Origin of the sequence: Bacillus sp. 166amftsu, from assembly GCF_900107445.1 — a bacterium.
In the GTDB taxonomy this organism is placed as follows: Bacteria; Bacillota; Bacilli; order Bacillales; family Bacillaceae_G; genus Bacillus_A; species Bacillus_A arachidis.
Genome location: NZ_FNQA01000017.1, coordinates 1 through 57,671, shown reverse-complemented (window position 1 = coordinate 57,671; position 57,671 = coordinate 1). Strand labels below are relative to the sequence as shown.

The window sequence follows — 57,671 nt, the reverse complement described above, 5'->3', positions numbered from 1 at the left end:
TAATCCATCTCTCGTAATGATCTTCTGGCGATTGAAAAATATCCACAATAACCATAGGCGCGATGACAGCAAAAGGCGACCCGTCTACTAAAATAACCGCCTTTCCTTTTGCCAAAGAAGCTATCGCTCTGTCTGGTCTTTCCGTATTTAAAAATTGTGGGAAAGGAGATAGAGTATTTTCCTCCAATAGGTGCTCAACTTTCCCAGAATCTAATATCACATCCGTCTCAATCGACTGTAAGCGTCGATTCAATTCATTTACGATATAAGGATTGATTATATCTTCAATATAAATTAATGTAACTTCTTTTCGAGAGCGCTTTCCCATAATGTAGGATTGAAATCGAAGTTTCGGGTCACGCAACTCACGCCGAATTAGCATCTTATTTGTTGCAATATCCTCAGTGAAACCTATTTTAGGACCCCGAATGATATTTTCTGTAATCGGTGGCTCTAAACTTCGTCTTTCCCACGCTCGGCTATTAATCACTAATGCATGAGGAATTCCATCAATTAAAACAACCGTATCTCCTACTAGAACAGAATTAATAACATCTGAAAATGTCTCAACTATATTTACTTCACCTATAGAAATAAATCTATCTAATAAAGTTTGCATGATTGGGACTTTGTTCGGAATCTCTTCTTGTTGTAATGGACGAATAATAAATCGATAAATCAAGTCTTTATCAGTAAGCCCACATAGAAATACAACAGCACACCGAGTAGATGAGCAAGAAAGCGCAAACTCCCGCACTGTTAAATCATTAGGAGACTGCAATGTTTCTCGAATAGAGTTTGTAATTGCAGATAAGCTTCCCTCTAAATTCGTCATCTACCTCACCTAACTTCCCTCTCAAGATGTTACCGTTATATTTCTCCATCTCGGGAAAATGTATGCAATGAAAAAAGCTATCTCCCTTTAGAAAGATAGCTTTTTCATTGCATACTATTCTTACTTCTCTAACGCAGTAGAATTGTATCGCACTTCAACATTTCTAGTTATCATACTAACTCCAAACATGACAATGATGTTTCTGATTAACGCCACAATACCGAAAAATAAAGACAAACTTTGTAAATACTGGTCCAATAACTAAGCAAAAAAATAGGAATACGTGCTAGTACGTGTATTTTTTCATCTCATTCTCCTTTTCTCATACAGTTCAAAACAGACTTCACAAAAACTTCTACCCCAATTGGTAAGGCATCTTCATCAATTGTAAAACGCGGATGATGATGTGGATACACAATGCCTTTTTCTTTATTTCCAGCGCCAATAAAGAAAAACGTACCCGGCGCCTTTTGTAAAAAGGCTGAAAAATCTTCCCCTGCCATCGTAGGTTGCAACCTACTTACTCGTTCTCTTCCATAAAGCTCTAGTGCTGTATTTTCCACAAGTTGTGTAACCCATTCATCATTCACAACCGGACGATAACCATATTCATAAGAATAATGATATGTAGCACCGTACGCTTCTGTAATATGCTTCACAATATTTTCAATCCGCTGGGCGGTTTGTTCTCTTAATTCATGCTTTAAACTTCTTACCGTACCTTCGATTTTCGCCTGCTCAGGAATTACATTATGCGTTGTACCCGCATGAAACTGCGTTACAGATACAACGAGAGAATCTAACGGATTCGTAAGACGCGATACGATTTGCTGAAGCTGCGTAACGACCTGCGTACCAATGGCAATGCTATCAACTGTTTCATGAGGAATACCTGCATGCCCACCTTTTCCTTCTATTGTAATTTTAAACACATCAGGCGCTGCCATCGCTGGACCATAAATAACCCCAACTTTCCCAACTTCTAAAGAAGCCCAAAGGTGTGCTCCAATAATATAATCAACATCTTCCATTACGCCTGCAGCAACCATCTCCCCAGCCCCACCTGGAAAATTCTCTTCGGCATGTTGAAATAGAAAACGAATTTCACCTTGGATTTTTTCCCTTTGTTCTACGAGCGTATATACAGTGCCCAGAAGCATTGCAATATGACCGTCGTGCCCGCAGGCATGCATCACTCCTGGATTTTTAGAAACAAATTCAAACTGATTTTCTTCTCGTATGGGAAGTGCATCCATATCTGCACGAATTGCAATTGTTTTCCCTGGCCTCTTACCAGTTAATCTTGCCATAATGCTATACTTTGTCGGCCTTGAAATTTCTAGGTGAGGAATTGTTTGAAGTAAGTCGTATATGAACTGCGATGTTTTTTCCTCTTGAAAAGATAACTCTGGATATCTGTGAAAATGCCTTCTCCATTCTATTAATTGTTCTTTAAAAAGAACACTTTCTTTTACTTCATCCATCTATCCTCTTCCTTTCTTCACTAAGTTAGCTGTTAGTATAACCCCAATCCAGCATAAAAGAAATAATATTCAGAACATTTAATTCACATAAAAGAAAAAGCTATCATATTAGATAGCTTTTTCTTTTATAAAATAGTAATTGCTTGCTTGCCCATTTGTTCCCATGCTCTTTCAAATTCAGAACGTGATACTTTTTTATTCGGATTATTAGCTAATGGATCATTCATATATACATAATTTTGATCATATCCAACTACCACAACACTATGCTCATAATATGTAATTTTTACATCGCCTTTATTTGTATTCCATGTTTCAAAACTATCCTCAGCTAGCGGTTGAAACGTTGTATTTGCAATGACCCATACTGGTGAACCCGAACTAATGACTTTATATATATCTTCAATCTCTCTTCCAGTTAAATTAATCGTTTTTTCAGGTACATATTTTTCTGCAAGTTTAAAAATTGGCTGATGATAAACACCGTAACCTGGTTCAGATTTCGTATAAATATTCCCTACAAATCCTTCATGAGGATTTCCGCGAAGATTATTTTCTTTAAATGGAACTTTATTGACTTCACTTGCAAGTTGCATCTTATCTACTTGTACACCTTTATACTGCAATAACATTGCTAGACTCGTAACCTCACAACCTCGCTGCAGTTCTGGAAGTTGTTTTATAAATGGAACATTTTCAATCATAGCTGTTTCTTTCATATCAAACAAAAAACTCACGCGTAACTCGTGTACTTTTTGAAGAATTTTATTTTTCCCTACAAAAATAGCAACAACAAGTACAATCGCTACAATACACATATATTTAAATTTCTTTAACATATTCAAAACTCCATTACATCATTATTTTCAGCAAACGCTACTCTTTTTATTGTACCTTTCTTCTACCCAGTTTGCTAGAAAGATTATATGAATTAGTATTCGATTAATATGTTTTAAAATTCTTATTTTTTGTAATAAAAAGAAAAATAAATATACATTTTCAGAATATTTCGCTATAATTAAAAATACTTAGAAGAAAGAATCCTCTTTCATTCACAAGACGTAAGATTACATGAAGCTAATCATAGTTATTTGTATCACCACTCTTACACCCAGAAAGTATACATAATCGATTTCTATAGTGATATAAAGAAAACTACTATTAGTATGTTTTTCATCCCCCACTGATGATTAGTGAAACGAAGCACGCTCGATACTCATTGAGTAAAACAAATAAGGAAAGAAATACGGGGTGAAGAGAATATGAATCAAACAACTACAGAACAAACTAGCTTACAACGTACAATGAAAAGTCGACACCTTTTTATGATTGCACTTGGAGGTGTCATTGGCACAGGACTCTTTATGGGATCAGGACAAATTGTTCATAACGCTGGACCTGGCGGAGCGATCCTTGCATTTTTAGTTGGTGGTTTCGTGATGTATTTAACCATGCTCTGTCTCGGTGAACTATCTGTTGCCATGCCAGAAGCAGGCTCATTTCAAAGTTATGCAAGCAAATTTATTTCACCTGGTTTTGGATTTGTCGTTGGCTGGATGTATTGGCTGAACTGGGCTGTTACAGTTGGCGTAGAACTGACAACTGTTAGTATTTTAATGAAGCGCTGGTTTCCAGATGTTTCTTCATGGATTTGGTGTGTTACATTTGCAGCAATCCTTTTCATTGTAAACGCTTTATCAACGAAAGCATTTGCAGAGGCAGAATTTTGGTTTTCCAGTGTAAAAGTCACAACAATCGTTGTCTTCATTATACTTGGAGGCGCTGTTATGTTTGGGCTCTTAGATTTCAATGGGAAACCCGCACCAATGCTTCATAACTTCACTGAAAATGGTGGGTTATTTCCAAATGGTGCCTTAGCTGTTCTTCTTACAATGATTACTGTAAATTATTCCTTCCAGGGAACGGAACTAATTGGAATTGCTTCAGGTGAAAGCGAAAACCCTGAAAAAACAATTCCAAAAGCAATTAAAAATACAATTTGGCGTACTTTATTCTTTTTCGTATTAGCAATTGCAGTTGTTGTAGGCCTACTCCCATGGCAGGAGGCTAATCTTGTAGAAAGCCCATTTGTACTTGTCTTTGATACAGTTGGGATTCCATATGCAGCTGACATTATGAACTTTGTTATCATTACCGCTGTACTATCAGTAGCGAATTCAGGGCTATATGCTAATTCTCGTATGCTTTGGGCTATGTCAAAACAAGGTATGGCAAGTCCTGCATTTGCGAAATTAACAAAGAAGGGAGTACCACTGAACGCTTTAATTTTCAGCCTTATCTTTGCAAGTCTCTCACTTTTAACAAGTGTATTTGCTGCAGACACTGTCTTTTTAGTTCTAACATCGATTGCCGCAATGGCAGCAGTTGTTGTCTGGATGTCAATTGCAGCTTCTCAATTTTTCTTCCGAAGAGAATTTATAAAGAATGGCGGAAATATAAACGATTTAAAATACCGTACACCTCTTTATCCAATTGTTCCAATTTTAGCTTTCTCTTTAAATTTTATTACATTCGTTAGTTTGGCTTTCATTCCAGATCAAAGAATCGCCCTTTATTGCGGGATTCCATTTATGATTATTTGCTATATCTTATATCAAATTAAATATAAAAAAATCGTCACATTTGAACAACAACAAAAGATTACACAAGAAATAAACTAAATATATAAAATATTCAACTATCTTATTTTATGATAAGATAGTTTTTTTCTATTTATTGGATATGTTGGTATAACTTTATTTATCTTAAAATTTTTACAATCATGTTTTCATCAAAAAAATAGTTTACAATGTTATCAGGTTGCAAATGATATTCACCGTAAAAAGCGTGCATTTGTGTCTATTTTTTAACAATATGACAAAAACTATTGCCTTCTATAAATTAATAGGTTTATATTGTTTTATTGGCATAGTTTCAATCCAAGGAGAAAGGAGATTTTCAATCGTGCAACTAAAGAAATCGTTTTGGAAGTTGGCTTCACTTCTTCCTTTATCACTACTCTTGTTCCTCGGTGGCTGTGAGAAAAAACTTGCAGTATTAAATCCACAGGGGCCTGTTGCAAAAGCACAGTATGATCTGATCGTTTGGTCATTCGTACTTATGTTGTTGATTATTGCAATTGTATTCATCTTGTTTACAGTCATTTTGATTCGTTATCGTGAAAAACCAGAAAACATGGACTATGAGCCACCTGATCAACACGGTAACACATTATTAGAAATTATTTGGACACTCTTCCCAGTTATTATCGTTATCGCATTATCAATTCCAACGGTAAAAGCAACTTATGCATCAGAAGAAGTGCCAAAAGAGTCTAAACATATTAAACCAGTTGAAATTTATGTTACATCTGCCAACTGGAAATGGTTATTCAGTTATCCAGAGGAAAATATTGAAACCGTTAACTATTTAAACGTACCAGCTGGTACACCAATCCAGTTTAAATTAACATCTGTTGGTCCAATGAACGCCTTCTGGGTTCCAGAACTTGGTGGTATGAAATACACAATGGACGGCATGATCATGGATTTATTCCTACAAGCTGATAAGCCAGGATCTTACCTTGGTCGTAGCTCGAACTTCTCCGGTGAAGGATTTACTCACATGGAATTTGAGCTTGAAGCAAAGAAAAAAGAAGATTATGACAAGTGGGTAAAAGAAGTAAAAGAAACTGCTAAACCACTGACAGAAGAAAAATATAACGAAATCATTAAACCTGGTGTAGTAGGGCGTATGACATTCTCTAGTCACCACTTAAAGTATGTAGATCCAAAATCACTTGAATACTGTGATTACAACTACTACAAAAACAAAAAGTAATAGATACTATTCCAACAGATTGGAGTGAACACAGTGAAGCTTGATGAATTTTTTGTCACAGGTGATCCGATAATTTACGGAGCTGACGCATCTATCGTTCTTGTGACATTAGCAATCATTTTCGTACTGACAAAGTATAAAAAATGGAAATGGCTTTGGGATGAATGGTTAACAACTGTTGACCATAAAAAAATCGGTATAATGTATATTATATCGGCAGTTTTAATGTTATTCCGTGGTGGTATGGACGGTTTAATGATCCGTGCACAATTAACATTCCCGGATACAACATATTTAAACGCTGAACACTATAACGGAATCTTTACAACGCATGGTACAGTTATGATTCTTTTCATGGCGATGCCATTCGTTATGGGATTAATGAACGTTGTTGTACCATTACAAATTGGTGCTCGTGACGTTGCATATCCATTCTTAAACGCATTAAGTTTTTGGTTATTCTTTATTGGGGCAATGTTATTTAACATCGCTTTCGTTATCGGAGGTTCTCCAGACGCTGGGTGGACATCATACTTCCCAATGGCTGGTACCGAATTTACGCCTGGCGTAGGAAATAACTTCTACGCAATTGCACTGCAGATTTCAGGTCTTGGTACATTAATGACCGGTATTAACTTCCTGGTTACGATTTTAAAAATGCGTACACCTGGTATGACATTAATGAAAATGCCAATGTTTACTTGGTCAATCTTAATTACAACAATTATCATTATTTTCGCTTTCCCAGTATTAACAGTTGCTCTTGCATTAATGACATTTGACCGTCTATTTGATGCTCACTTCTTTACGATGGCGAGCGGCGGTATGCCAATGCTTTGGGCCAACCTATTCTGGGTATGGGGTCACCCTGAAGTATACATTGTTATCTTACCGGCATTCGGTATTTTCTCTGAAATCATTAGTACATTCTCACGTAAACGTCTATTCGGTTACAGCGCGATGGTGTACTCAATGATTGCAATTTCTTTACTGAGTTTCTTAGTATGGCTTCACCACTTCTTTACAATGGGATCTGGTCCAGCTGTTAACTCATTCTTCTCGATTTCGACAATGGCGATTTCGATTCCAACCGGGGTTAAGATCTTTAACTGGTTGTTTACACTGTATAAAGGACGTATTCGTTTTACAGTGCCAATGCTTTGGTCATTAGCATTTATTCCAAACTTCGTAATCGGTGGGGTTACAGGGGTTATGCTTGGAATGGCAGCAGCTGACTATCAATACCATAACAGCTACTTCCTAATCGCCCACTTCCACTACGTATTAATCGCAGGTACAGTATTCGCAATGCTTGCTGGATTTACGTTCTGGTATCCAAAAATGACTGGTCATATGTTAAACGAACGCCTAGGTAAATGGACATTCTGGATCTTTATGAGCGGATTTAACATCTGTTTCTTCCCAATGTACTTCTTAGGTTTAGATGGTATGACTCGTCGTATGTACACTTACTCAGAAAGCCTTGGATGGGGTTGGTTAAACCAAATCGCATCTGTAGGTGCAGTAATGATGGGTATTGGTTTCATATTACTATGTTACAACGTAATTTGGAGTGCTCGTCACGGTGAACGTGACACTACTGGAGATCCATGGGATGGCCGTACACTTGAGTGGGCAACTCAATCTCCTGTACAACATTACAACTTCGCTAAACTTCCTGAAATTAAAGAAGCTGATGCTTTCTGGTTCATGAAGAAACGTGGAGAAACAATTACACCAAAAGCAGATGAATTAAAACCAATTCACATGCCAAGCAATTCAGGTGTTCCTATTATTATGTCTAGCTTTATCGGTCTTGCTGGTTTTGCGTTAGTATTTAGCTGGTTCTGGTTAGCAATTATTGGCGGTATCGGTATGCTAGCTTGTATGATCTACCGTTCATTTGATTATGACGATGGTTACTACGTAAGCGTTGATGAAATTAAAAAAACAGAACATGTAGCATGAGAGGTGAAACGAAATGGCGGCTTTAGATAAAAGCTTACCTTTAGAATATCAATCTGAACAAAGCAGATTGAATATTCTAGGGTTCTGGATTTTCCTAGGGGCTGAAATTATGCTGTTCGCAACACTTTTCGCCTCTTATCTAGTCCTTGCTGGTCGTACGGCAGATGGCCCAACACCAGCGCAATTGTTTGAAGTTAAAACACTTTTAATTCAAACATTACTACTTTTAACAAGTAGTTTTACATGCGGTATCGTAATTCATGAAATGCGTAAAAACAACCAAAAAGCTATGTTAGGATGGTTCCTTTTCACATTGCTTTTAGGTGCAGGCTTCCTATTCTTTGAAATTGAAGAGTTCATCATGTATGTTGGCGAAGGCGCTACGATCCAAACAAGCGCGTTCTTATCTGGATTCTTCGTTCTTCTTGGAACGCATGGTGCCCACGTAACAGGTGGTATCATCTGGGCAACTTGTGTAATCATCCAAATTTTAAAACGCGGATTAACACCAGTTACAGCTCGTAAAGTATTTATTATCAGCTTATACTGGCATTTCCTTGACCTTGTTTGGATCTTTATTTACACACTAGTTTACTTGAACGGGATGGTGGCGTAATAATGGGACAAAACAATACACAAGCAAATGGACACGCGCATAGCGGTTTTCCATGGTCACACGTTTTCGGGTTCATTTTATCGCTTGCACTAACGTTTCTTGCTCTATACGTTGCGCTTTACACAACTTTGCCACTTTCAACGATATTAACAACTATTATCATAATGGCACTTGCGCAAGGTTTATTACAATTAATTATGTTCATGCACTTAAGAGAAGGAGAAGGTACAATTCAAATTGTTACAATGATATACAGTTTCTTCGTTGCAATTGCAACAGTTGGTCTTACTGTATGGATTTTCTTCTCTATGTAATGGACATGAAAAAGACTGCTGAGATAATCTCAGCAGTCTTTTTATTTATCCCCTCCTCCACCATATTACGGAAATTACAACATTATCATGTAAACTATACTTATTATGACAAATGTTAAGAAAACTCTTTCTTTATGGAATCGAGTTCATATGCATTGCTTTTCTTCAAATAATATAGCTAAAATATGTACTATATTATTTGAAGGGAGAGAACGCAATGGAACAACATTCTTCAGTCTTATCACTTATGATTGTCGTCGCAATCGCGTTTTTCGTTCCCCTTTTGTTGCAACGCTTTAAGTTAAAAGCAATTCCTGTCGTTGTTGCAGAAATTATTGCAGGAATTTTTGTAGGAAAAAGTGGGTTTAACGTTATTGAGCCAGATATGTGGCTTCAAGTCTTATCAACACTAGGATTTATTTTCTTAATGTTCTTAAGCGGTTTAGAAATTGACTTTTCGATCTTTAAACAAAAAGGAAAAAAGAATACGACAAATGAACCAAATACGTTCCAAGCCGCAAGCATTATCTTTTTATTCATTTTCATCTTATCCTATGCCCTATCACTTATATTTGTATGGCTTGGATTTGTCGATAATGCAATGTTCATGACATTAATTATCTCAACGATTTCTTTAGGTGTTGTTGTACCGACATTAAAAGAAAATAACTTAGGAAAAACAGCAATCGGCCAAATCATTTTATTAGTCGCTGTAATTGCTGACTTAGTTACAATGATTCTACTCGCTGTATTTGTCGGGTTAAATTCCGAAAGCGGTCAGAGCATGTGGCTTCTTCTCGTTCTATTTGGCGCAGGTATTGTCATTTACTTTGTGGCAAGACGCTTTAAAAATATTCCATACTTAGAAAGCCTAAAAGCTGGTAGTGTGCAAATTGACACACGTGCTGTTTTTGCACTCATTTTAATATTAGTCGGATTATCTGAATCTGTTGGTGCAGAAAATATTTTAGGTGCCTTTTTAGCAGGCGTGCTCGTATCCTTACTATCACCAAATGAAGATATGGTCGAAAAACTTGATTCCATCGGATATGGTTTCTTCATTCCCATTTTCTTCGTTATGGTTGGGGTTAATTTAGAAGTATGGTCGATTTTTAAAGAGCCTTCTAGTATGCTAATGATTCCCATTTTAATTGTTGGACTCTTTATTTCAAAATTATTGCCATCGCTTGTACTAAGAAAATGGTATCCACGTAACATTGTACTCGGAAGTGCCATTTTATTAACATCTACACTTTCATTAGTTATCGCTGCGGCACAAATTGGTGAAAAGCTAAATATCATTAGTCCGAGTCTATCTGCTTCACTTATTTTAAGTGCAGTTATTACATGTATTTTTGCACCTGTGTTATTTAAAAAGATGTTCCCAAGGATTGAAACACCAAAACCAAAAGTTTCTATCATTGGAGCAAGTCGAATCACTCTTCCATTATCACTTGATTTAAAACGTGAAGATTATGATGTAACATTATACATGATGCGTCAAAATAAAGTAAATGCAGAGGAAGCAACATCTCATGACTTCCCTATTGTAAAATTAGATACAATTACGATAGAACAATTAGACGAACACAAAGCATTCAATGCAGATCGAGTTGTTGTCGCGACAAGTGATGATGAACAAAACTTATTATTAGCAGAACATGCAAAAGAATTAGGTGTTGAACACGTCATTGCAAGTGTAGAGGATCCTCTTCTACAAGAAAAAGCAACGCAAGAACATATTGCCGTATTCTCAACCATCAACTCTACAAGAATTTTATTACGTGCACTTATCGATAAACCAAGTCTCGTTCGTTTAATTACAACTGCAAACGAAACGGTTCGTGAGATCGAATTACGTAGTAATAAATATAATGGTTTAGCGCTTCGTCGCTTACCATTCCTAGGTGATGTACTCATCATTCAAATTTACCGAGGTAATAAAGCATTGGTACCTCATGGTGATACAACATTACAACATGGTGATACGCTTCTTGTAACAGGTTCAAAAGAACATATTGATACAATGAAAAGCATATTAGAATAGCAGAAAGTCCCCTTTTCATCACGAGGGGACTTTCTTCTTACATAACACTTATTCCTTTCACCATACACTTTCAAACTTTTTCTTAAGATTCTCGTTTTTTAATGGTAAAATATTACTATCAAATATTCTGGGGATGAATCACACTATGTCTATTTCAACTTTAGCTCTTTTGCTACTCGCAGAAGTACTCGTTGCCATTATTCTCATCGGTATTAGCATTGAAATTTGCAGTTATGGATGGAAAAAAACAAATGGAACGAAATACTTTTGTCTCTTTCTTTCTCTTCTCATTGGTACTTGTAGTATATTAGGTCTTTGTGTTGCACCGGCCTATTTCTTTTTACAACTCATAGAAAAGGCGTCATAAGAAAGGTGGATTCTGTATGGTTACAATTAGATGTATTGATGCCTCCGAAACATACGAACTACGTCAAAAAATTTTACGTCCAACTCAACAGTTGGACGATTGTAAATACCCATCTGATTACGAAACAAATTCCTTTCATCTCGGTGCTTTCCTACATGCTGAACTCATTAGCATCGCATCTTTCTCAGCTGAATCAGAACCTTCCTTACAAGGTAATAATCACTATCGTTTGCGAGGCATGGCTACAATGCCTACCTTTCGAAAACAACATGCTGGTAGCTCATTAATCCAGCAAGCTGAAGTAATGTTAAAAGAGCGTGAAGCAGAGCTATTGTGGTGTAATGCTCGTATTACCGTTACAGATTACTATAAACGTTTAGGATTTCTTGAGCATGGCGAAATATTTGATATCCATCCAATTGGACTTCATAAATTAATGTATAAAACATTATAAAATAAAGAGGTCATCCTCTTTATTTTATAATTCCCCCCTCTCCTTGTAGCTCTTTTAAATACTCTTCTTTCTCATCACGGTAAAATAAATTATACGTATCAAACGGAATAATTCTTCCATCAGGATGTACAATATGAACACAGGATTTCTTTACCGAACGTATATCTAAATCATAATTATCCATAAACTTCATAATTAATACGCGGAATACATTCTCATAACCAATCCCTGTTGGAAGACTAACTTTTGGCAAGCAACAGAGCAATTCTTTTAATGAATCATAGCCACTTTCTGGTGAATGATTTAAGCTAAATAACTTAAAGATTTGTCCTTTTAATTGCTCATCACTTTCAAAAACAATCGTATTCCGCTCTCCTTCTAATAAAATATTTCGATCAATTATACTGGTTAGTGGAAAAATAGATCCATCTAATTTTAATGCGTATGCCATCGCCAAACTATCCGGATGACAAGGAACCGGTATTATATCGTCTTCTGTAAATAACGAAGATTGTTCGATAATCATTTGACGTACTTCACTTAATGTTAAACGATTGGTTTCAGGATTAAAATCTTCTGTTCGTCCCGCTTGCTGAATAGGTTGAAATGTAACACCCCGTACACATTTTTGTTGTATTGCATATTGTAATATCTCACCTATTTCCTTATCATTTACTCCTTTTTTCAATGTAACAACAAGGGTTGTAGAAATATTGTATTTATTTAAGTTCTCAATCGCTCTTCTTCTTATTTCACGTAAATCAGCCCCGCGTAAACTCTGCAGTGCTTCTTTTTCCAAGCTATCAAACTGTAAATATATTTCAAATCCAGGTGTATATTTTACTAACTTTTCTACAAACGTAATATCCTGTGCAATGCGTAAACCGTTCGTATTAATCATAATATGTTTAATTGGTTTTTGTTTTGCAATATTTAATATATCAAAGAAATGAGGATGAAGCGTTGGCTCACCACCGCTAATTTGAACAACATCTGGATTCTTTTCGTTTTTTACAACGGCATCTAACATCATCTCCACATGTTCTACTGTTCGCCATGTAGTGCGCTTTGGTGATGATTCTGCATAACAAATCGGACACTGTAAATTGCATACATCTGTAATTTCAATAATACTTAAGCAACTGTGTTGCTCATGATCCGGACAAAGTCCACAATCATAAGGGCACCCGTATTTAATAGGTGTATTCCAACGATATGGCATTTCACTCGGCTTAATAAATTCGCGGCATTGCTTATAATATGAGACATCTGTTGAAATGAGCACCTTTTCTCGGCCATGCAACATACAATGCTTTACCATATAGACTCTTTCATCTTGTATAATGATCTTCGCTTCTACTTTCTGTAAACATGTGGAGCACACACTACTCGTTAGGTCATAATATAAATAGTCCCTATTTGGCATGTCGTCTTTCCCCTTTTCTCTTTTTCATAACTAACACAACATAATAACAAACACCCAAAATACAAGCCCATTGAATCGCACTCAAATGCACATATAACTTATCTGTCGGCTTGAGCCATTCAACCAAAAAGCGAAAGTTTAAATATGCCAACATAAAGATTTGAAAAACGAACCCTTCCCACGGTTTATGTCTACTTAGCCAAATACAGCAAATCATAAGGATACATAAATAACCAATCTCATATAATTGTGTCGGATGCCGGAGCATCCCATCACCAAAATCAATTCCAACTGACCATGTTGTTTGCATCCCTACCGTTTCATCTCCAATGCCAGTTAAAAAACAACCAATTCTACCAATTGCAATTCCTAGTGCCAGAGGAATGACCATATCATCACCCGTTGATTCTGTATGACCAACCATTTTCTTCACACTTTCTACACCAATAAGTCCACCTAACAAACCGCCTACAATTGTTTTCCCTTGAATCAATCCTTGCCAGCCATTCTCCTCTATTACTTTCTGAACCTGCAGAAGATGCTCCAGCGTTGCCAAAAGGATTGCACCGAGAAAAGCACCAAATATAGCACCTAAAAAGATGAATAGTGCTTTAGCTTCTGGAATCTTCTCTTTTCGTCGACTTTTTAAATAATAACGAAACCCAATAAACATACCGAGTGATTCAAAAATAGCATGAGGATGTAGCTTTACTCCAAATACATGTAAATAAATTGGAAAATCCATATGATTATACCTTTCTTACGTCTATTCTCTATCTTCCATAATACATATATTGTAAAATAAAAATATAGTAAAACAATTCTGAATTTTATAAGGAGGGTTCTATGAGTACTACAAACTCATCTAAAAAAACTCGCCCTTTTCAACAATGGATGATTGGTTTTGCAGTTACATTCCTAGCTCTTATTATATTATTTGGAACTCCTATTCGTTGGATTGAGATTGCATTTATTATTGTAGGAATCTCTTTATTATCTTGGGGAGGATACGAAGCATATAGAGGAAGGCCATTTATTTTGCTAGGAATTATTAGCGCACCCTGTATTTTAGGGTTCGTATTCTTTATTATTTGCGGTGGATTCTTGATATTTTCTCTTTAAAAGACATGAAAAAACCTTCCATATGCACGGAAGGTTTTTCTATGCTTTAGTTATCTTCTTTAGCTCTTATCATTCTTCTATAATTATAAATAATAAAGAGGGAACCAAAAAACAAAGAAATTTCATGATTAATGTTAAATCCTTACAAAGAAATACCCTTTTCTATATTATAAAAACAAATGACATCCAAATAAAATTGCAAAGAAATACAGAAGCGGATGAACTTCCATCCCTTTCCCTTTCACAATTTTTAAAATTGGATAAATTAAAAATCCAAGTGCAATTCCGTTCGCAATACTAGATGTTAATGGAATCCCTACAAAAATTAAAAATGCCGGCAATGCATCTTCAAATTCATTCCAGTTAATATCACGAATACTTTGTGCCATTAAACTCCCTACTATAATTAATGAGGGAGCCGTAATTGCTGCCACACTTGATAAAGAAGCAATTACAGGACTGAAAAATGCTGTAACTATCGTTAAGCAGATTACTACAATACCTGTTAATCCTGTTTTACCACCTGCTGCAATTCCTGCTGACGATTCAATCGTTGCCGCTGTCGGACTTGTCCCGAACACTGCTCCCGTTGTACCACCTATTGCATCAGCAATAAATGCTTTACCGAAACGCTTTTCAGCATTATCTGTATTTAAACCAGCTTGTTTAATTAGACCAAGCAAAGCCCCTGTTGTATCAAATAAAAGTACGAGTAAGAATGAAAAAACAACGCCGTATAACCCATATTCCATTACATCAGAAAATGCAGTTATAGGATTGGAAACGATAATCCCTTTTGGTAAATGAGGAATCGCTGCAATTTGATCACTAAACTTCAATTGCCCTGTAAAGAAGGCAATTATCCCCGTTACAATCATACTTATAAATAGCGCACCACTCACACGTAATGCCATTAACACTGCTGCTAACACTAAACCAATCAGTGTTAAAATAACAGCCGGTGAATGAAAATCTCCAATTGTAACTAAATTAGATGGATGATCAACAATAATACCAGATAAACGAAGACCAATGAAAGCAATAAATAACCCAATCCCACCTGCAATAGCATGCTTCAAACTATCTGGAATTGCTACAATAAGCTTTTGACGAAATGATGTAAAAGACAATAAAAGAAAAATAATACCCGTTACAAATACTGCTGAAAACGCAATAGCATATGTAATGCCTTCTGCTTTTTGTACAACAGAATAAGCAAAGTACGCATTCATCCCCATGGCTGGAGCAATGACGATTGGATAATTTGCAAAAAACGCCATACATAATGTTCCGACAATTGTCGCAATAATAGTTGCCGTAAATGCTTGATCAAAAGGTACACCTGCATCAGATAGTATTTTCGGATTGATGACAAGAATGTACGCAAATGTAAAAAATGTTGTGATGCCAGCTAAAATCTCTTGCTTCACAGAAGTGTTATACTTTTGTAATTGAAACATGCTTAAGTACCCTTCCTACACAATGAATTATTATCACACATTCTTATAATTATGCGAGAAAATGTAATACTTAATCTTACCAATCAATAAAAGAAAGAGTCAATGTATTCAATAATAGTTAGAATTTTAAGTTTAGGTCTGACAAATACAGATATAGTACAGCATACATCGACAATTTTTGTAGCATAACAGACAGAAATGTTTTATAATTTAAAATAGTTGCACTTCTAGTAAGCGCATTCAATCTTTTCATCCTATAAGGAGGCTTTTTATGCAGCAAACAAACAAATCAGGAACTTTAAACCGCGGTCTAAAACAAAGACACATCACATTGATGTCTCTTGGATCCGCTATTGGTGTAGGACTATTTTTAGGATCTGCTTCTGCTATCAAATTAGCTGGACCTTCTATTCTATTAGCTTATATGATTGCTGGACTCGTTATCTTCTTCATTATGCGTGCTCTTGGGGAAATAGCAATTGAACAACCAGTTGCTGGTTCTTTTAGTAAATACGCACATGATTATTTAGGACCCTTAGCAGGTTATATAACTGGATGGAACTATTGGTTTTTATGGGTTGTTACTTGTATGGCTGAAATCACTGCCGCTGGAATTTATATGGAATATTGGTTTCCAGATATCCCGCGCTGGATTTGGGCGTTATTGGCTCTCGTATTAATGAGCGCATTTAACTTTTTATCTGTAAAAGTATTTGGAGAGCTTGAATTTTGGTTTGCTTTAATTAAAATTGTCACAATTATCTGTATGATTGTAATTGGGACAGGAATTATTCTATTTGGATTTGGAAATGATGGCATCGCTACTGGAATTTCGAACCTTTGGTCACACGGCGGATGGTTCCCTAATGGTTTTTCTGGGTTACTTCTTTCCTTACAAATGGTTTTATTTGCTTATCTAGGAGTCGAACTTATCGGTGTCACAGCTGGTGAGGCACAAAATCCGAAGAAAACACTTGCAAAAGCAATTGATAACGTATTTTGGCGCATTTTACTGTTCTACGTTGGAGCATTATTTGTTATGATGGCAATTTATCCATGGAATGAACTTGGCGATAAAGGAAGTCCGTTTGTATTAACATTCCAACAAATTGGTATAGCAAAAGCAGCGGGAATTATTAACTTCGTTGTTTTAACGGCAGCTCTTTCTTCTTGTAACGGTGGTTTATTTAGTACAGGACGTATGTTATTTACATTGGCAGAGCAAAAAAAGGCGCCTGAAAAATTCGGCCGTTTAAATAAAAATGGCATTCCAAGTAGTGGAATTATAGCAACTTCCTTAGTCTTACTGGTTGGTGTTATTTTAAACTATCTTGTTCCTGCAAAAGTATTTACATGGCTTACTAGTATTTCAACGTTCGGTGCAATTTGGACATGGGGGATCATATTAGTTACTCAAATCCGATTCAGAAAAGGATTACCAGCACAAACTAAGCAAAATTTAACGTACAAAATGCCTTTATATCCATTAAGTTCTTATTTTTCACTTGCTTTCCTTGCATTAGTATTAGGAATTATGGCTTATTCAGAAGATACACGAATCGCATTAATTGTTGGTCCGATTTGGTTGATTTCATTAGTAGTTGTATATTACTTAAAAGGATTTCATAAGATAGATGCTGCACAAACTTCAAAAATTAGTTAAATATGTTGCCCCTTCCTTATAGCGAGGAAGGGGTTTTCTTATTTTTCACACAAATATTTATCAACAAAATCCATGTTATTTTTACAAATTTTTTGTATATTTTACATTTTCCATCTTTATTTTCATAAAAAAATCCATTACATTATTAAGGCACATATATTTATTATTAGGGGGATTCTTCTATGAAGAACAAAAAATGGCTTAAACTTTCTTTAGCAACAGCAATTACATTCAGTATCGGAAGCACTTCTATTCCACCAGCTTTCGCTGAAAGTTCTACAGATCCAGCACCAGAGATTGCTGCAAAAGTTGTAAATCAAAACAATGGGAAGAAAGTATTATTTGATAATACACACGGGCAAACAGCCGGTACAGCCGATTGGGTCATTGATGGTGGTTTTTCTGATTTTGGAAATGGTATTGCTAAAAACGGATATTTTGTAAAAGAGCTTCGCCAATCTACACCTATTACATATGAAAATTTAAAAGATTATCATGTATTTATCGTTCCTGAAGCAAATATTCCTTATAAAAAATCTGAACAAGATGCCATGTTACAGTATGTTAAAAATGGTGGTAGTATTTTCTTTATCGCAGATCATTATAATGCAGACCGAAATAAGAATCGCTGGGATTCTTCAGAGGTATTTAATGGATACAGACGTGGTGCATGGGACAACCCGGCAAAAGGTATGTCTAATGAAGAAGCAAACTCACCAGCAATGCAAGGAGTAGAAAGCTCCGATTGGTTATCCCAAAACTTTGGTATTCGCTTTCGCTATAATGCGCTTGGAGATGTTTCTGCCAAAAATATTGTATCACCTGAACAATCCTTTGGTATTACAAAAGGGATTTCATCAGTAGCTATGCATGCTGGTTCTACACTTGCCATTACAAACCCTAAATTAGCGAAAGGAATCGTATATCTTCCAGAAAACCCATCAAAATGGAATAGCGCTGTTGATAGCGGTGTTTATAATGGTGGCGGTATTGCAGAAGGTCCTTATGCTGCAATTGCTAAAGTTGGCCTTGGAAAAGCAGCCTTTATTGGTGATTCTTCTCCTGTTGAGGATGCCTCACCAAAATATGTTCGTGAAGATACAGGACAAGCAAAAAAAACATATGATGGATATAAAGAAGAAAATGACGCTATTCTATTGGAAAACATTGTGAATTGGTTATCTAAACCAGAAACTTATACAAGTTTAGATCAAGTAAATGGCCTACAACTTGATAATCCAACACCTTTACAAACATTTGAGCAACCTAATTTATCAACTGAGCCACAACCAGAACCTTGGAGCGCTCCAAATCAAGGATATCAATGGTTCAATACAAATACATTTAAGCCTGGTTCTTATGGATATAAGGGAACTGTAACAACTAGCGATTATACAGTCATTCGCCCTAGTATTCTACCAAGCAACGAAGTATTTCAAATAAGGCTTCAAGCAAACAATTTATTACCTAATGCGACATACAATAATTATTCTCTAGGGATTTTTACAACTGGAGGAACACAAATTGCGAAAGTACAAAATGAAAATGGTACTTGGCCTTCTACTTTTGGATATAGTAGTGTATTCTCTTTCACGACAAATAGCCTAGGTTTTGCTGAAAAAGTAGTAAATATACAACTCGCACCGAATACAACTGGACAAGCCACTTTACGTCTTCGTCAAAATACAACGACAAAATATAATGAAGCTGTCACTATTAATAATAAATAGTAAAAAAGCAATCCTAAATGGATTGCTTTTTTTACTAATCACCTTTTTCTTTCGAGAAAAACATTCTAGAAATAACAATTCCTAGTCCACCAATAAGTAAGAATAATACTGCACGAATCATCATTGATACTTCTGGTAAATCCAAGAAGAATAACTTACTCACTGTCACAACTAACACAACTAATCCGGCGTATAATATTTCATTCATTCCTCTATTACGCCCAAACCAAACTGAAACTAAAGCATATATCATCCATGCAAGAGAGACAGGTACACTGATAATACTTCCGTCTGTTGAAAGAACCTCTCCTATTCTAGTAATCGTAATAAATACAAGTACCATAAAACTATATAACGTCATCGAATACACATATTTCCCAAAGCGTTTCAACATTGGTTTCACTTTCATCATTCCATAATAAAATGTTCCAACTAAAATGAGGTGGGCTACAAAAGCCGCTGACATGAATGTCTCAAATGGGCTAACAAGGGTTTGCAACATACCGATTACATAAATAACTCCACTAATATAAAACTTGATTTCTTGTTTTAATTTCGCAGAAGCAACGATACCTAAAAAACCTTGTAACATCAATACAATTGCTCCATTCACTAAACTAAATTCATATAAAATCGCTAAACTAAACGACCCCATCGCAAAACCAAATAAAAGATCTGTAAATGGCGATTTTTTATTTTTCATATAGTCAGCCACAAACATTACAGTGTGTACAATTGTACAAATTAACAATCCCCATGTTGTAAAGTCTGGAATTTTCACAATTGCCATAACGAAAAAGATAGCATTAGCACCAAATATCGCCATCCGGGGCTCGTAAATAAAGTTTTTATCAATAAACATATGCCAAAACAACATAATATGAATCAATCCATAAACAATCGTTAATTGCACTTGTAAATGACCTAATAATACTGTCATAATCACAAAAAAGAAAAACGTTACAAGCACAGCAACACTGTAAGACACCATATATAAATATTGATAGCGATTTTTATACGCATACCATAATAAACTAATCGTTAACACCGTTTCATATCCAAAGAAAATGTAAGAATTAGGTGTTGTACTATTTAATAAAAACGGTACAAAAAAGGCGCCTACAGATACAAATATAGCGAGATACTCTGATTGATATCGCTTAGCTAAATAGATACCGAGTATAATCCAAATAATGTTGAATATAAATGCCATCATTGCCGGAAAGAAATGATACAAATAATGTGCAGCGAATGTCGTTAAAACAATGCCTGTAATACTTCCTCCAGCTAATACCAAACCTAACGCTTGACGTTCTTTTTTTATTTGTATATCACCTACATAATACAAAGCAACTGATAATGCTACGCCAAATACAATACGAATTGCTGGAGTAAGTAATCCTGCATCTACCCCCGCTTTAAATAGCCAAATTACCCCAAGTAGCATAATTGCAACGAAAATTCGTGGTAGCCATGTTTGACAAAATTTTATAATGTCAAATGGTTCAGGCTTAAACGCAGATATATCCACCTGCTTTATCTCCGGTTCCGTCACACTTTCTTGGCTAATGACTCTTTCTTCTTGTCGTACATTTTGCACAGGGATACTAACATCTTGTTTCTTCTCAATAGGTTCCTTTACTTGTTGAACTCTTTCTTCTTCCATTTCTCTTTGCTGTGCTTTTAACTCATAGAGCGTCTCCTGCAATGTATCAATTGCTGTTTCTAGAGCTTCTATTTTTTTGCCCAAATCTTGTTTCATTTTCTCCCCCCTCTGATCATGCTGTTAAAATAGTAGAATGCATTATAACAATTGGATAAATTACCAGTTATTTATATAATACTCCTAATCTATTCATTTTTTAATAAAATTCCCCTAATAATCTCCAGTTTCTGCTATTATAGTAGCAAATGGCAATCCCTATTCTATTTTCATGAAAATTAAAACATAATGTTTATGAGGTGTTTGTTTGAAACCGCCAATTTGGAATCATCGTTCAAAAAAGAAAATTCGTGGTTTAAGGAGAGTATGCCGGAATTTTTTAAAATCTACCATCGCACATACAAGTTCTTTACCAAATGCGACTGAAACATCTTCTTTAGGTTGCTGGTCTATCCATCTTCCCATCAATCCTTCTTATATGAATTCAAAACGTAAATCAAACTCGATGAAACGATTTTATTTACAGACCGCAATCAATCAAGTAGAGCATTTCATTCATATGAAAACTAAAGTTGAAAAGGAGTATCGTATTTATTTGGGTGTCTCTTTTCCGAACTTACACACTTCTAATATCTTCATTGTATTTAGTAAGCAAGGGATCGAACGATTTTTTGAAGGCTTTCTAAGTGGATGCATGGACGGACCACAGTGGATTCCATTACTACAAGAACGCGATATTGAAAAAGAATTTGGCTTACATATACCTAAAGAATTACAGGTAAAAGGCTACAGAGAAATTTTTACTGACGATAATTACAATGACAAAGAAATATGGTTTATAGGCGAATTAAATTAAACAAAAAAAGGCGTTTTCCAATATAGAAAACACCTTTTTCTTTTAATTTTTTTTATTGATACAAATACTCGCAATCATTCCTAAACAGCCACCTACAATCGCTGGAATAATCCAGCCTACTCCTTCTGTATACAAAGGAATGTTTTCTAATATAGGCGTCCATTTTGAAAGTAACACGTTGCGATTTAAAATATCTATCCCGCTAAACACTGCTACAAATCCAATTGTCATTGGATATATATACGTATACTTATTAATATACTTATGAAATAGTCCTAAAATAATAAGTGTTAAAGCAATCGGATAAATAAACCCAAGAATAGGAACTGATACTTTTAAAATTTGTGTTAATCCTAGGTTAGCAAGAATCATACTAACTACACTCAAGACAAAAGCCCACACTTTATAAGATACTTTCGGAAATACTTCTGCAAAAAACTGACTACAAGATGTAACAAGTCCAATCGATACACATAAACAAGCAACAGTAAAAATAATTCCTAATAATACCATGCCGCCCTGTCCAAATAATGTAGTCATAATATGAGCTAATACTTGTGCTCCATTATCGAACTTTCCAAGCGAACCACTTATTGATCCAACATATCCCAAAATGACATAAATAAGAGATAATAAAAGACCAGCACCGATACCTGCCATGCTCATATACTTTGCTAGTCCTTTTTCATCTTGTACTCCTTTAGCACGCAAAGTATTTGCCATAACAATTCCAAAGATTAATGCCGCTAAAGCATCCATTGTTAAATATCCATCTAAAAAACCTTGAAATACTGGAGCGTGTCCGTAGTTCCCTACTGGTACTTGAACATCTCCTGCTGGTGTAATCATACTCTTTATAAAGATAAGAGCAATCATACACAATAATAAGGGTGTTAATATCTTTCCAAACAGCCCCATCAATTTTGATGGTGATAAACTTAGCCAATATACAATACTAAAAAAGATGACCGTGTAAATGAGTAGTAATACACTACTAGTCTCTGGGAAGAACTGACCTGGCCCCATTTCAAAAGCTAAACTCCCGGCACGTGGTATACCAAGTCCAGGACCGATAAACAAATAAATTAAACATGGAAAAATAATTGCAAAAGAAGAATGTACACGATTGGCTAATCCTTGAAAACTTCCGGCTTTAGCAATTGCCATTACACCTAATATCGGAAGTCCAGTTGCTGATATAATAAAGCCGAACAATGCAATCCACACATGTTCCCCCGCTTCATATCCAAGGAAAGGTGGAAAAATTAGATTTCCAGCTCCGAAAAACATGGAAAATAACATCAGGCTCATAAGCAAAATTTCTTTTTTCTGTAGTGATTTCATTTCTTTCTCCTTCTTTACTTTCATATAAAGTAGAATCCTTTTCAGCCTATATAAATCCCATTTTAATTTTTCAACATATAGCCGCTACGCCTAATAAAAGATGATTCGCACTCCTCTTCTCCCCTCTAAAAAGGGAGGTATATAACTCGATTTTGATTTTCCAACATATTAGTTGCGGCTATGTAAACAAAAGCAGACCTCCACTCATTTTCTCCTTTTGTTTTACTCGGCATGGGGCTAAAAAGAATCCTGACCGCTTCTATGCATAGACGGATGCTCTCTTCCCGCCTAAAAAAGAAAGGTTTTATATGGTTTTTCAATTTCTTGCACTTATATGCTAGAACAAACATAGTCCATAGTCTATCACAAAAGAAATCCTCATTCTATATCTGCACTGTTTTCCAATTTCTTCTGAAAAATCGACCTTTATTGACATCCAATAGTTAATAAAATAAAATATTAAACAAATAAAACTATTCACTTTGTTTTTGTTTGTGTCAGGAGGAAACTTAAATGGAATCAGCGATACAACTTGAAAGGAAACAACAACGAAACAAAAAACATCCTCCAGGTTTATACTTACTCTTCTTCACAGAAATGTGGGAACGATTTAGTTACTATGGATTACGAGGATTACTAACATTATATTTAACGACAGCTTTAGTAAGCGGCGGTCTTGGGTTTAGTCCAGGGTGGGCACTTTCCATCTATGGATTTTATACTGGAGCATGTTATTTTACTCCAATGATTGGCGGATACTTAACTGACCGTTTTCTAGGAAGACGCTTAGCTATAACGATAGGCGGCGTAACAATGGCAATCGGTAACCTTACACTATTTGCCCTACAAAACCAGGTTGGCCTATACCTTGGACTGGCGCTTATTATTATTGGTAATGGTTTCTTTAAACCAAATATTTCTACGCTTGTTGGAGAATTGTATGAGGAACATGATCCAAAACGCGATAGTGCATTTACGATTTTCTACATGGGTATTAACGTCGGTTCATTTTTAGCTCCACTCGTTTGTGGATTTTTATCAGAAAATTTATTCAAAACAACAGTAGATGGCGTTGTTCATTATGGTTTCCGTTACGGATTCTTAGCCGCTTCAATCGGTATGATTATTGGACAAGTTTTATTCACAACACTATCTAATCGCTTCCTTGGCGATATCGGAAAAAAACCAACAAGAGATTTACAAGCACCATCCGGCGAACAAACAGCTGGTAATACACCACTTACAAAAAAAGAAAAACAGCATACAGCAGTTATCATTATTCTAACTTGCTTCGTTGTCTTCTTTTGGGCTGGTTTTGAACAAGCTGGTAGTTCACTAACGCTATATACAAACAAGTTTGTTGATCGTTCTGTATTCGGGTGGGAGATCCCAACATCTTGGTTCCAATCGGTCAATCCACTGTTTATCATTTTGCTTGCTCCTGCTATTTCAGCACTATGGGCTAAGCTTGCTACAACAAAACATGGAGATTTAAAAATCCCAACAAAAATGGGACTCGGTATGATTTTACTTGGAATTGGTTATATGGTTCTAGTGGTTGCCACATTAAAAACAGGTAGTGACGAACATAATATTACAGAGAAAGCAAACCTATTATTCATTGTCTTTACTTACCTTTTCCATACATTAGGTGAATTGTTTTTATCACCTGTTGGATTATCAATGGTCAGTGCCCTTGCACCAGTAAAACTCGCTTCATTACTAATGGGCGTTTGGTTGGCTGGTTCAGGAATTGCCAATATTTTAGGTGGTCAACTCGCTAGTTTTACAACTTCACTTGGCTATTCAGAAGTATTTACAGTCATTGGCGTTGTAGCTATTTTCTTAGGTTGTATATTACTATTACTTTCAAAAAAATTAGTAAAATGGATGGACTAAAAAAGCTGAGGGATTGCCCCTCAGCTTTTTGTTTAACCTTTTATCCCGCCTTAACGGGCAGTAAGACTCCCATCAACTACCCGTTAAGGCCCAATTGATGAGAGCTAATAATCAGCGGGGAATGAAGCCACCTTCACTGATTAAAGTTTCACTTTATTTTTTTCGCTTTTACAAACTCTCCTGTAACAACAAAACGCTTTGAGTTATCCGATACAGATACACATGTAATAAGCGTTACTTCCGTTTTCCCATGGTTTTCAACGACTTCCCATTTATCAGGCGTTACTTCTGATACATTCGTCACAGTGTACTCATATTCATTTTCATTATCATATAAATAGATTTTATCGTTCTTTTTTAATGTTGATAAATCACTGAATAGGACGCCTTTTTTAGACATATTATGCCCTGCTAATGCATAATTTTCTTTTCCCATCTCTTGCTTCTCTTTAACAGTTGCTGCTCCTGATAATAAGTTTTTCTCAGTAGAAGCATTTAAAATAGGTAAACTTAATGAAATACTCGGAATTTCAATACGACCAATTACTTGTTTTTTATCTAACGATGCATTCGCAACTTCCGCTAAATTTGGTTGTTCAATTTTAGATGCATCTACAAATTTTGTTTCATGCTTTTCGTATTCCATTTTCTGAACAGCTTGTACATTTTCTGTTTGCTTCTTCTCTGCCTTATATCCGTCATAAAATGGCTTACCGATTAAGATACCACCTACAACAAATAAAAGAATTGCTAGTATACTATATATTCTTCGTTTATTCATACATAATCCCTTTCCTTTACAGAATCTTACTTCTATATAAGATGATAAAGTAAGATGACTATATGTACAAGTCTAAGACGAAAAGAAGAAGCCACTTTATTAACTTATCCCGTTATTTGGTCGCGGTAAGTCAGTCTTCCCGCATCACTTTATATGATAAAAACTTAACACTCCATCTACTTCATCTGCACTCACAAATAAATCTCGACCATTTATTTTATGAATTCCTTCTGGTGCCGCTCCTGCTGATGGCGCAATTCCAATGTATACCGGGAACATTGGAATTGTCATATCGAAGAACAATACAGCATTCGCTCTTTCAGCCGCCACTGCTAAAAGCGGATTTCCTTTTATCTTACCAATTGTCACATTTTCGACTTCACTTCCCCGATTTTCACTTCTATTATCAAGATATAGGCCAGCAGCCGCTACTTTTTCATCAATAAGATTCATACTATCGTATACAAGATATCCAGTCTGACTCCATACAGAAATATTTCTTCCTCCTGATTTCACACCATCCTTAAATTCATTTTTACCAAGGTCCCCTTCATTAGCAGTAATAAGAAATTCTCCTGATGGATCCCATGTCACACCATCTGGTTCTAGGCGTGCAGTTATCTCATCTTGAAAAGATATGGTGCCATCCTTTTTTAAATCTGCTTTATGTGTTGTCGTGCCAAGGCCAAATATATTTTCAATTCGTTTTTCTGCAATATTGACAATTGCCACCGCATTATTTTCTTGTAATGTGACAGCTGCTTTATCTCCTTTTGGATTAATCGCAACATACTCTGGCTGTGGATCATGCTTATAGATCGCTCCATTACCAATGTTACTCATATGGATTGGCAGCTCGACATGTTCCCCGCGCATAACATCACCATCAGGGAATGTAATCATAGAAATACTTCCTGGTCGTTTCGTTTTTTTCATATTTACTTCATTATCATCATTTGGATCGTTTTCTTCATCTTCATTACAAATAATAAGTGTTCTTCCATCTGCTGCTAACGCTACTGAATCTGGTCCTACACCTACTTCATACGTTTTTACCACTCTCTGCGCTGCTAAATCCACTACCGCCACTTGTCCTTTATTTGCATCATATAAGTTATCTCCAGTTCGAAAAGCGGCCAATGCGTGCTTTCCGTCTGGTGTCACAGTTACACTCGTTACTTCCGCTTCTGAATGAATGTCTTTAAAACTCACATTTCCTAATACTTTTATATTTTCTAAATCTGCAATTGATAGTATTTGAATTTGACCTAAATCAGCTTCTGTAACAACTAGTGTATTCCCATCAGGCGTTGATGCTGTAATTTCAGCCTTCTTACTAGGCATTTGAAACGAGGCAATCCGATTAATCTTTGTATCCTTATGTTTTTTACCAATAAAGTCCGTCACCATCTGTTCCACTTTCCCGCGGTATGCAGGGTTAGATATACTCCCCTTTGGTAACGTCTCTATTGTATTCACAATCCGCTCTGTATCCTTTTCTAATGTTTCTGCATGTACATTACTTCCTGTCCATAATACACTTGCAATTATTACGCCATATACCAATACCTTCTTTTTCATTTTCCCACTCCCTTTATTCAATAAATCTAATTCCTATCATAAAAAGCATTTGTAAATCTTCACTTCGACATGCGTTAATTTTTTGTAAAAAATAGGATGCTTTATTACTAAAAAAAGACGTGCACGTGGCACGTCTTTAAGCAATTTTATTTCGATAAAGTGATATATGGAATACGGTCATTTGTATAAAGAAGATGAAAAATACAACATATAATGGGTATGCAGGAATATACGGGGTTACAATCGGATATATAACAAGCAATGCAGCTCCAATCGGTATAACAAACCAAAGCGCTATAAAAGTCGTACGACATGCTTTTGCTGTAATGACTTCTTCGCGCTCATCATCTTGTGGAAATAAAAGAGGAAACATCCAAAAAGATAATTTCTTATATTTCTTTTTTTGAACTTTATAAAAAATAGTTGATACAATCGCTACAATCAATAACAATAAAAACGGTGTAAGACTCATTGATATTTCAAATGGTACTTTCTCTGTTTGAATAATATTTGCAAATTCCACCTCAAAATAATAGAGTTCAATAAATGCCCAACTAGCCAATCCAATAAATAACACATTCACCACATACGACAACATGATTCTATTCATCTTTTTCTCCCTCCTTATTTAAAACAAACACATCCTCCATCTTTAAATCAAATACATCACAAATCGTTAGCGCTAATAACAACGATGGAACGTAATCCCCCTTTTCAATTGCAGCAATCGTTTGCCTTGTTACACCAACCTTTTCAGCTAGTACGCTTTGCGTGAAGTTAAAACGGGCTCTTAGCTCCTTTACTCTATTACAAATGGTCAATTTTACCACCTCTCACCATCATTGTATGCTAAACTTTACAAAATGTAAACTCGACTTAACATTAAAATTTACAAAAAAATCCAACTTCACATATTGTAAAGTTGGATTTGATTTTCAATTATAAAATTACAACACGAACTGTTCTTCTACCCCAAGCACTAGATGAACCTTTATCTGGCATTAATACATCTATTCTATGACCTTTAATTGCACCACCAGTATCGCCTGCAATTGCGGTTCCATACCCTTCAACATATACACGAGAACCTAGCGGGATAACTCTTGGATCTACAGCAATTAACTTCATTCCTGGGTTTGCAGTTAAATCATGTCCCATTGCTGAATGCACATGTTCACCTGATTTGTAACCATTTTCCGATGGATCCGCTGTATAAGCAGTCGCTTCTACATAAATTTCACGCCCGCCTTGTCCTGGCTTCTGATCAGGTTTTGTCTCTGGTTTTGGAGCTGGTGCCGGCTGTGATTTATTCACGGCAGGTTCAGTTGGGTTTGATTCTGGCTTTGATTCTGGCTTTGAAACAGCCTCTTTTTCTACTTCCGCTCTTGCTCTTTCCTCTTCTTCCCTTGCAGCTTTTGCATCCGCTTCTGCTTTTGCACGAGCTTCTTCTGCTAATCTTGCTGCTTCTTGCTCACGAGCAATCGTTTCTTGGACTTCTTTCATATTTGCTTCAATTTTCGCTTTTTCTTGTTCAGCTAAATTAATTTGTCCTGCAAGTTGATTATATTTTGTCTGTACAGCTTGTAAGTTTTCTTGACGTTTTTTCAAGTTTTCTTGTAAAGTTGCTTGTGCTTTTGCTAATTTTTGTTTATCTACTTCTAAAGATGCTTCTTTTTCGTCAATTGCTTTTTTATCTTCTTCAATTTGACGAAGATCTTGTTCTTGAAGACGTAAAATCTCTTTGTCTGCCTCTAGGATTGTAGATACTGCCGTCATACGTTGTAAGAAATCAGCAAAATTCTTTGATTCTACTACAACTTCTACTACTAAACTTGTATTTGAGCTATTTTGAACAGAAACCATACGTTTTTTCATAATATCTTTACGAGCAAGTACCTTATCTTCTAAAACGATAATTTCTTGCTTTTTCTGTTCAATTTGCTTATGTGTTTCATCAATTTTACGTTGAATAGCAGCTTGTTCCTCTTTGTTTTTTGTAATTGTTTTATTTAAATTATGTAGTTCACTTTCGATACCTTGTATTTCTTTATTAACAGCTTGCTTCTCTTGTTCTTTTTGCTGAATATCATTGTTATTCTGCTGCAATTGCTGCTGCATGTTGTTTAGTTTCTCGTCGTTTGACTCAGCTTTGACAGCAACTGTACTAGAAAGACCAATAATTCCTGCTAATACTAGACTACTGATTCGCTTAAAATAGTTCATAATCCGACTCCCTTCTCATACAGTTATACATGATTTATTTTACAGTTTCTTTACAAACTCATTAAATACACTTTATTTTTCATGACAAATAACAAAAACAAACTGTAACATGTAATAAACTCTTAACTTTTAACAACTTATTTTCATACAAATCTTACAAAAGCCTAGATTCGTATATTAGAAACAACAGATTACATGACATTGAAAACATTGTCAAATCTTGCATAAATTGCAGCGATACATAAATGAGTCTTCTGGCAACATATGACAATCTGCTACAAATTCGCTTCACGCTTATCTTTTCTTATATTTTAGAGTGAATTTTTGTTTATTTCGATTCCTCATCAATTTAAAAATATTCCTGTTAGCTTAGATGATTTATCACTAAGTATTATGGGCATTATAGAAGATTCAGCTTAAAAATCCTTCTCTTTCTATTGTGTCATCGCGGGTACACTCACGATTATTTTCCTATAAAAAATTTGTCGTCTTCCTTTTATTTACTTTAAATTTTCAGAATAGTATAATATTGAATATATATCATGCTTTAAAAATGAATTACGAACGGGATGAATCGATATTACAAACACACCCTAACCTCGTAAGAATAACAGGAGGGATTGCACATGTTATGACTGAAACAGGATACTCACTCTAATTTCTTATTACTAATACAAAAGGGGTGCAATCATGTTTATTGTTACAAAACTTATTCATATTAAATTTGGCTATGAAGAAAAAATGATTCGTTCTCTACAACAATACTATCCAAACCCTGGTACATACGGGTTTATTAATCTAGAATTTTCTCGTACGAAGCATACTGAACATGGAAATGAGTATATGGTTCGTATATTATGGAAAACGCAACAAGATTATCACGAGTGGATTTCTCAAAGAAAGGAAACCACCACTTTAACATGGAAACAACAATTCCAAAGCTGTATCCTTTCGGCAAAATCCAACGCTACACATATTAAATATCCCCACTAAGAAGAGCCTTCTGCAAATTTGCAGTAAGGCTCTTCTTTCATCTATATACATCCAGTTTAAATTTTCAACCTATAAGTCATGGCTACGTCTAAACCAAAGTGACCCGTACTCATTTTCTATTTTTGTTTTAGTTTTAAGCTTAATATGGGGCTGAAAAATGTCCTGACCGTTTCTATGCATGGACGGATGCTCTCTCATCCCTAAAAAATAAGGGGTATGTTGCTTTTTAATTCAGATTCCCTTTCCGCCTCTAAAAATAAAGTTTGCTTTTACATTTTATTGAAGCTATAATAAAATCTTAATTTTTTCGAAAGGAGCCACATTTTGACAGCTTATTTATTTCCAATTAAAACAGCATTTATTCTATTTCCTTTTTTAGCAATGGTTCTATTGATTCCATTTCTAATATTTAATTACAGAAAATATGGCTATCTAAATAAATGGCGTTCTTTTATTTTATACTCTTTGCTTCTTTATTTGTTAAACGCCTATTTTCTTGTTGTCTTACCTCTACCGCAAACATATGATACATGTAGCCTTCAGCCAGCTAACACACAGCACGTTCAGCTTGTACCGTTTTATTTCATTCAAGAAATTAGCAATCATACAGCAGCGATATTAGCAAAACCTGCTACCTATTTTTACTTATTAAAAGAATCTGCCTTTTTACAAGTCGCATTTAATGCCGTGTTAACGATTCCATTCGGCATATATTTACGTTACTATTTCCGCCGTAGTTTTTTACAAACAATCTTCTTTTCACTTTGTCTCTCACTATTTTTTGAAGTGACACAAGTGACTGGATTATACGGTATATACAATTGTGCATATCGTTTATTTGATATCGATGATTTATTTTTAAATACACTTGGGGGAGCAATTGGTTATCTCATCGCGCCAATATTCACGTACTTCCTTCCTAAATCAAATGAATTAGATGCACATGTCGATTTAGCTACGAAACCAGTTGGATTTATCCGCCGCCTAATCGCACTCCAAATTGATTGGATTTTCTTATCCCTTGTTGTGCCAGGTATAAAAAATAAGGGGAATTCTATTTTCATTTCTAAAATGCAATCTTATACCAATCTATATGATCTTATTTTTATTACGTGCGCAGTCCTCGTCTACTTCATCATCATTCCGTATTTTATGAACGGAAAAACAATTGGTAAGGCGTTACTTCGTATTCATATAAAAGGAAGAAATGAACGAATTACATTAAAAGAATTATTCATTCGGTATGGACTGTTTTACTTTGTTCTCGGAGGAATTAACTATATTCTCTCTAGCAGTTCTATTTTAAATCATACGAATCCTTTAATTCTACTTGTTATATTATTATTCATGTTTGCAATTAACGGTATCTTTGTTATTCATGTTCTACTGCACGTATTTAGTCGTGATAAATTACTATTTTACGAACGAATGAGTCATACACGAAATGTAATTACACTCAAAAAAGCTGACAAATAATTTGTCAGCTTTTTTCATAAATAGAAAACATTTTTGCTACATATGGATTTAAAAACACTCCCATTGGATCTACCTTTTCTCTAACTTCCAAGAAAGAGTTTAACTTTGGATAAACACATTGCAACTGTTCATATCGCATTGTATGCATTTTCCCCCAATGTGGACGTCCTTCATACTTTTGAAAAATACGTTCTATCGCTGTGAAGTACGCAGCATACTTCATTCCTTTATACATATGCACAGCGATATACGCTGAATCTCTTCCATAGGCAGTACTTATCCATATATCATCTCCCCTTACATAGCGACATTCAATTGGAAAATGAACTTGAAATTTCTTCTTTTCAATAAGACTGTAAATTTCCCCTACTACATCTTTCATATACTGCGCTGGGACACTATACTCCATTTCATAAAAACGAACATTACGAGATGTAGCAAATATTTGATAACTTGAACCAATTGTTTTTGCATTCGGCACTGCCTTTGCTGATAGCCTACTAACTCCCTTACTTATAGAAGGAAGTAACTTGCATCCTTTAGACAATAATGAAAAAATTATATTTTCAAGTAGTGCCGTCTTGAACTTATGCCACTTTAAATCTATCCCTTTAACTGTCGTTTCATTTGTAATTTTCACTTGAACATCATCTGAATACGGAAACACAAAAAATTCAAAATGACGATGCTGCTTATATTCCTCTAATTTGCTCATTACAGTAGATAACGATTCCTTTTTGCTTTCATAGATAAGTGAATAAGCTGGAATGACTTTTAATTTAACTTTTACAATAATTCCAAGCATACCAAGAGATAACTGAAATGCCTTCCAAAATTCAGGGTTTTCTTTCTCAGAACAAACAATAATTTCTCCAGATGCCAGCACAGCTGTAATTTCTACTACTTGTGTTGCCAAACTACCAAATTGAATACCTGTTCCATGCGTTCCTGTACTAAATGCTCCAGCAATAGATTGTGAATCAATATCTCCTAAATTCTCCTGCGCATATCCCTTTTCTTCCAACAGTTTTCCTAAGTTATACAACTTTGTTCCGGCCCATACTTCTACTATGAATGATTGTGAATCCACATCCAAAATCCCTTGTAGCTCATCTAAAGAAATTAAAATTTCTTCTGTTTGAACAAGAGGTGTAAAAGAATGACCTGATCCAACAACACGAATTCTCTTTCCCTGTTCTTTTGCAAACTTTACTACTTCTATTACATCTTGTATGCTTTTTGGGTACATCGTATATTGTGGATTTCCTTCTACATTCCCTGTCCAATTTCTCCATTTTTGCCCTTTTACAGAAAGCATTGACCATCCCCCCGGTATGTTGAATATTTCCCTATCACTTTGTTACCTGCAATACGATGTAACGATGAGAAACGCTCACATAGTTCTCCGGCTTTACTATGCCTAAATAACACGACATCCCCAACCGTTAGGTGTTCTGAACCATCATAATAAACAGGCGTTTGTACTTCTCCAGCTCCTTCTAAAGCTAACAACTTCGCTCCACTTGGCTCCAAAATCTCCGGCTGTTTGTCTTTCCCAACTGATCCTGAAGCAATATATCCACCACCTAGGCAAGTATATATATGAGGGGCTGGTTGTCTAACAATTGGCAATGCAAATCCAGCAGCTGGTTCAAATTTAATATCTTTATAGTAATCAAAGAGTTTAGGAGAGTAAAAAGCCGAACCTATTGTAATCTCTGTAACAGATTCATCTTGCATTGTCGTTTGTATACTTCCTGTACCACCTCCATTTACAAAACGAAGTGCAATCCCTTGTTCTTGCACTGTTCGTACAATGCTCTGTCTGCGTTCCATCACTTCAAATACAGATTTTTTCTTTAAATAAGAAACTATTTTATTTTTAAAACCTTGCTTTGGTACATCGTCTCCAACTCCTGCAATCTGTGCTTCATAGCCCATTACACCGTCTATTTGTAAAACAGGAGATTGAATTGCTTTTTCAATAACGTCCAAAGCCTCAGCGACAGTACGTATAGGAGAACGTCTAACACCAAAATGAAGCTGAAAAAAATGACTACTCATATCGATATCAATACAGATTCGAAAACGTCCACCTGTTTCCTCTGCAATTGTCTCTAAATAAGCAATATGTTCTACGCAATCTACCATACAAGTGATTATCAATCCTTGTTTTGTAAGCAAACTAATTTCTCGAAGTGCTTGTTCATCATGTATAGGGTATCCAAGCAACAAATCGTTAAATCCTTGTTTTATTAAAAATATTACTTCTCTTGGTGAAAAACACATAATGCCTTGAAAACAACGATTAGAGGCTAAAATTTTCTTCATCACTGGAACAGATCGTAATGATTTACTAGCAATACGAACTTTCTTTCCTTGGCACAATTGAACAATGGACTCAATATTTCTTTCTAACGCTTCTTCATCAAGAAATGCACATGGTAATGGAACCTTTTGAAATATGTTACGCTCCACATCGTTCTCTCCTCTTATATATATGTCTTATACATATTGGAAAGAAACTATCATTCTCCTGTGTCTAAACAAAAAAAGTTTCTTCTTGACGAAGAAACTTTTTAACTATTTCAATAGAAGTGATTGCCTGTACTGGATCATGAGTCATGATATGTATATGTTTATTACTAAGAAGTAACCAAGCATTCTATCGATTTACATATGTATCAAACCAAAGCTGAATATATCCCGCTGTGACACGCTGCGCCTCTACTAAACGTTTTCCTGCTGTTGGTGTAACTTCTGCACGCCATTTATCTGCATATTCTTGTGAAACTGCCGCTCTTACGAACCAATCTTTTGTAGTGCCATTTACAATACCGGCATAATCTTGCTTAGCAGCTACAGCCGCTCCATGAATCCAGTCTTCAGGGTTTAGTCCTTTCCAATTCCAATAGCCATTTCCATCAGTCACTTTATAATTATCCTTTACTGTATCAACAAAGTTTTCAAATTTAGAATGGAAACCTTGTGGATAAGAAAGATTAGTAAAGTTTGCTGCATGCATTGGTTGATTTACATCTCCTAAGTAATGCAGCGATAATCCTAAATAGAAGAATGCTTGTTTCATATCTCGCTTTTGATAAGATTCACCAGCAAGTTTAAAGTATTTAGCCCCCGTTTCTTTTGCCTGCTTAGCGAAAGGAATATACGTCTTCCCTGTATCAGGATCATAGAAATGAGAAGCAAATGTACTATTATCATAGTAAGGGTTTTCATAATCAGCAGCATAAATACCATTCTCTAGCTCTGTACGCCATTCATTTAATAAGGTGACTTGATCTTGTTTTACAATTGTTGTATTACGGGACATAATATCAATTGCACGATTGACAATCCACAAATGGGAGTTTGTCCCTTCTGCATGTTTATCTTCCGCAGACCAATATTGAATTACTCTTACCTTATTTCCGCTCTCATTTTCATGGGCAAATGCTACACTTTGCAATGGTGCTACTAATGTAATAGCTGCTGCTAGGGCTAATACTTTCTTTTTCATATGAAAACCTCCGCTTATATTTATTTTACTTTAAATATGTAGGTCATATGGTTGATCTAAGATTAGAATATCCCGTCTTTCTATTCATTTCTATTGAAAAATAAATTATGCAAATGTTCATATCATGACTCATTCATATTTTAGTAAACGAATATTAATTTTCTGCAAAGAAACAGCTAAAATATTGTAAAAAAATAAAGCAACCAGGTGCATATCCTGATTGCTTTTACTCCTTCTTTCTCCCTGCTAATATACTTGGCAATTGAACATTTACTGCGAGCTTGTGAACAAGCCCAAACACTATACCAATTCCAATGAAAATATAGAATATCGTAAAGATTTTCCCAAAGTCTATTTGCGGAGTGCCCCCCATAGCCAACTGTCGTTAATGTTCCACTCCATCCCCAAAGGCATTACCTCACCATCAATACACCAGTACCTTGCTGATTGTTGTTTGTAATACTAGTCTACAGATATAAAATTTCTTCCTTTTGAACAAATTTTGGTTTCCATACCGATCCTGCCTCTTTTTTAAAGTAATAGTATCAGTACGTTCAAGATTTACAGATTCATTGCAAGTGTTTTGAAGTTCTTGCACCATAACCATCACCTTTCTATACATAAAAAAAGTAGCCCTCTTCTATTTCTAGAAAAAGGCTACTTTCTTCTATATTATACATTATTTAGGTGAAACAAGAATTTTCACTTGATTTTTATCTTTTACGAGCGCTTCAAATCCTTCTTCTACAACTTGATCCACAGTAATTTTTTTCGTAATTAATTTCTCTGCTTGAATTTGTCCAGAGCTAATTAATTTAATAGCAGATGGGAAGATATGACGGTATCCAAGAATACCTACAATTTCTTTTTCTTTTAATACTAAGTTGTTTGGGGTAATTGTCGCATCTTTTTCCCATACACTGACAATTACAGTTTGTCCTTCAAAGCTTGTACTTTCAATCGCTTGACGAAGTACAACTTCAACACCTGTTACTTCGAAGCTAACATTTACGCCTAAACCGTTTGTTAAGTTACGGATTTCTGCTAGTACCTCTTGTTCTGCTGGATTTAATACATAATCAGCACCCGCTATTTTTGCTAACTCTTGACGTTCTTTAGAAAGTTCAACTGCGATAACAGGCGTTGCACCTGCCGCTTTAACAGCTTGGATAACAAGAAGTCCAATCGGTCCACAGCCAAATACAGCTACAGCTTCACCTTCTTTTAATTTACTTTGACGCACTGCATGAACTGCAACTGCTGCTGGTTCTACAAGTGCACCTTGTTCATAAGTCATTTCATCCGGGATATGGTGAACCATATCTGCTGGCACTACAGTATATTCAGAGAAGCCACCGCCATCTCCACCAAGACCATGGAAAACAAGTTGTTCACAAACGTTGTAATGACCATGTTTACAAGCTTCACATTTGCCACAAGAATAAATAGGTTCTACAACAACGCGGTCCCCAACTTTATGAGTTGTAACGCCTTCACCAATTTCAACTACTTCCCCACTAAATTCATGACCTAAAATAACAGGTGCTTTCACATGTGTTAATGGATGTTCTTCTGTTGGAATAAAAATAGGTCCCGCTAAATATTCGTGTAAATCTGTTCCACAAATACCACACCATTTGATTTTGATTTTTACTGCTCCTGGCCGAACCGCTGGTTCTGGAACTTCTTCTACTCTTACATCACGTTGATCATACCAAAGTAATGCTTTCATTTTATGCATCCCTCTCTATGTACATATACTTAACCTAGTGAAGTTTACTAATCTATTATAGTACTTTTATCCATATATTTCAAAAAACCAATCTGAAATTCACCAAATTTTAACAAAAAAAGTTCACTTTTTTGTCACTTTGTACTTTTTTCCACATCTGTTAATTCAATTTCATTGCAGGTGAAATTCGCATTATGCCATAATAGCAGAGGAGAGGTGAACATCACTTGAAATATTTCATTTATTTTATTGTTATCGTAGCGTTTTTAGATACATTTTCACAATTACCAATTATGAGTACTTACGCGCAAAGCCTCGGGGGAACCCCTCTTATTATCGGCCTTGTTGTAGGTATGTACTCGTTTGCCAATATGATTGGAAATATTATCGCAGGTGCATCTGTTGATAAATTTGGTGCAAAGAAAGTTCTCTATATGAGTATGGGAATTACAAGTTTCATAGTATTATTGTATACCGTTGTTCAGAGCGGCGAGCAATTACTCATCGTTCGCTTTTTACATGGATTTAGTGACGGCTTCTTAATTCCTGCAGCCTTTACTTTCTTATCTAAACAAACAAAATCAACAAAACAAGGAAAAGCAATGGCACTATCTGGTGCCGCTGTCGGAACAGCAGCTATCGTTGGTCCAGCCTTCAGTGGAATTATGAAAGCAAAAGTAGGCGTTGAATGGGTCTTTATTACGATTTCGCTCTTAATGGTACTCGGTACAATCGTGGCCCTTTTCTTATTACCAAACAATGTGACTAGAAAAGATACATCACGAACGCAAATGATGAACAAAGAAGATATGATAGGATTACTAAGATCCGAACCATTATTACAAGCCTATATTGGCGCTTTTACATTAATGTTCTCACAAGGTATCGTCACATATATGTTACCTGTAAAAGTAGAGGCATTAGCACTCAAAGCGTCTACAACAGGTATGATGTTAAGTGTCTTTGGGATTACTGCCATCCTCTTCTTCTTGCTACCAACAAATCGTATTTATGATCGATTTGACCGTTCAAAGATGATGCTAATCGGTATTGCAGTCATGGCACTTGCCTTATCATTACTTGGTATATTTACAACAAAAGGCATGCTCTTTGTTGTTATGATGATTTACGGAATTGGATTCGCCATCCTCTTCCCATCTATTAATGCTTTACTTGTTGAAAATACAACTGAAGATAAACGCGGGAAGGCATTCGGATTATTTTATGCTTTCTTCTCATTAGGCGTTGTCGCTGGATCCTTTACAGTTGGAGCAATCGGGGCATCACCAAGTGTAAGCTTTGTAATTGGAACAGCATTCTTACTCACATTTGCTGGAATGATTTATGTCAGAGGAAAAATAAAAAAGACAATGATGAATTAACTCATCATTGTCTTTTTTTAATTAAATCTTTATTATAAAACCTCAACATATGAAGGATTAGCAGTTATATAGTTTCCTGATTTTAGCTTATACATTTTTGAACCATTTACAGTTAACGTTCCCACAACAGTGAACACATCACCTTTTTTCACAGTACCAGCCTTTGCATTCCAATCAGGTTGATTATAATAATATAATTCTTCTGCTTTCACACGAACTAAAAATGTTTTCTTCTGTAATCCAAATGCCTTTACTAAGCCATTTACATGCCCTCTTGCAAGTTGTTCTCTAAATGTTGCATTACCTAATTTTTGTGCATCTTCTGCTCGATCAATAAATCCATTTTCAGTTAATACTGCTGGCATATTCGTTTCTCTTAACACATGGAAATTACTCGTTTTAACTCCTCTATCATAAAGGTCAGTTGTTTTCATAATTTCTTGATGAATTACATTTTGGTAAGTCGTAGTTGGTGCTCCTGCATTTGGATAACTATAATCTTCATAGCCAGTGCCACCACCACTATTAATATGTACAGATAAGAAAAAGTCTGCTCCCCAATTATTTGCATCAGTTGTTCGCTGCGTTAACGTAGGGTATACATCACTCGTACGACTCATTTTAAGTTCATAACCTGTATACTCTGCATTTAAAATGTTACGAATACGTGTTGCAATATCTAATGTTAAGTCTTTTTCTCTTAAACCATTTCCAATCGCTCCTGTATCCGTTCCGCCATGACCTGGATCAAGATAAATCTTAACTGTCTCTGCACTTGCATGTGTAGTTGGTACAGCAAAATACATACATGCTACACATAATAAAACAATACTACCTTTCACAAAAACTGATAATTTTTTCAATGCTGTCACTTACTTTACTCTCCCTTTGCGTATGGATTTACAAATATTCCCTACATTCTAAGTCTACTAGACTCTACATCCTCTTCCTAAAAAAGGATTTCTATTAAACTATTAAACTATCACTATCTTATTAATCCTTTTGAATTTTACTCAAAATAAAAGACAAAATCAATATATAATTTTGTTTTTTATAAATAATTATTATTTTAGATTCAAAATTAGTAAAATCTTGAAATATATGTATTTATTCGCGTTAAAAAAAGGGGTAAACTCTATTTGTCTCTATATTTTAAAAATATATTTTTATCATGTTTCATAAGTTTATTACTTCCGATTTTTATTTACTATATTTAAAAATTCCTATTGTTCTTTTTTACTTTTCAGTAATAATCGTATTCGAATACTACGCATTGTAATTTGTTGAAACTCCTCTTTCTTCTATACCAATCATCTTGATACAATCTTCCCCCATCAACATGGATATTTTTATTTAGCACCTTATTTCAACATACATCTCAAGATTTCACCGTCAATTTCCCTCTCTTAATAATCCATAATGCATTGTACTTTTTAACAAAACAGGAAAAAATATAAGCGCAGTGAGTACATGCCCTATAATAGAAAAATAATCGACTACTAACTCTTTTATTCGTGCCCAGATAAAGGTAAAGAATGGAATAATAAAAATATCTATCGCAATTAAAAATGGCGTTACTTTTGTTTCTTTCTTTTTAATAAAAGAAACCCTATCTTATAATTAGAAATGCCAATAATCTTGTGTAAAAGCTATAACTCTTCACTCATTTTTTAAAATGCATAAACACCAACTATATCTCGACAATTTCCTCGGAAATATTCCTATTCCCTACAACATTTGATAGACACTTCATGACTTAAAAAGAAATGTTATTACAGGTATCTGTTGTTATTTTCAGTATCGTTGCAACATATTTATAGGGATTTTTAACCATCTAAATAACAAAAAAATCACAACTCAAACAAATGAGCTGTGATTTTTTATTATATGTTTATTTCTCTTGTGTTTTTTCCCAATCAGCTAAGAATTTCTCAATTCCTTGATCTGTTAACGGATGTTTCACTAATGCTCCGATTACATTCGCTGGAATTGTTGCGATGTGTGCGCCATTTAATGCTGCGTCAGTTACGTGAACACTATGACGTACAGATGCTGCAATAATTTCTGTTTCAATACCGTGAATTGCAAAAATCTCAGCAATTTGGCGAATTAAGTCCATACCATTATGACCAATATCATCTAAGCGACCTAAGAATGGAGATACATATGTTGCACCAGCACGTGCTGCAAGTAATGCTTGTACTGCAGAGAACACTAATGTAACGTTTGTACGAATTCCTAAATCTGAGAATGCTTTTACTGCTTTTAATCCTTCTTTTGTCATTGGAACTTTTACAACAACGTTTGGAGCGATTTTTGCTAATTCTTTTCCTTCTTCAATCATTTTATCTGCTTCTAGGCTAATAACCTCTGCACTTACGGGTCCTTCTACAACATTGCAAATTTCACGAATGCGTTCATGGAAATCCACGCCTTCTTTTGCTACAAGTGATGGATTTGTTGTTACGCCTGCTAATACACCTAGTTCATTTGCTTCTTTGATCTCGTTAATATTTGCTGTATCAATAAAAAATTTCATTTGTTATTCTTCCTTCCTAAATGTAAGTTTATATTTTATTTTTTCTTAATAAGCTCTAATTCAATCGGAATGAATTTTTCCACTTTTTTACCTTGGGTCACTTGTTTTGCTGTTTCCATCGCTTTCTCTCCGATTAATTCTGGTTTTTGTGCAACAGTTGCTGCCATACGTCCCTCATTAACCGCTTTTACAGCATCGTCCGTTGCATCAAATCCAACAACAGCCACATCTGTTTTTCCAGCAGATTTTAATGCTTCAAGTGCGCCTAATGCCATTTCATCATTATGAGCAAATACTGCTTTAATATCGCTATTAGCTTGTAAAATATTCTCCATAACGGATAATCCTTTGGCACGGTCAAAATCAGCAGCTTGCTTAGCAGTAACTTTTAACCCCTTATCAGCTACTTTATGGAATCCTTTCCCACGCTCACGTGCAGCAGATGATCCAGGAATTCCTTCTAGCTCAGCAACGCTTGCCCCTTCACCAATAAGTTCATGAATGTATTCGCCTGCCATTTTGCCACCTTCGATATTATCTGAAGCAATATGAGAAACAACTTTCCCTGAGTTTGCAACACGGTCTACTGTAATAACAGGAATATTCGCCGCATTTGCTGCACTCACTGCTGAAGCAACCGCATCTGAATCTGTTGGGTTGATAACAACTACATCAACGCCTTTTTGAATTAAATCTTCGACATCATTTGTTTGCTTAGCTGCATCATTTTGTGCATCAACAGCAATCAATTCGATACCACTTTCTTTCGCTTTCTTTTCTGCACCTTTTTTCAATGTGACGAAAAATGGATTATTTAAAGTGGAAACAGAAAATCCAACTTTAATAGTTTTATTTCTCCCTTTTTCGCCAGAATCCTTTGCCCATTCCGGTGGTTCCATTGAACATCCGGCAGTAATTACCATGATAAATGCAACGAGCATAAGCAACCATTTTTTCATGAATTGTCCCTCCATTACGCTTCTTTTCGACGATCAATTAATACAGCAAGTAAGATAACAAGCCCTTTGACAACTTGTTGGAAGAAAGAAGATACCCCTAATAAATTTAAGCCGTTGTTTAATACACCGATAATAAGTACACCGATGAATGTACCAACAATCCATCCTCTTCCGCCCGAAAGACTTGTTCCTCCTAAAACAACTGCAGCAATTGCATCTAATTCGTAAGAAGAACCAGCAGTTGGCTGTGCAGAATCTAAGCGCGATGTTAACACAATACCTGCAAGCGCTGCCAAAATACCAGAAAGACCGTAAATCATTATTTTTATTCTCGTTACATTAATACCTGATAGCGCCGCTGCTTCTTCATTCCCACCAATTGCAAAAGTACGGCGACCAAATGTTGTTTTCTTTAAAATAAAGTACAGAACTGCGAAAGCAATCATCATCGTTACAGCTGGTACAGGAATACCAAGGAAATAACCACGACCAAACATTTGAAACATTAAGTGATCACCAAGGCCAGTGATCGGACGTCCGTCCATGTAAACAAGCGTGAGCCCTCGGAAAATGGTCATTGTTGCTAATGTCGCAATAAATGGTGCCACTTTTCCTTTTGTAATAATGATACCGTTTACAATCCCCATTACAAGACCTGCTAACAATCCAATTGCCATTGCAAGGAACGGATCCATGCCACTTGCCATCATTCCAGCAACAAGTGCACTTGATAATGCTAAAATAGAACCTACCGATAAGTCAATACCCCCAGTTAAAATAACGAAGGTCATTCCAAATGCAATGAGTGCATTAATCGACACTTGTCGCAAAATATTAAATAAATTTGGAATCTCAATAAAAGCTGGATTTAATGCTGTAATAACTACAATAATCAGTACCAATCCAATTAAAGAACCTAGCTGCTGCAATATATTTCCCTTTTTAGCCATACCTTACTCTCCCCCTGTAGCTAATGCCATAATGGACTCTTGTGTTGCTTTATCTTTCTCTAAAATACCGCCTACTTTTCCTTCATGAATAACAAGGACTCGATCGCTCATCCCTAATACTTCTGGAAGTTCAGATGAAACCATAATAACGGCATCTCCTTGATTTGTAAGCTTGTTCATAATAGAATAAATTTCTTTTTTTGCTCCAACATCAACCCCTCGAGTTGGTTCATCTAAAATTAACAGCTGTGGATGGATTCCTAGCCATTTTGCAATCACAACTTTTTGTTGATTCCCACCAGAAAGCGACTTGACAGCTTGTTCTCCATTTGCCGCTTTTACATTAAGGAGCTTCATCATGTCCTCTGTAAACTGTGCTTCTGCCCCATTATCCATCACACTACCTTTTGAAAGGCTCTCTAAATTTGGCAATGCTAAATTTTCACGAATTGAAAAATCTAATACAAGCCCTTCTGATTTTCTATCCTCTGTAATAAAGGCAATTCGCTGCCGTATTGCATCAATTGGGCTATCAATTTTTACCTCTCGACCGTTCATAAATATTTGCCCTGAGTCTAACGGTTCATGTCCAAATATTGCTTTCATAATATCTGTACGCCCTGCCCCCATTAATCCAGCAACACCGAGAATTTCCCCTCTTCTCACTTGAAACGAAATATTTTCGAACTTTCCTTCTTTCGTTCCGTTGCGCATTTCAAAGATGACTTCGCCAATCTTAGCATCGCGCTCTGGATAACGTTCTCCAATGCTACGGCCAACCATCATACTTACTACTTCATCAAATGATGTTTCAGGAATTAACCGTGTTCCAACATATTCTCCATCACGTAAAATTGTAATGGCGTCACAGATTGAAAAAATTTCTTCCATGCGATGCGAAATATAAACGAACGATACACCTTCTTTACGTAATTTATTTATAACCGTAAAGAGCGTTTCAATTTCGCGGTCCGTTAATGCCGCTGTCGGCTCGTCCATAATAATAACGCTCGCATTTGTCATTAAAGCCTTACCAATTTCAATAATTTGCTGTTGCCCAACTGATAATTCCCCGGCAAGCATAGCCCCTTTTACGTGAAGTCCTAAACTTGCTAATTGGCTCTCTGCGATGTCATTCATTTGACGTGTACGCAGTATGCCTGTTTTCCCATACATAAGCTCTTTTCCAAGAAACATATTTTCAGCAACTGTTAAATTCGGTAATATATTCAGTTCTTGATGAATAAAAGCAATCCCATATTCTTCAGCTTCTTTTGCATTTTTAAATATGCGTTCTTTTCCATCAATTATGACTTGACCAGTATCTTTCGTGTACACACCTGTTAAAATCTTCATAAGCGTTGATTTACCCGCTCCATTTTCCCCCATCAGTGCATGGACTTCTCCTGTTTCAATGCTAAACTGTGCATTTTTCAAAACAGGATTACCATTGAACGCTTTTGAAATATTTGTCATTCCAATACGCATTCTCATCACATCCCTTTATTAAAAAATCACGCCTGCGTGTAAAATAATGTTCGCATATGGCGTTGCTTCTCCGGTACGAATAATGGCCTTTGCCCGTTTTGTACGTTCTTTAAACTGTTCATGCGATACATATTCAAAAGCGGCTTCTTTTAAACGCGCCTCAACTTCTTTATTTATTTCTGCGTTATTCATGGTGATTTCTTCTGCTAATGTTACTTTTTCGATTGCCATATCATCTATCAAAACTTGTAACACATCTAGAAAAGATGGTTTTCCAAGCTCTACTGCTAAATCAATTCGTTTCACACCATCAGGAATCGGTAAGCCACAATCCGCAATCACAACTGTATCCGTGTGCCCAAGTGATGCTAGTACCGCGGCAATTTCACTATTTAATACACCATGCTTCTTCATCTAACAATCACCTGCACTTCTCTAAGTCTCTCCCTTGTTGGCATACCACCTTGTGCACCAAGCTTTGTTACAGAAAGACCGCCCGCAATATTTGCAAAGCGAATTGCTTTTTCAAGTGTTTCTCCTTCAGAAAGCGCGACCGCTAACGCACCATTAAATGTGTCACCCGCTCCTGTTGTATCCACTACTTCTACAGAAATACTTGGAACATGAACAATTTCTGTACCATTATGGAAGCGAACTCCTTTTCCACCTTCTGTCATCAGTAACTTATTTGGGTATTTCGCAAGTAATTCTTCAACTGGTGACGTAAAATCATCTAATACAATGCGGCACTCATGCTCATTCGGTGTAATGTACGTTGCCTTCTCCAAAATATTTGCTGGTAATACTTGTGCTGGAGCCGGATTTAACATAACTGGAACTTTATGTTCTGTGCAAATATCAAGAATATATTCCACTGTTTCTAACGGAATCTCCAGCTGAAGGACAACCATATCAGCTTTTACAAGAAGATCTTTTGCTCGGTCTACAATTTGTTGATTTACAAGACGATTCGCTCCTTGCACAACGACAATACTGTTATCTTCCTCTGCTAACACAATATGCGCAATTCCTGTCGTTTCATCTGTAACCGGTACCACATAGTCGATAAAAACACGTTCATTTTCTAAGTTTTTTCTAACTACTTTACCGTAAGCATCTTCTCCTACAGCTCCAACCATCGCCACATTCGCACCTAGTCTAGCTGCGGCAACAGCTTGGTTAGCTCCTTTTCCTCCTGGCACTGTATGAAATGCTTCGCCAATTACTGTTTCTCCTGCTTTTGGTCGCTTTTTCGAAACAGCGACTAAATCCATTGAAATACTGCCGACTACTGCAATGTTTGACATATATCTCATCTCCTTACTTCGTTGTATTTCGTTCTATAATTTCAATCGGTAAACGATAATGTCCTGTTTCTAATTTATTTCCTTCCATCTGTTCTAGCAATAATTCCGTTGCAATTCGTCCCATTTCATAAGTAGGTTGCGCAACTGTCGTAATAGATGGATACATCATTTCTGTAAATGAAATACCATCAAATCCAATGATTTGTAAATCATTTGGAATAGAAATCCCCTGTTGTAACGCCGCTTTTACTGCACCAATTGCAATCAAATCATTTCCAGCTACAATACCATCAATGTGCGGATGCACTTCTAACAATTCCATTGTCACGCGTTCGCTATCTGCTGGATCAAACGTACTCTCTGTAATCATATAAGAAAGTCCATGTTGTGTAATAACATCTACAAAACCCTCAAAACGCTCATTTGCCGTACTCACATCACGCGGGCCACGAATATGAGCAATATGTTTACAGCCTTTTTCTAACAATAACTTTGTTGCCGCCTGACTTCCCGCATAGTTATCAGCATACACTGTAGGTATTCTCTCATTAAACATGCGATCAATTGCAACAACTGGCACGGAAAGGTTCATGTAATTCACACTATTTTGTGGATTCGTAGCTACAATAAATCCATCTACATTATTTTGTCTAAGCACATCAATATATTGTTTCTCTTTTTCTAAACTTTCGTCAGAGTTACAAAGTACAACTGTGTATCCTTGTTTATGCGCTACATCCTCTACGGCACGTGCAACTTCTGGAAAAAATGGATTCACAATGTTCGGAACGACTAAACCAATTAAACGAGACTTTTTATTATATAGAGAACGTGCTACTGTGCTCGGTTTATAATCCAGCATTTCAATTGCTCGCTCTACCTTTTTTAATGTATCTTCATGAACATATCCATTTTTATTTAACACTCTGGAAACAGTCGCAACAGATACTCCCGCTAATTTTGCAACGTCTTTAATTGTACTCATTTTCTTCCCTCTCCATTTCATGTAACCGTTTACAGGAAATAATATAACTCATTTATAAAAATACGTCAATCATTTATAACTAAAAAAGATTATATGTTATACACTAAAAAAAGCATCACCATAAGGCGATGCTTTTTTCTTATTATGAGTAAGATACTTTTGTATCTTTTTCTTCTACTTCAGTAGCAGGTTCTTCTGCACCTTTTTTACGATCAGAAAGCTTAATTTTTTGTAAGAAGATTGTAAATACGGCACCAACGATGATAAATACTAATCCTGTTAGGAATACACTATGAAGTGAATCCACTAAAGATGTTTTCAAAATTGGTACAATGCTATTTGAGAATGCTTCTGGCATTTGTTTTAATGCCTCTGGGCTAAATAGCATAGAATATAAACCTTGTGGATCTGTATGAATCATATCTTTAAACTTTGTCACCATTTGTCCCGCTTCTGCTGGGAATGTATCTAGTACAGGAACTAATTTATTTGTCAATGTTGTACCTGACGTATTATTCATGATGGAGCCTAAAATCGTAATCCCGAACGTCCCACCGATTTGACGGAAGAACTGACTTGAAGATGTTACAACTCCAAGATCCTTTTTCGGGAAACTTTCTTGTAATGCTAATGTTAATGTCGGCATTACAAGCCCCATTCCTAAACCAATAATCATCATATATGATGTTGCAATAAGTTTAGTTGTATGCATATCCATTGTTGTTAATAACCAAAAACCGCCAGCCATAATGAGCATACCTGTAATAATTTGTGGTTTTACGCCTACCTTTAATACAAGCTGACCACCAATAATACTCATCACAATCATCGTAACCATCATTGGTGTCATTATCGTTCCAGATTCAGCAGCACTTACGCCAACAATTCCTTGCATAAAGAATGGAACGAACATAATTGCTCCAAACATTCCAATACTCATAAAGAAACCAATTGCATTTAATAGTGTAAATGTACGGTTCTTAAAGAAATGGATTGGCAAAATTGGCTCTTCTGCCTTTGTTTCCACAATAATGAAACTTACAATACCAATGACAGCCAGTGTAAATAATCCAATGATTTGCCAAGAACCCCATGCATAGTCTTTCCCACCGAATGTTAATGCAAGTAATAAACTTACAACACCAAGAATCATTGTGAAAATACCAGCAATATCGATTTTAATTGGTCCCGTTTGTTTATGTGATTTTAATCCCATTGCGATAAAGATTGTCGCTAAAATACCAACTGGTAAGTTAATATAGAATACCCATCTCCAGTTAACAGCATCAACAATCCAGCCACCAACTTGCGGTCCGATTACAGAAGCAAGGCCATATAATGCTCCAAAAATCCCTTGCCATTTCGCACGTTCTTTTCCTGTAAACATATCCCCGATAATAATCATTGCCATTGGCATCATAATACCGCCACCAAGACCTTGAATACCGCGGAAGATAATTAATTCTGTCATACCATTTGCCATACCACAAAGTGCTGAACCAACCATAAAGATGATAAGCCCTGTTATATATACGTTACGACGTCCTAATAAGTCAGCTAACTTACCTGCAATTGGTACAACTGTTGTTGATGTTAGCATATATGCTGTTGTTAACCATGTCATTAAGCTTAATCCGCCTAATTCTCCAACAATACGCGGCATCGCTGTGCCGACAATTGTTCCATCTAATGCAGCGAATAACATTGCAATAACTAAACCAATTAACAACAGCTTTCTATTTTGATTTGCTTGTTGCTCCATGTAATCTCCTCAATTCTTTTTAGTTTGTCTCTATTTCCTCAGATGCCCCGCAAATAATTGTCTCTATTTTTTCAAATAAGCGTAATAAATCTTCTCTTTCTTGTAAATCTAATTGTGAGAAGTATTTCGCAATATGCTGATTTCGAGCGATCATTGCCTCTTCTAATACATCTTTCCCCTTCTTCGTCAGCTCAATTACAACAACACGGCGATCATCTTTATCATGGTAGCGCAGTACCAACTCTTGCTCGATTAACCGATCAATCATTACTGTAATTGCACTTGGTTTCACATACATTTTCTTCGCCAATTTTGTTGCTCTTGATGCACCATAATGGTCTAAAATTTTTAAAATATAAAACTGCGGTGGTGTAAGTCCTGATGCTTGCATTTGTTCTAGTAACTCCGTTTGCATTTTCTTTCCTATAGAAAATGCTAAAGCTTGGATTCTATCAATATGAGTCATATCATTTGGCATGTTATCCACCTCTTATTTAAGCAATAAAATATTTAACGTTTTTAAATATTAAACCTTATAATTAATTTCGTCAATATTTTTATTTTGTAAAAACGTTTACAATTTTGTCACAAAGTTGTATAATTTGTGACGAAGTTAATAGCGAAGGTCATGGAGAATTAGAGTATACGACTATGAAACATAGAAAGAGCACCTTTCTATGTTTCATAGTCTTTTTTGTTTGCCATGGTATTAAACGCTTACAATAATAGAGGAGGATTTTAAGCAATGTTTCTGACTAATTTATTTAAACCTGCGCCGCATACAGAACGATTGCCTGCTGATCGCGTCGATAGCGAATACCGTAAACTGCGCTTGCAAGTGTTTTTAGGCATTTTTATTGGTTATGCAGGTTACTATCTTGTTCGCAAAAACTTTTCACTGGCAATGCCTTATCTTGTTGAACAAGGATTCAGTAAAGGTGAACTTGGTATTATCCTTTCTGCCGTATCCATTGCATATGGCTTAAGCAAGTTCATTATGGGAATTGTCTCCGACCGTTGTAACCCCCGCTACTTCTTAGCAGCAGGACTATTTTTATCCGGTATCATTAATATTATTTTCGGTTCGTTTTCTTTTATTACAACAAGCATTTTACTCATGTTTGTTCTGCAATTCTTAAACGGATGGGTACAAGGTATGGGGTGGCCTCCATGTGGTCGTACGATGGTTCATTGGTTCTCTATTAGTGAACGTGGTACAAAAATGTCTATTTGGAATGTTGCTCATAACGTCGGTGGAGCACTTATGCCGTCCCTTGTTACATTAGGGCTATATTTATTCGCTAATGATTGGAAAAGTGTATTTTACTTCCCAGGTATTCTTTCAATTTTAGTTGGGATTTATGTACTAATTACAATGCGTGATACACCTCAATCTTGCGGATTACCATCAATTGAGGAATATACAGGAGAATATCCAGCAGATGAAAAGGTAAAAGATCGTGAGCGTGAGCTTTCGGTAAAGGAAATTTTATTCAAATATGTACTGAACAATAAGTTTTTATGGTACATTGCTATTGCTAACGTATTCGTATATTTTGTACGCTATGGTGTTGTAGACTGGGCACCTACTTATTTAGTAGAGGAAAAAAGCTTTACTCATAGTAGCTCTCGTACAGCTTACGCTCTATATGAATGGGCTGGGATTCCTGGGACACTTCTTTGTGGATGGATGAGTGATAAACTCTTTAAAGGACGCCGTGCCCCTGCTGGTATTTTATTCATGGTTGGTGTATTCATTGCTGTTCTTGTTTATTGGTTAAACCCAGCTGGCCACCCAATCATCGATAGTATCGCACTTGTTGCAATTGGCTTCTTAATCTATGGACCAGTTATGTTAATTGGACTACATGCACTTGACTTAGCTCCGAAAAAAGCAGCTGGAACAGCAGCTGGTTTAACAGGATTCTTCGGCTATCTTGGCGGAGCATCATTCGCTAGTGCTGCGATGGGCTTTATCGTAGATGCTTTCGGATGGGACGGCGGTTTCATTCTATTACTTGCATCTTGTGTGCTTGCGATTGTATTCCTTGCACTTACTTTAAATACAGGATCGTCAAAATCTCAGCAAGCATAAAGTGAAACTTTAATCAGTGGAAACAACAGCTGAAATAAAATAGCTCTTAGCATTCAGATATATGCTAAGAGCTATTTTTTATTTATGCCTAGTGATATTTTCTTGCAGCCTATAACAATCATTTCCCTTCTATTTACATATATTACTTTTATTAAAACATCTGCTGAAACATTTTCATAGCAATAGCCAATATTACCGAAGTAGTAAATCCCCCTAAACAAATAAGACTCACTCCTTGACTATATGTTAAACCTTGAAATGCTTTCATTTCTTTCATCCTTTCGTTCGTTTATTTGATATCTTTATTTTACCCATGTAAGAAATTTTATAACATCGATTTCACTAACAACTGTCTTACAATATTGTAAGATTTCTACCTAATATAAATACAAATAAAAAACATAAATCTTTTTTAGGATGTAGAGATCATCCAGCCATGCCTAGAAGCGATTGGCCCTCTTCCTGCTCCATGCCAAGTGAAAACAAAAAGAAAAACAGACAACATTTCTGCCGTCTGTTACTTCACAATCATCACTGGACATCTCACTCGTTTAGCCACTTTATGACTGACACTACCAAGCACCATTTCTTGCAATGTATTTAATCCTCTGCTCCCTACTATAACAAGATCAATATCTCCTGTATTTACATATTGCACAAGTGTATTTCCTGGATCACCATGTAAAATCGTAATATTATAGGAGATCTCTTCTTGCTGTAATAAAGACTCAATTTCCTTTAATCTATCTTTTCTACTAGCTGAGATTGTCTCTATATCTGTTTGCCCCTGTATAATATCTGATTTTGCTGTTTTATTGTCTACAACATATACAACTTCAACATTTACTTCTTTACTAAATTTAGCAATATGTGCGGTATGTTTTGCTGCACGAAGCGCATGTTCTGAACCATCACATGCTAGTATAATTTGCTTGTACATATGCTGGAGCCCCTTTCATCATCATACTCGTATTATAATATAAAAAGAACTCTTTCGGTTCTCCGAAAAAGTTCTTCCTATTTAACGAACAGCTTGTTTCGCCAATTTTATAACAAGTTCTGAACTGCGCTCATTTAATCCCGTTATCTTTACTTTTACACCATTTTGCTCATACTTCATTACAACTTTATCAACTGCTGCTACTGCTGAACCATCCCATACATGAGCCTGTGTAAAATCAATTTCTACTTCCTTTACATCTCCTTTAAATTGAAATGCATTTATGAATTCTGTAGTAGATGCAAAAAAGAGTTGGCCATGAATGGCATATATTTTTTTCTCACCAACATAAAAATGTTTCACGTGAATCTTTTTTGCCATATTAAATGCGAATAAAACTGCACTTATAACTGTACCAATCATAACACCAAGAGCTAGATTATGTGTAACGAGAACAATTGTAACTGTTACAATCATAACAAAGGCATCACCTTTGGGAACTTTATGAAGAGTAAATACAGAGTTCCAATCAAATGTCCCGATAGAAACCATAATCATAACTGCAACTAATGCTGCCATCGGGATATGGACAACATAGTCACCAAGAACAAACAGCAATACAATTAAAAATCCACCTGCTACGAATGTGGATAAGCGACCACGACCACCGGATTTAATATTAATAACAGATTGTCCAATCATAGCACACCCTGCCATTCCACCAAAGAAACCAGCAACAATATTAGAAATTCCTTGTCCACGTGCCTCTTTATGCTTATTACTTGTTGTATCTGTCATATCATCTAAAAGAGATGCCGTTAATAGTGACTCTAATAAACCAATAACAGCTAACATAATAGAATACGGTAAAATAATAGCTAATGTTTCTAACGTAAATGGCACATTCGGAATACTAAAAAACGGTAATTCAGTTGGTAAACTTCCCATATCACCAACTGTACGTAATTGTAAACCGCCCAATATTGCAATACTTGTCACGACAATAATAGCAATAAGTGTAGAAGGCACTGCTGTTGTAATACGTGGAAATAGATAAATAATTGCGAGCCCTAAAGCTACTAACGCATACATTTGCCAATTCGCGCCTTGAAAATGAGGCAATTGTGCTGTAAAAACTAAAATCCCTAACGAATTCACAAATCCGCTCATGACAGAACGCGGAACAAATTTCATAAATGAACTTAGTTTTAACACGCCAAAGATAATTTGTACAACACCGGTTAAAATTGTTGTAGCAAACAAATACTGTAATCCATAATCTTTTACAATCGTTATCATCAACAGTGCCATCGCACCTGTTGCAGCAGAAATCATTCCTGGTCTTCCGCCCACAAATGAAATTGTCACTGCGATACAAAAAGCAGCGTATAATCCAACCATTGGATCTACCCCTGCAATAACAGAAAAGGCAATTGCTTCAGGAATTAAAGCTAATGCAACAACAATCCCTGATAACACATCACCTTTCACATTAGAAAACCATTCATTTTTTATAGTTTGAAACAAAAGAACACTCCTCTAATTTTTTATTTTTGATTTTCTTCATAAGAAAATCGATCCGACTGCACGAAGGCTATTATATAACGAACGTCAGATTTTCTGCTATGAAAAAGTTTCCCAAATAAAAAAGCATTGCCTGACGCAATGCTTTTCTTTTAATGCCCACTATGCCCCTCGCCATTTTCTTGAACAATCTCTAATCTTTCATCTAATATCCCTTGTGTATCAAATGAAATATTCTCTATATTCCCTAATAAAAAACCGTGGTTATATGGCCCAAGCGTTGGATCATCTTTAAACTTCGGTTTTATCATCGCTAGTAAATCATATACTGGCTGCGTTACTTTACCATTCTCTAATAGAAGGACCGGTGCATGTTTCCCCATATGTGAAAACGGCGCACCAGCAATTGCTAAATCAGGTGTTTCTGTTGAAGTAAATGATACGCCATGCCCCGGCTTTTTAAATCCCCAACCAAATTTCGTTTTTTCATCTTTGAACTTTGCGAAGGCAATTGAATTCTCTGTCGGAGTTTCTCCACTAATACGGGTTACTTTGCCATGCTTACTCAATTGTTTTTCTACCTCTTTTGAAACAATTTTTTCTGGGCCTAACACATATATATTTACTTTTCCTTTTCTTGCTTTTAACGCCTCAATTGTAGCTTCGGGTACTTTATCTTTACCTACATATAAAAGAGGTTCAGGCATATGAGAAATCCAGTTCACGGCTGGAGTTGTATACAAACGCCCTTCTTCTTCAGACGAACCGACAATAACACTTTCCGGATACTTCCCTGTTATGTCTGCATATTCTTTATCAACATCTTTCGCAAACTTCGCTGGATCAGTCTCTTTTATCTGTTTTACTTTGTATTCTTTCAGTTGATCTAATACGGGAGATTCTACATCTCCCATCACCATAATTTGCGTTCCATCTTTTGTTCCAAGTGGTTTTAACCGTTTTATTTCCTTTAATGTCGCTTCCGGAATACTTTCCTTATTCATAAATAAAATAGGTCCATTGTTTGGATGATGAATGAGATCCGCACTAGCAATTCCAAGTTGCCAATGATTAACTGGTACTAAAATTACCGCTCCCGGTTGATTCTCCTTATGAGTCGCTGGCCAAATTGTTTGTGATGTTAAGACTGCCATGTGAACAGAGTCATTTGTGTTTAATCGTGTGATATTTTTTAAGCTTGTTGTTAATAAATCACGAGATGCATCGGCATTCATTTCTTTCGGTGGCATCGCTTCACGATTCATTTCCTTTTGCTGATTATTTTTCTTCTCGTTTGCAGATTCGTGATTTTTATGCTCTGTATTTGCTTGCCCACACGCTGCAAGTCCAAATGCAGCAACTATTGTCATACTCAAAACTTGAGTTACCTTTTTCACTAAATCGCCTCCATATCCATCATTTTTCAAGCCTATATCCTTTACCGAAAATGGAAATTTCAACTATACGATAGCAAGCAATTCTGAAGAAATTATGCAGATGCATCATAATCTGCACCATTTCTTCATGATTTTGCTTTACACTTTTAGTAGTGAATACAAATACGGAGGATATTATATGATGGATATACTACTTGTAGATGATGAAACGCGTATGCTGGAATTAGTAGCACTTTATCTTACTCCTAGAGGATATAACTGCATTTGTGTCACTTCTGGACAAGAAGCCCTTTCCTATATAGAAAAACAAAATTTCAAGTTCATTCTTCTCGATATTATGATGCCGAAAATGGATGGATGGGAAACATGCAAAAGGATTCGTTCATTTAGTAACGTTCCTATTATTATGGTAACCGCACGCGATCAAACGATTGATGTTGTTCAAGGATTAAAAATTGGGGCTGATGATTATATAACGAAACCTTTTCAAGAAGAAGAATTATTAGCACGTATTGAAGCTGTATTACGGCGTAGTAATCAACATGAGCAACTACGCTATAAAGGAATTTTGTGGGATGAAGCGAGACACTTTATCTCCGTTTATGATCAAGAACTCCTCCTTACACCAATCGAATTTTCTTTACTTGGGTTATTTTTACATCATGTGAACTATGTATTAAGTCGCGATCAGCTTATTGAGCGGATTTGGGGGCTAGATACAAATACAGAGGATCGTACAGTAGATTCTCATATTCGTAATTTGCGTGATAAATTACGAAAGGCCAAATTCCCAATTGATAAACATTTAAAAACCGTGTATGGAATTGGCTATCGATGGATTGATATTGAAAATTAAGGAGTAACGCGATGAAACGGATTTCTGTTCAACTTGGATTTTATTTTTTAATTGTTACACTTCTAATTGAGAGCGTTTTATTTATATTACTCTATTATAGTCTTGTAAATAATAGGGTAAACGAAGAGATGACAGCATTATTAAAACGCGGAAATAGCCACCGAGATGTACTCGAAAAACATTTTGATTCGCAAACTATTTCTCATGTCGCTTTAATGGAGTCAGAAGCTGAAACAAAGGTTGTCATAACAAATACCAATAAAGAAATATTAGCAAATTCTAATGATATAGATTCCACTATAAAGAGGCACATTATTGGAATGATAGCAGATACGAACCACAACGGAACTATCGTGGAGAATCACTGGAAAACTTCTAACTATATATGCACAGTTAGTCCAATAATAATAGAAGGAAAAATGCAAGGTTATGTTTATATGTTTCTTGGCACAAGTTCCATTAAACAAATGATTGCAGGTCTTACAAAACAATTTCTTGTTGCTGGTGCTGTTACATTCATTTTAACATTCATTACGATATTTCTTCTATCACGTCTGTTAACGAAGCCGCTCCTCCGTATGAAGCATGCTACTGAAAAAATGAGTCATGGTGATTTATCCGTCTCTTTAACTAGTACTCGAAATGATGAAATCGGCGAACTTGCCGTGTCTATCCAAACGCTCGCAAATGATTTACATTACATGAAAAAAGAACGCAGTGAATTTTTGGCAAGTGTCGCTCATGAACTAAGAACACCGCTAACTTATGTAAGAGGATATGCAGACATCGCCATGAAAAACGGTACATCTCCTGAGCAGCGTCAAAGGTATTTATCGATTATAAGAGACGAAGCTGATTCTATTACAAATTTAGTACAGGACTTGTTTTTACTTGCTCAAATGGAAAATCATAATTTTTCTATTCAGGCAAGGGAAGTACACTTGCAAACCTTCCTTTCTCGCATTGTTACAAAAGTGAATATGATGTATGAAGCGAAACATATCCACGTTTCTTCAACATGTTCTTCTTCACTTTCCATAGTTCTTGATGAACAAAGATTTGAACAAGTTATTGTTAATATTTTAAATAATGCTTATGCACATTCAGCTGAACATTCTCGAATTATAATTTCCGTTACAGAGCATAAAACACAAATTGAAATTGCCATACAAGATACTGGAGAAGGAATTCCAAAAGAAGATATTCCACACATTTTCGAACGATTTTATCGCGTTGATAAAGCAAGATCTCGTTCAACTGGTGGAACTGGATTAGGGCTTGCTATTGTTAAAGAGATAGTTGAACTACATGATGGAGAAATTACTGTCACAAGTGAAGTAAATCAAGGTTCTTGCTTTACTATTTCATTACCAACCAATATGTGAAAAAGCTTTAGACAACTTGATAAGGAAGATAGGTGGGGGACAGGTGACGCTTATAATAAAAAAACAGAAGTCATTCGTAAAAATGACTTCTGTCGTTCAAAACTTTTTATTGAACTCTTCATGGAATACCTTTACTAAACGGCTGAATTCGTTTCATAATTTAAATTCCATCATTTGCAAATTCAAAAAAGTTTTTTTTGCTAAAAGCTCGAGTTTATCAACAATTTTTATTTATTTTTTAATAAATTGTTGCGTCCAAATATTTCCTTGTTTCACGTAACCAACACCTATATAAGTAAAATTCCTATTTAGAATATTCGCACGGTGCCCTGGACTGTGCATCCAAGCATCCATAACTTCTTCTGGTGTTTGTTGCCCTTTAGCGATATTTTCACCTGCTGCTGAATAAGAAATACCAAAACGTTTCATCATGTCAAATGGCGAATTATAAACTGGACTATTATGATCAAAATAATTATTTGTCAACATATCCTCTGATTTTAAACGTGCTACTTTACTAAGCTCTGTATCTATCTGCAATGGAGATAAGCCAACTTTCGCTCGTTCTACATTAACTAGCTCCACAACACGTTTTTCAAACGCATTTAGTACATGACCTTTATTCTCTTGTTTTTTAGCTTCTTCCTGCTTTCTAGCTTCTTCTTGCTTTCTAGCCTCTTCTTGCTTTCTAGCTTCTTCCTGCTTTCTAGC

General features: G+C 35.8%; 51 protein-coding genes and 1 pseudogene (1 of these 52 running past the window's edge). 19 read left to right on the top strand and 33 right to left on the bottom strand.

What is annotated here, in order from left to right:
• From BLV40_RS23025 to BLV40_RS23015, 3 genes are all read right to left on the bottom strand, one after another.
• Positions 1-835, bottom strand: the 5' portion of a protein-coding gene (locus BLV40_RS23025) for a spore germination protein (protein ID WP_090694276.1). Its footprint begins 635 nt before the window's first position; the window shows 835 of its 1,470 coding nt (coding positions 1-835); it begins with the start codon at positions 833-835; the stop codon falls past the left edge of the window.
• 308 nt (positions 836-1,143) lie between these two features.
• Positions 1,144-2,319 carry a M20 family metallopeptidase gene (locus tag BLV40_RS23020; protein ID WP_090694272.1) on the bottom strand — a complete coding sequence of 392 codons (1,176 nt, stop codon included), beginning with the start codon at positions 2,317-2,319 and terminating at the stop codon, positions 1,144-1,146.
• Positions 2,320-2,444: 125 nt separating this feature from the next.
• Entirely contained in the window at positions 2,445-3,158 is a 714-nt protein-coding gene (locus BLV40_RS23015; RefSeq protein WP_090694268.1) for a C39 family peptidase, read from the bottom strand.
• A 423-nt stretch (positions 3,159-3,581) separates the two neighbouring features.
• Between BLV40_RS23015 and BLV40_RS23010 the strand changes: the two genes are divergently transcribed.
• The 8 genes from BLV40_RS23010 (at position 3,582) to BLV40_RS22975 (ending at position 11,925) form a co-directional block, all read left to right on the top strand.
• Entirely contained in the window at positions 3,582-5,000 is a 1,419-nt protein-coding gene (locus BLV40_RS23010; RefSeq protein WP_090694265.1) for an amino acid permease, read from the top strand.
• A gap of 283 nt (positions 5,001-5,283) precedes the next feature.
• A complete protein-coding gene (gene qoxA / locus BLV40_RS23005; protein ID WP_026592966.1) occupies positions 5,284-6,159 on the top strand; it encodes a cytochrome aa3 quinol oxidase subunit II in 876 nt (291 codons plus the stop codon).
• 33 nt (positions 6,160-6,192) lie between these two features.
• The gene (gene qoxB, locus BLV40_RS23000) at positions 6,193-8,127 is read left to right on the top strand and encodes a cytochrome aa3 quinol oxidase subunit I (protein ID WP_026592965.1); all 1,935 of its coding nucleotides are present in this window, start codon (positions 6,193-6,195) and stop codon (positions 8,125-8,127) included.
• A 13-nt stretch (positions 8,128-8,140) separates the two neighbouring features.
• The gene (gene qoxC / locus BLV40_RS22995) at positions 8,141-8,743 is read left to right on the top strand and encodes a cytochrome aa3 quinol oxidase subunit III (protein ID WP_090694261.1); all 603 of its coding nucleotides are present in this window, start codon (positions 8,141-8,143) and stop codon (positions 8,741-8,743) included.
• Between the two features lie 2 nt (positions 8,744-8,745).
• A complete protein-coding gene (gene qoxD, locus BLV40_RS22990; RefSeq protein ID WP_090694260.1) occupies positions 8,746-9,057 on the top strand; it encodes a cytochrome aa3 quinol oxidase subunit IV in 312 nt (103 codons plus the stop codon).
• Between the two features lie 217 nt (positions 9,058-9,274).
• Positions 9,275-11,104, top strand: a complete 1,830-nt coding sequence (locus tag BLV40_RS22985) for a monovalent cation:proton antiporter family protein (protein WP_090694258.1) — start codon at positions 9,275-9,277, stop codon at positions 11,102-11,104.
• Positions 11,105-11,237: 133 nt separating this feature from the next.
• Positions 11,238-11,471, top strand: coding sequence for a DUF4022 family protein (locus BLV40_RS22980; RefSeq protein WP_170833695.1), 234 nt, complete (start codon positions 11,238-11,240; stop codon positions 11,469-11,471).
• Positions 11,472-11,487: 16 nt separating this feature from the next.
• Entirely contained in the window at positions 11,488-11,925 is a 438-nt protein-coding gene (locus tag BLV40_RS22975; RefSeq protein WP_090694250.1) for a GNAT family N-acetyltransferase, read from the top strand.
• 19 nt (positions 11,926-11,944) lie between these two features.
• On the opposite strand, the gene BLV40_RS22970 is transcribed toward BLV40_RS22975, so the two are convergent.
• Both BLV40_RS22970 and BLV40_RS22965 read right to left on the bottom strand, forming a co-directional pair.
• Positions 11,945-13,351, bottom strand: a complete 1,407-nt coding sequence (locus BLV40_RS22970; RefSeq protein WP_090694247.1) for a radical SAM protein — start codon at positions 13,349-13,351, stop codon at positions 11,945-11,947.
• Positions 13,341-14,096, bottom strand: a complete 756-nt coding sequence (locus BLV40_RS22965; RefSeq protein ID WP_090694242.1) for a prolipoprotein diacylglyceryl transferase — start codon at positions 14,094-14,096, stop codon at positions 13,341-13,343. The genes BLV40_RS22970 and BLV40_RS22965 overlap by 11 nt, the downstream gene beginning before the upstream one ends.
• Positions 14,097-14,197: 101 nt before the next feature.
• Here BLV40_RS22965 and BLV40_RS22960 point away from each other — a divergent pair, with 101 nt between their 5' ends.
• Positions 14,198-14,473, top strand: a complete 276-nt coding sequence (locus BLV40_RS22960) for a hypothetical protein (protein ID WP_090694238.1) — start codon at positions 14,198-14,200, stop codon at positions 14,471-14,473.
• A gap of 167 nt (positions 14,474-14,640) precedes the next feature.
• Here BLV40_RS22960 and BLV40_RS22955 read toward each other — a convergent pair whose 3' ends face one another.
• Complete coding sequence (locus BLV40_RS22955; RefSeq protein ID WP_090694234.1) at positions 14,641-15,933, bottom strand: NCS2 family permease; 1,293 nt, start codon at positions 15,931-15,933, stop codon at positions 14,641-14,643.
• 271 nt (positions 15,934-16,204) lie between these two features.
• Here BLV40_RS22955 and BLV40_RS22950 point away from each other — a divergent pair, with 271 nt between their 5' ends.
• The gene (locus BLV40_RS22950; protein WP_026592955.1) at positions 16,205-17,596 is read left to right on the top strand and encodes an amino acid permease; all 1,392 of its coding nucleotides are present in this window, start codon (positions 16,205-16,207) and stop codon (positions 17,594-17,596) included.
• A gap of 182 nt (positions 17,597-17,778) precedes the next feature.
• Positions 17,779-19,326: a DNA-binding protein gene (locus tag BLV40_RS22945; RefSeq protein ID WP_090694230.1), complete on the top strand. Its 1,548-nt coding sequence runs from the start codon at positions 17,779-17,781 to the stop codon at positions 19,324-19,326.
• A gap of 34 nt (positions 19,327-19,360) precedes the next feature.
• Here the strand turns inward: BLV40_RS22945 and BLV40_RS22940 are convergent, their stop codons facing one another.
• Positions 19,361-21,088 carry a DUF2339 domain-containing protein gene (locus BLV40_RS22940; protein ID WP_090694227.1) on the bottom strand — a complete coding sequence of 576 codons (1,728 nt, stop codon included), beginning with the start codon at positions 21,086-21,088 and terminating at the stop codon, positions 19,361-19,363.
• Positions 21,089-21,296: 208 nt separating this feature from the next.
• On the opposite strand from BLV40_RS22940, the gene BLV40_RS22935 reads away from it, so the two are divergent.
• On the top strand, positions 21,297-21,845 hold the full coding sequence (locus BLV40_RS22935) for a DUF3916 domain-containing protein (protein WP_090694224.1): 549 nt from the start codon (positions 21,297-21,299) through the stop codon (positions 21,843-21,845).
• Positions 21,846-21,887: 42 nt separating this feature from the next.
• Here BLV40_RS22935 and brnQ read toward each other — a convergent pair whose 3' ends face one another.
• Positions 21,888-23,213: a branched-chain amino acid transport system II carrier protein BrnQ1 gene (gene brnQ / locus BLV40_RS22930; protein WP_139265602.1), complete on the bottom strand. Its 1,326-nt coding sequence runs from the start codon at positions 23,211-23,213 to the stop codon at positions 21,888-21,890.
• 489 nt (positions 23,214-23,702) lie between these two features.
• On the opposite strand from brnQ, the gene BLV40_RS22920 reads away from it, so the two are divergent.
• On the top strand, positions 23,703-25,088 hold the full coding sequence (locus tag BLV40_RS22920; RefSeq protein ID WP_090694220.1) for a peptide MFS transporter: 1,386 nt from the start codon (positions 23,703-23,705) through the stop codon (positions 25,086-25,088).
• A 148-nt stretch (positions 25,089-25,236) separates the two neighbouring features.
• Here BLV40_RS22920 and BLV40_RS22915 read toward each other — a convergent pair whose 3' ends face one another.
• The 5 genes from BLV40_RS22915 to BLV40_RS22895 form a co-directional block, all read right to left on the bottom strand.
• A complete protein-coding gene (locus tag BLV40_RS22915; protein WP_026592949.1) occupies positions 25,237-25,869 on the bottom strand; it encodes a class A sortase in 633 nt (210 codons plus the stop codon).
• Positions 25,870-26,013: 144 nt separating this feature from the next.
• Positions 26,014-27,450: a choice-of-anchor I domain-containing protein gene (locus BLV40_RS22910; RefSeq protein WP_090694216.1), complete on the bottom strand. Its 1,437-nt coding sequence runs from the start codon at positions 27,448-27,450 to the stop codon at positions 26,014-26,016.
• A gap of 136 nt (positions 27,451-27,586) precedes the next feature.
• Positions 27,587-28,060, bottom strand: coding sequence for a DUF2178 domain-containing protein (locus BLV40_RS22905; protein WP_026592947.1), 474 nt, complete (start codon positions 28,058-28,060; stop codon positions 27,587-27,589).
• Complete coding sequence (locus BLV40_RS22900; protein WP_090694212.1) at positions 28,053-28,280, bottom strand: helix-turn-helix transcriptional regulator; 228 nt, start codon at positions 28,278-28,280, stop codon at positions 28,053-28,055. The genes BLV40_RS22905 and BLV40_RS22900 overlap by 8 nt, the downstream gene beginning before the upstream one ends.
• Before the next feature lie 109 nt (positions 28,281-28,389).
• A complete protein-coding gene (locus BLV40_RS22895) occupies positions 28,390-29,673 on the bottom strand; it encodes a 3D domain-containing protein (RefSeq protein WP_090694208.1) in 1,284 nt (427 codons plus the stop codon).
• Positions 29,674-30,363: 690 nt separating this feature from the next.
• Between BLV40_RS22895 and BLV40_RS22890 the strand changes: the two genes are divergently transcribed.
• Complete coding sequence (locus tag BLV40_RS22890) at positions 30,364-30,666, top strand: antibiotic biosynthesis monooxygenase family protein (RefSeq protein ID WP_090694205.1); 303 nt, start codon at positions 30,364-30,366, stop codon at positions 30,664-30,666.
• A gap of 324 nt (positions 30,667-30,990) precedes the next feature.
• Complete coding sequence (locus BLV40_RS22885; RefSeq protein ID WP_090694203.1) at positions 30,991-32,142, top strand: VanZ family protein; 1,152 nt, start codon at positions 30,991-30,993, stop codon at positions 32,140-32,142.
• A gap of 4 nt (positions 32,143-32,146) precedes the next feature.
• Here BLV40_RS22885 and BLV40_RS22880 read toward each other — a convergent pair whose 3' ends face one another.
• From BLV40_RS22880 to bdhA, 5 genes and pseudogenes are all read right to left on the bottom strand, one after another.
• Positions 32,147-33,460, bottom strand: a complete 1,314-nt coding sequence (locus BLV40_RS22880) for a D-arabinono-1,4-lactone oxidase (RefSeq protein WP_090694199.1) — start codon at positions 33,458-33,460, stop codon at positions 32,147-32,149.
• Positions 33,448-34,620, bottom strand: a complete 1,173-nt coding sequence (locus BLV40_RS22875) for an amino acid deaminase/aldolase (protein WP_090694195.1) — start codon at positions 34,618-34,620, stop codon at positions 33,448-33,450. Before BLV40_RS22875 ends, BLV40_RS22880 begins: the two co-directional genes overlap by 13 nt.
• A 187-nt stretch (positions 34,621-34,807) precedes the next feature.
• Positions 34,808-35,659, bottom strand: a complete 852-nt coding sequence (gene cerA, locus BLV40_RS22870; protein WP_026592940.1) for a phospholipase CerA — start codon at positions 35,657-35,659, stop codon at positions 34,808-34,810.
• 226 nt (positions 35,660-35,885) lie between these two features.
• Positions 35,886-36,023 (bottom strand): annotated as a pseudogene (locus BLV40_RS22865) (ion channel); the annotation flags it as partial.
• Between the two features lie 315 nt (positions 36,024-36,338).
• Positions 36,339-37,391 (bottom strand): (R,R)-butanediol dehydrogenase, encoded by a 1,053-nt coding sequence (bdhA, locus tag BLV40_RS22855; RefSeq protein ID WP_026592939.1) that lies wholly within the window; start codon positions 37,389-37,391, stop codon positions 36,339-36,341.
• A 227-nt stretch (positions 37,392-37,618) separates the two neighbouring features.
• On the opposite strand from bdhA, the gene BLV40_RS22850 reads away from it, so the two are divergent.
• A complete protein-coding gene (locus tag BLV40_RS22850) occupies positions 37,619-38,773 on the top strand; it encodes an MFS transporter (RefSeq protein WP_090694187.1) in 1,155 nt (384 codons plus the stop codon).
• 32 nt (positions 38,774-38,805) lie between these two features.
• Here BLV40_RS22850 and BLV40_RS22845 read toward each other — a convergent pair whose 3' ends face one another.
• From BLV40_RS22845 to BLV40_RS22795, 10 genes are all read right to left on the bottom strand, one after another.
• Complete coding sequence (locus tag BLV40_RS22845; protein ID WP_090694185.1) at positions 38,806-39,645, bottom strand: N-acetylmuramoyl-L-alanine amidase; 840 nt, start codon at positions 39,643-39,645, stop codon at positions 38,806-38,808.
• 1,019 nt (positions 39,646-40,664) lie between these two features.
• Positions 40,665-41,312 (bottom strand): fructose-6-phosphate aldolase, encoded by a 648-nt coding sequence (gene fsa, locus BLV40_RS22835; RefSeq protein WP_026592936.1) that lies wholly within the window; start codon positions 41,310-41,312, stop codon positions 40,665-40,667.
• A 35-nt stretch (positions 41,313-41,347) separates the two neighbouring features.
• On the bottom strand, positions 41,348-42,271 hold the full coding sequence (rbsB, locus tag BLV40_RS22830; RefSeq protein WP_090694181.1) for a ribose ABC transporter substrate-binding protein RbsB: 924 nt from the start codon (positions 42,269-42,271) through the stop codon (positions 41,348-41,350).
• Between the two features lie 14 nt (positions 42,272-42,285).
• Positions 42,286-43,221 (bottom strand): ABC transporter permease subunit, encoded by a 936-nt coding sequence (gene rbsC / locus BLV40_RS22825; protein ID WP_026592934.1) that lies wholly within the window; start codon positions 43,219-43,221, stop codon positions 42,286-42,288.
• Between the two features lie 3 nt (positions 43,222-43,224).
• Positions 43,225-44,709 carry a sugar ABC transporter ATP-binding protein gene (locus BLV40_RS22820; RefSeq protein ID WP_026592933.1) on the bottom strand — a complete coding sequence of 495 codons (1,485 nt, stop codon included), beginning with the start codon at positions 44,707-44,709 and terminating at the stop codon, positions 43,225-43,227.
• 18 nt (positions 44,710-44,727) lie between these two features.
• On the bottom strand, positions 44,728-45,123 hold the full coding sequence (gene rbsD, locus BLV40_RS22815) for a D-ribose pyranase (protein ID WP_026592932.1): 396 nt from the start codon (positions 45,121-45,123) through the stop codon (positions 44,728-44,730).
• Entirely contained in the window at positions 45,120-46,016 is an 897-nt protein-coding gene (rbsK, locus tag BLV40_RS22810) for a ribokinase (protein ID WP_090694177.1), read from the bottom strand. The genes rbsD and rbsK overlap by 4 nt, the downstream gene beginning before the upstream one ends.
• A 13-nt stretch (positions 46,017-46,029) precedes the next feature.
• Positions 46,030-47,001, bottom strand: a complete 972-nt coding sequence (locus BLV40_RS22805; RefSeq protein ID WP_026592930.1) for a LacI family DNA-binding transcriptional regulator — start codon at positions 46,999-47,001, stop codon at positions 46,030-46,032.
• A 142-nt stretch (positions 47,002-47,143) separates the two neighbouring features.
• A complete protein-coding gene (locus BLV40_RS22800; RefSeq protein WP_026592929.1) occupies positions 47,144-48,763 on the bottom strand; it encodes an MDR family MFS transporter in 1,620 nt (539 codons plus the stop codon).
• A 19-nt stretch (positions 48,764-48,782) separates the two neighbouring features.
• Positions 48,783-49,241, bottom strand: a complete 459-nt coding sequence (locus BLV40_RS22795; RefSeq protein ID WP_026592928.1) for a MarR family winged helix-turn-helix transcriptional regulator — start codon at positions 49,239-49,241, stop codon at positions 48,783-48,785.
• 267 nt (positions 49,242-49,508) lie between these two features.
• On the opposite strand from BLV40_RS22795, the gene glpT reads away from it, so the two are divergent.
• Positions 49,509-50,858, top strand: coding sequence for a glycerol-3-phosphate transporter (gene glpT, locus BLV40_RS22790; RefSeq protein ID WP_090694173.1), 1,350 nt, complete (start codon positions 49,509-49,511; stop codon positions 50,856-50,858).
• Between the two features lie 151 nt (positions 50,859-51,009).
• On the opposite strand, the gene BLV40_RS22785 is transcribed toward glpT, so the two are convergent.
• The 4 genes from BLV40_RS22785 to BLV40_RS22770 form a co-directional block, all read right to left on the bottom strand.
• Complete coding sequence (locus BLV40_RS22785; protein WP_081811076.1) at positions 51,010-51,126, bottom strand: DUF4027 family protein; 117 nt, start codon at positions 51,124-51,126, stop codon at positions 51,010-51,012.
• A 249-nt stretch (positions 51,127-51,375) separates the two neighbouring features.
• Positions 51,376-51,798 carry a universal stress protein gene (locus tag BLV40_RS22780; RefSeq protein WP_026592926.1) on the bottom strand — a complete coding sequence of 141 codons (423 nt, stop codon included), beginning with the start codon at positions 51,796-51,798 and terminating at the stop codon, positions 51,376-51,378.
• A gap of 81 nt (positions 51,799-51,879) precedes the next feature.
• Positions 51,880-53,325, bottom strand: coding sequence for a SulP family inorganic anion transporter (locus BLV40_RS22775; protein WP_090694170.1), 1,446 nt, complete (start codon positions 53,323-53,325; stop codon positions 51,880-51,882).
• Between the two features lie 149 nt (positions 53,326-53,474).
• Positions 53,475-54,719: a cell wall-binding repeat-containing protein gene (locus BLV40_RS22770; RefSeq protein ID WP_090694166.1), complete on the bottom strand. Its 1,245-nt coding sequence runs from the start codon at positions 54,717-54,719 to the stop codon at positions 53,475-53,477.
• 127 nt (positions 54,720-54,846) lie between these two features.
• On the opposite strand from BLV40_RS22770, the gene BLV40_RS22765 reads away from it, so the two are divergent.
• Both BLV40_RS22765 and BLV40_RS22760 read left to right on the top strand, forming a co-directional pair.
• The gene (locus BLV40_RS22765) at positions 54,847-55,575 is read left to right on the top strand and encodes a response regulator transcription factor (RefSeq protein WP_170833696.1); all 729 of its coding nucleotides are present in this window, start codon (positions 54,847-54,849) and stop codon (positions 55,573-55,575) included.
• 11 nt (positions 55,576-55,586) lie between these two features.
• Positions 55,587-56,960: a sensor histidine kinase gene (locus BLV40_RS22760; protein ID WP_090694163.1), complete on the top strand. Its 1,374-nt coding sequence runs from the start codon at positions 55,587-55,589 to the stop codon at positions 56,958-56,960.
• Between the two features lie 231 nt (positions 56,961-57,191).
• On the opposite strand, the gene BLV40_RS22755 is transcribed toward BLV40_RS22760, so the two are convergent.
• On the bottom strand, positions 57,192-57,671 hold a 480-nt coding region (locus tag BLV40_RS22755), incomplete at its 5' end, for a CAP domain-containing protein (protein WP_244525442.1).

What these genes read in the sequence shown, in the direction of transcription:
- BLV40_RS22965 (WP_090694242.1), bottom strand. Translation starts at nt 14,096, where the DNA reads ATGGATTTTCCAATTTATTTACATGTATTTGGAGTAAAGCTACATCCT.
- BLV40_RS22960 (WP_090694238.1), top strand. Translation starts at nt 14,198, where the DNA reads ATGAGTACTACAAACTCATCTAAAAAAACTCGCCCTTTTCAACAATGG.
- BLV40_RS22945 (WP_090694230.1), top strand. Translation starts at nt 17,779, where the DNA reads ATGAAGAACAAAAAATGGCTTAAACTTTCTTTAGCAACAGCAATTACA.
- BLV40_RS22955 (WP_090694234.1), bottom strand. Translation starts at nt 15,933, where the DNA reads ATGTTTCAATTACAAAAGTATAACACTTCTGTGAAGCAAGAGATTTTA.
- BLV40_RS22940 (WP_090694227.1), bottom strand. Translation starts at nt 21,088, where the DNA reads ATGAAACAAGATTTGGGCAAAAAAATAGAAGCTCTAGAAACAGCAATT.
- BLV40_RS22970 (WP_090694247.1), bottom strand. Translation starts at nt 13,351, where the DNA reads ATGCCAAATAGGGACTATTTATATTATGACCTAACGAGTAGTGTGTGC.
- BLV40_RS23020 (WP_090694272.1), bottom strand. Translation starts at nt 2,319, where the DNA reads ATGGATGAAGTAAAAGAAAGTGTTCTTTTTAAAGAACAATTAATAGAA.
- cerA (WP_026592940.1), bottom strand. Translation starts at nt 35,659, where the DNA reads ATGAAAAAGAAAGTATTAGCCCTAGCAGCAGCTATTACATTAGTAGCA.
- BLV40_RS22760 (WP_090694163.1), top strand. Translation starts at nt 55,587, where the DNA reads ATGAAACGGATTTCTGTTCAACTTGGATTTTATTTTTTAATTGTTACA.
- BLV40_RS22765 (WP_170833696.1), top strand. Translation starts at nt 54,847, where the DNA reads ATGATTTTGCTTTACACTTTTAGTAGTGAATACAAATACGGAGGATAT.
- rbsC (WP_026592934.1), bottom strand. Translation starts at nt 43,221, where the DNA reads ATGGCTAAAAAGGGAAATATATTGCAGCAGCTAGGTTCTTTAATTGGA.
- BLV40_RS22980 (WP_170833695.1), top strand. Translation starts at nt 11,238, where the DNA reads ATGAATCACACTATGTCTATTTCAACTTTAGCTCTTTTGCTACTCGCA.
- rbsK (WP_090694177.1), bottom strand. Translation starts at nt 46,016, where the DNA reads ATGTCAAACATTGCAGTAGTCGGCAGTATTTCAATGGATTTAGTCGCT.
- BLV40_RS22950 (WP_026592955.1), top strand. Translation starts at nt 16,205, where the DNA reads ATGCAGCAAACAAACAAATCAGGAACTTTAAACCGCGGTCTAAAACAA.
- qoxD (WP_090694260.1), top strand. Translation starts at nt 8,746, where the DNA reads ATGGGACAAAACAATACACAAGCAAATGGACACGCGCATAGCGGTTTT.
- BLV40_RS22895 (WP_090694208.1), bottom strand. Translation starts at nt 29,673, where the DNA reads ATGAACTATTTTAAGCGAATCAGTAGTCTAGTATTAGCAGGAATTATT.
- bdhA (WP_026592939.1), bottom strand. Translation starts at nt 37,391, where the DNA reads ATGAAAGCATTACTTTGGTATGATCAACGTGATGTAAGAGTAGAAGAA.
- BLV40_RS22905 (WP_026592947.1), bottom strand. Translation starts at nt 28,060, where the DNA reads ATGAATAGAATCATGTTGTCGTATGTGGTGAATGTGTTATTTATTGGA.
- rbsD (WP_026592932.1), bottom strand. Translation starts at nt 45,123, where the DNA reads ATGAAGAAGCATGGTGTATTAAATAGTGAAATTGCCGCGGTACTAGCA.
- BLV40_RS22880 (WP_090694199.1), bottom strand. Translation starts at nt 33,460, where the DNA reads ATGCTTTCTGTAAAAGGGCAAAAATGGAGAAATTGGACAGGGAATGTA.
- BLV40_RS22920 (WP_090694220.1), top strand. Translation starts at nt 23,703, where the DNA reads ATGGAATCAGCGATACAACTTGAAAGGAAACAACAACGAAACAAAAAA.
- BLV40_RS22800 (WP_026592929.1), bottom strand. Translation starts at nt 48,763, where the DNA reads ATGGAGCAACAAGCAAATCAAAATAGAAAGCTGTTGTTAATTGGTTTA.
- BLV40_RS22795 (WP_026592928.1), bottom strand. Translation starts at nt 49,241, where the DNA reads ATGCCAAATGATATGACTCATATTGATAGAATCCAAGCTTTAGCATTT.
- BLV40_RS22975 (WP_090694250.1), top strand. Translation starts at nt 11,488, where the DNA reads ATGGTTACAATTAGATGTATTGATGCCTCCGAAACATACGAACTACGT.
- BLV40_RS23015 (WP_090694268.1), bottom strand. Translation starts at nt 3,158, where the DNA reads ATGTTAAAGAAATTTAAATATATGTGTATTGTAGCGATTGTACTTGTT.
- glpT (WP_090694173.1), top strand. Translation starts at nt 49,509, where the DNA reads ATGTTTCTGACTAATTTATTTAAACCTGCGCCGCATACAGAACGATTG.
- BLV40_RS22820 (WP_026592933.1), bottom strand. Translation starts at nt 44,709, where the DNA reads ATGCGTATTGGAATGACAAATATTTCAAAAGCGTTCAATGGTAATCCT.
- BLV40_RS22910 (WP_090694216.1), bottom strand. Translation starts at nt 27,450, where the DNA reads ATGAAAAAGAAGGTATTGGTATATGGCGTAATAATTGCAAGTGTATTA.
- fsa (WP_026592936.1), bottom strand. Translation starts at nt 41,312, where the DNA reads ATGAAATTTTTTATTGATACAGCAAATATTAACGAGATCAAAGAAGCA.
- BLV40_RS22785 (WP_081811076.1), bottom strand. Translation starts at nt 51,126, where the DNA reads ATGAAAGCATTTCAAGGTTTAACATATAGTCAAGGAGTGAGTCTTATT.
- qoxC (WP_090694261.1), top strand. Translation starts at nt 8,141, where the DNA reads ATGGCGGCTTTAGATAAAAGCTTACCTTTAGAATATCAATCTGAACAA.
- BLV40_RS22985 (WP_090694258.1), top strand. Translation starts at nt 9,275, where the DNA reads ATGGAACAACATTCTTCAGTCTTATCACTTATGATTGTCGTCGCAATC.
- rbsB (WP_090694181.1), bottom strand. Translation starts at nt 42,271, where the DNA reads ATGAAAAAATGGTTGCTTATGCTCGTTGCATTTATCATGGTAATTACT.
- BLV40_RS22890 (WP_090694205.1), top strand. Translation starts at nt 30,364, where the DNA reads ATGTTTATTGTTACAAAACTTATTCATATTAAATTTGGCTATGAAGAA.
- BLV40_RS22780 (WP_026592926.1), bottom strand. Translation starts at nt 51,798, where the DNA reads ATGTACAAGCAAATTATACTAGCATGTGATGGTTCAGAACATGCGCTT.
- BLV40_RS22915 (WP_026592949.1), bottom strand. Translation starts at nt 25,869, where the DNA reads ATGAATAAACGAAGAATATATAGTATACTAGCAATTCTTTTATTTGTT.
- BLV40_RS23010 (WP_090694265.1), top strand. Translation starts at nt 3,582, where the DNA reads ATGAATCAAACAACTACAGAACAAACTAGCTTACAACGTACAATGAAA.
- BLV40_RS22805 (WP_026592930.1), bottom strand. Translation starts at nt 47,001, where the DNA reads ATGAGTACAATTAAAGACGTTGCAAAATTAGCGGGAGTATCTGTTGCG.
- brnQ (WP_139265602.1), bottom strand. Translation starts at nt 23,213, where the DNA reads ATGAAAGTAAAGAAGGAGAAAGAAATGAAATCACTACAGAAAAAAGAA.